At 68.6% G+C, this 56,318-nt stretch carries 52 protein-coding genes (1 of these 52 running past the window's edge); 27 read left to right on the top strand and 25 right to left on the bottom strand.

Annotated elements, in window-relative coordinates; translation table 11 throughout:
- Positions 1-204, top strand: the 3' portion of a protein-coding gene (locus ABU113_RS04420; RefSeq protein WP_454558273.1) for a TetR/AcrR family transcriptional regulator. It extends 378 nt beyond the left edge of the window; the window shows 204 of its 582 coding nt (coding positions 379-582); its start codon lies off the left edge, out of view; its stop codon occupies positions 202-204.
- 173 nt (positions 205-377) lie between these two features.
- Here ABU113_RS04420 and ABU113_RS04415 read toward each other — a convergent pair whose 3' ends face one another.
- Positions 378-878 (bottom strand): type II toxin-antitoxin system PemK/MazF family toxin, encoded by a 501-nt coding sequence (locus ABU113_RS04415; RefSeq protein WP_454558272.1) that lies wholly within the window; start codon positions 876-878, stop codon positions 378-380.
- A gap of 132 nt (positions 879-1,010) precedes the next feature.
- Between ABU113_RS04415 and ABU113_RS04410 the strand changes: the two genes are divergently transcribed.
- A complete protein-coding gene (locus ABU113_RS04410) occupies positions 1,011-2,354 on the top strand; it encodes an amidohydrolase (RefSeq protein ID WP_454558271.1) in 1,344 nt (447 codons plus the stop codon).
- Here the strand turns inward: ABU113_RS04410 and ABU113_RS04405 are convergent.
- Positions 2,351-2,563: a hypothetical protein gene (locus ABU113_RS04405; RefSeq protein ID WP_454558270.1), complete on the bottom strand. Its 213-nt coding sequence runs from the start codon at positions 2,561-2,563 to the stop codon at positions 2,351-2,353. The two genes, ABU113_RS04410 and ABU113_RS04405, sit on opposite strands and share 4 nt — an antisense overlap.
- Positions 2,560-4,275 (bottom strand): FAD-dependent monooxygenase, encoded by a 1,716-nt coding sequence (locus ABU113_RS04400; RefSeq protein ID WP_454558269.1) that lies wholly within the window; start codon positions 4,273-4,275, stop codon positions 2,560-2,562. The genes ABU113_RS04405 and ABU113_RS04400 overlap by 4 nt, the downstream gene beginning before the upstream one ends.
- A gap of 187 nt (positions 4,276-4,462) precedes the next feature.
- Between ABU113_RS04400 and ABU113_RS04395 the strand changes: the two genes are divergently transcribed.
- On the top strand, positions 4,463-5,242 hold the full coding sequence (locus tag ABU113_RS04395; protein ID WP_454558268.1) for an IclR family transcriptional regulator: 780 nt from the start codon (positions 4,463-4,465) through the stop codon (positions 5,240-5,242).
- A gap of 34 nt (positions 5,243-5,276) precedes the next feature.
- On the opposite strand, the gene gyrB is transcribed toward ABU113_RS04395, so the two are convergent.
- From gyrB to ABU113_RS04365, 6 genes are all read right to left on the bottom strand, one after another.
- The gene (gene gyrB, locus ABU113_RS04390; RefSeq protein WP_454558267.1) at positions 5,277-7,703 is read right to left on the bottom strand and encodes a DNA topoisomerase (ATP-hydrolyzing) subunit B; all 2,427 of its coding nucleotides are present in this window, start codon (positions 7,701-7,703) and stop codon (positions 5,277-5,279) included.
- Between the two features lie 5 nt (positions 7,704-7,708).
- Positions 7,709-8,893 carry a DNA replication/repair protein RecF gene (gene recF / locus ABU113_RS04385; protein ID WP_454558266.1) on the bottom strand — a complete coding sequence of 395 codons (1,185 nt, stop codon included), beginning with the start codon at positions 8,891-8,893 and terminating at the stop codon, positions 7,709-7,711.
- A 61-nt stretch (positions 8,894-8,954) separates the two neighbouring features.
- Positions 8,955-10,064: a DNA polymerase III subunit beta gene (dnaN, locus tag ABU113_RS04380; protein ID WP_454558265.1), complete on the bottom strand. Its 1,110-nt coding sequence runs from the start codon at positions 10,062-10,064 to the stop codon at positions 8,955-8,957.
- A 207-nt stretch (positions 10,065-10,271) separates the two neighbouring features.
- Positions 10,272-10,610 (bottom strand): ArsC/Spx/MgsR family protein, encoded by a 339-nt coding sequence (locus ABU113_RS04375; protein WP_454558264.1) that lies wholly within the window; start codon positions 10,608-10,610, stop codon positions 10,272-10,274.
- 31 nt (positions 10,611-10,641) lie between these two features.
- Positions 10,642-11,292, bottom strand: a complete 651-nt coding sequence (locus ABU113_RS04370) for a CoA transferase subunit B (protein ID WP_454558263.1) — start codon at positions 11,290-11,292, stop codon at positions 10,642-10,644.
- A complete protein-coding gene (locus tag ABU113_RS04365; protein ID WP_454558262.1) occupies positions 11,292-11,996 on the bottom strand; it encodes a CoA transferase subunit A in 705 nt (234 codons plus the stop codon). The genes ABU113_RS04370 and ABU113_RS04365 overlap by 1 nt, the downstream gene beginning before the upstream one ends.
- A gap of 114 nt (positions 11,997-12,110) precedes the next feature.
- Between ABU113_RS04365 and ABU113_RS04360 the strand changes: the two genes are divergently transcribed.
- From ABU113_RS04360 to ABU113_RS04330, 7 genes are all read left to right on the top strand, one after another.
- Positions 12,111-12,791, top strand: a complete 681-nt coding sequence (locus ABU113_RS04360; RefSeq protein WP_454558261.1) for a histidine phosphatase family protein — start codon at positions 12,111-12,113, stop codon at positions 12,789-12,791.
- A 32-nt stretch (positions 12,792-12,823) separates the two neighbouring features.
- Positions 12,824-13,330, top strand: a complete 507-nt coding sequence (locus ABU113_RS04355; RefSeq protein WP_454558260.1) for an invasion associated locus B family protein — start codon at positions 12,824-12,826, stop codon at positions 13,328-13,330.
- 93 nt (positions 13,331-13,423) lie between these two features.
- Complete coding sequence (gene rlmN / locus ABU113_RS04350; protein WP_454558259.1) at positions 13,424-14,626, top strand: 23S rRNA (adenine(2503)-C(2))-methyltransferase RlmN; 1,203 nt, start codon at positions 13,424-13,426, stop codon at positions 14,624-14,626.
- A gap of 8 nt (positions 14,627-14,634) precedes the next feature.
- Entirely contained in the window at positions 14,635-15,549 is a 915-nt protein-coding gene (locus tag ABU113_RS04345) for a diacylglycerol/lipid kinase family protein (RefSeq protein ID WP_454558258.1), read from the top strand.
- Positions 15,550-15,726: 177 nt separating this feature from the next.
- Entirely contained in the window at positions 15,727-16,974 is a 1,248-nt protein-coding gene (locus ABU113_RS04340; RefSeq protein WP_454558257.1) for a class I SAM-dependent methyltransferase, read from the top strand.
- Between the two features lie 5 nt (positions 16,975-16,979).
- A complete protein-coding gene (gene dmeF, locus ABU113_RS04335; protein ID WP_454558399.1) occupies positions 16,980-17,999 on the top strand; it encodes a CDF family Co(II)/Ni(II) efflux transporter DmeF in 1,020 nt (339 codons plus the stop codon).
- Between the two features lie 86 nt (positions 18,000-18,085).
- A complete protein-coding gene (locus ABU113_RS04330; RefSeq protein ID WP_454558256.1) occupies positions 18,086-19,309 on the top strand; it encodes an argininosuccinate synthase in 1,224 nt (407 codons plus the stop codon).
- A 75-nt stretch (positions 19,310-19,384) separates the two neighbouring features.
- Here the strand turns inward: ABU113_RS04330 and ABU113_RS04325 are convergent, their stop codons facing one another.
- From ABU113_RS04325 to ABU113_RS04310, 4 genes are read right to left on the bottom strand one after another with little or no spacing between them, the layout of a single operon-like run.
- Positions 19,385-20,029, bottom strand: a complete 645-nt coding sequence (locus ABU113_RS04325) for a MarC family protein (RefSeq protein ID WP_454558255.1) — start codon at positions 20,027-20,029, stop codon at positions 19,385-19,387.
- 12 nt (positions 20,030-20,041) lie between these two features.
- On the bottom strand, positions 20,042-20,938 hold the full coding sequence (gene folD / locus ABU113_RS04320) for a bifunctional methylenetetrahydrofolate dehydrogenase/methenyltetrahydrofolate cyclohydrolase FolD (protein ID WP_454558254.1): 897 nt from the start codon (positions 20,936-20,938) through the stop codon (positions 20,042-20,044).
- 1 nt (position 20,939) lies between these two features.
- Positions 20,940-21,257, bottom strand: coding sequence for a DUF167 domain-containing protein (locus tag ABU113_RS04315; protein ID WP_454558253.1), 318 nt, complete (start codon positions 21,255-21,257; stop codon positions 20,940-20,942).
- Entirely contained in the window at positions 21,254-21,544 is a 291-nt protein-coding gene (locus ABU113_RS04310) for a YggT family protein (protein WP_454558252.1), read from the bottom strand. Before ABU113_RS04310 ends, ABU113_RS04315 begins: the two co-directional genes overlap by 4 nt.
- 214 nt (positions 21,545-21,758) lie before the next feature.
- On the opposite strand from ABU113_RS04310, the gene ABU113_RS04305 reads away from it, so the two are divergent.
- Both ABU113_RS04305 and ABU113_RS04300 read left to right on the top strand, forming a co-directional pair.
- A complete protein-coding gene (locus tag ABU113_RS04305; protein WP_454558251.1) occupies positions 21,759-24,638 on the top strand; it encodes an SBBP repeat-containing protein in 2,880 nt (959 codons plus the stop codon).
- Positions 24,635-25,045: a hypothetical protein gene (locus ABU113_RS04300; protein ID WP_454558250.1), complete on the top strand. Its 411-nt coding sequence runs from the start codon at positions 24,635-24,637 to the stop codon at positions 25,043-25,045. The genes ABU113_RS04305 and ABU113_RS04300 overlap by 4 nt, the downstream gene beginning before the upstream one ends.
- 70 nt (positions 25,046-25,115) lie before the next feature.
- Here the strand turns inward: ABU113_RS04300 and ABU113_RS04295 are convergent, their stop codons facing one another.
- Positions 25,116-25,898: a glucose 1-dehydrogenase gene (locus tag ABU113_RS04295; RefSeq protein ID WP_454558249.1), complete on the bottom strand. Its 783-nt coding sequence runs from the start codon at positions 25,896-25,898 to the stop codon at positions 25,116-25,118.
- A gap of 218 nt (positions 25,899-26,116) precedes the next feature.
- Here ABU113_RS04295 and ABU113_RS04290 point away from each other — a divergent pair, with 218 nt between their 5' ends.
- Positions 26,117-28,651 carry a TonB-dependent receptor gene (locus ABU113_RS04290; RefSeq protein WP_454558248.1) on the top strand — a complete coding sequence of 845 codons (2,535 nt, stop codon included), beginning with the start codon at positions 26,117-26,119 and terminating at the stop codon, positions 28,649-28,651.
- A 170-nt stretch (positions 28,652-28,821) separates the two neighbouring features.
- Positions 28,822-29,283 carry an iron response transcriptional regulator IrrA gene (irrA, locus tag ABU113_RS04285; RefSeq protein WP_454558247.1) on the top strand — a complete coding sequence of 154 codons (462 nt, stop codon included), beginning with the start codon at positions 28,822-28,824 and terminating at the stop codon, positions 29,281-29,283.
- Positions 29,284-29,315: 32 nt separating this feature from the next.
- Here the strand turns inward: irrA and ABU113_RS04280 are convergent, their stop codons facing one another.
- Both ABU113_RS04280 and ABU113_RS04275 read right to left on the bottom strand, forming a co-directional pair.
- The gene (locus ABU113_RS04280) at positions 29,316-30,092 is read right to left on the bottom strand and encodes an alpha/beta hydrolase (protein WP_454558246.1); all 777 of its coding nucleotides are present in this window, start codon (positions 30,090-30,092) and stop codon (positions 29,316-29,318) included.
- A 67-nt stretch (positions 30,093-30,159) separates the two neighbouring features.
- Positions 30,160-32,424 carry an NADP-dependent malic enzyme gene (locus ABU113_RS04275; protein ID WP_454558245.1) on the bottom strand — a complete coding sequence of 755 codons (2,265 nt, stop codon included), beginning with the start codon at positions 32,422-32,424 and terminating at the stop codon, positions 30,160-30,162.
- Between the two features lie 43 nt (positions 32,425-32,467).
- Here ABU113_RS04275 and mutS point away from each other — a divergent pair, with 43 nt between their 5' ends.
- Both mutS and ABU113_RS04265 read left to right on the top strand, forming a co-directional pair.
- Positions 32,468-35,146, top strand: a complete 2,679-nt coding sequence (gene mutS / locus ABU113_RS04270; RefSeq protein WP_454558244.1) for a DNA mismatch repair protein MutS — start codon at positions 32,468-32,470, stop codon at positions 35,144-35,146.
- Between the two features lie 41 nt (positions 35,147-35,187).
- Entirely contained in the window at positions 35,188-38,010 is a 2,823-nt protein-coding gene (locus tag ABU113_RS04265; RefSeq protein WP_454558243.1) for a [protein-PII] uridylyltransferase, read from the top strand.
- A gap of 46 nt (positions 38,011-38,056) precedes the next feature.
- On the opposite strand, the gene dnaQ is transcribed toward ABU113_RS04265, so the two are convergent.
- The 5 genes from dnaQ to ABU113_RS04240 are packed head-to-tail and all read right to left on the bottom strand — an operon-like array spanning position 38,057 to position 41,717.
- Positions 38,057-38,737, bottom strand: coding sequence for a DNA polymerase III subunit epsilon (dnaQ, locus tag ABU113_RS04260; RefSeq protein WP_454558242.1), 681 nt, complete (start codon positions 38,735-38,737; stop codon positions 38,057-38,059).
- Entirely contained in the window at positions 38,737-39,420 is a 684-nt protein-coding gene (gene coaE / locus ABU113_RS04255) for a dephospho-CoA kinase (protein WP_454558241.1), read from the bottom strand. Before coaE ends, dnaQ begins: the two co-directional genes overlap by 1 nt.
- Complete coding sequence (gene aroE, locus ABU113_RS04250) at positions 39,417-40,253, bottom strand: shikimate dehydrogenase (RefSeq protein ID WP_454558240.1); 837 nt, start codon at positions 40,251-40,253, stop codon at positions 39,417-39,419. Before aroE ends, coaE begins: the two co-directional genes overlap by 4 nt.
- On the bottom strand, positions 40,250-40,861 hold the full coding sequence (locus tag ABU113_RS04245) for a Maf family protein (RefSeq protein WP_454558239.1): 612 nt from the start codon (positions 40,859-40,861) through the stop codon (positions 40,250-40,252). Before ABU113_RS04245 ends, aroE begins: the two co-directional genes overlap by 4 nt.
- Complete coding sequence (locus ABU113_RS04240) at positions 40,851-41,717, bottom strand: pyruvate, water dikinase regulatory protein (RefSeq protein ID WP_454558238.1); 867 nt, start codon at positions 41,715-41,717, stop codon at positions 40,851-40,853. Before ABU113_RS04240 ends, ABU113_RS04245 begins: the two co-directional genes overlap by 11 nt.
- A gap of 332 nt (positions 41,718-42,049) precedes the next feature.
- Between ABU113_RS04240 and hemE the strand changes: the two genes are divergently transcribed.
- The 4 genes from hemE to ABU113_RS04220 all read left to right on the top strand — a co-directional run bounded on the left by hemE (position 42,050) and on the right by ABU113_RS04220 (position 45,674).
- Entirely contained in the window at positions 42,050-43,063 is a 1,014-nt protein-coding gene (hemE, locus tag ABU113_RS04235; protein WP_454558398.1) for a uroporphyrinogen decarboxylase, read from the top strand.
- Between the two features lie 22 nt (positions 43,064-43,085).
- Positions 43,086-43,541, top strand: coding sequence for a CopD family protein (locus ABU113_RS04230; protein ID WP_454558237.1), 456 nt, complete (start codon positions 43,086-43,088; stop codon positions 43,539-43,541).
- A 216-nt stretch (positions 43,542-43,757) separates the two neighbouring features.
- On the top strand, positions 43,758-45,014 hold the full coding sequence (gene rho, locus ABU113_RS04225; protein ID WP_454558236.1) for a transcription termination factor Rho: 1,257 nt from the start codon (positions 43,758-43,760) through the stop codon (positions 45,012-45,014).
- 66 nt (positions 45,015-45,080) lie between these two features.
- Positions 45,081-45,674: a YjbE family putative metal transport protein gene (locus ABU113_RS04220; protein WP_454558397.1), complete on the top strand. Its 594-nt coding sequence runs from the start codon at positions 45,081-45,083 to the stop codon at positions 45,672-45,674.
- A gap of 48 nt (positions 45,675-45,722) precedes the next feature.
- On the opposite strand, the gene ABU113_RS04215 is transcribed toward ABU113_RS04220, so the two are convergent.
- From ABU113_RS04215 to ABU113_RS04200, 4 genes are all read right to left on the bottom strand, one after another.
- Entirely contained in the window at positions 45,723-46,694 is a 972-nt protein-coding gene (locus tag ABU113_RS04215) for a quinone oxidoreductase family protein (RefSeq protein ID WP_454558235.1), read from the bottom strand.
- Between the two features lie 5 nt (positions 46,695-46,699).
- Entirely contained in the window at positions 46,700-47,632 is a 933-nt protein-coding gene (locus ABU113_RS04210) for a glycerophosphodiester phosphodiesterase family protein (RefSeq protein WP_454558234.1), read from the bottom strand.
- A 35-nt stretch (positions 47,633-47,667) separates the two neighbouring features.
- Complete coding sequence (locus ABU113_RS04205) at positions 47,668-48,369, bottom strand: dienelactone hydrolase family protein (protein WP_454558233.1); 702 nt, start codon at positions 48,367-48,369, stop codon at positions 47,668-47,670.
- A 127-nt stretch (positions 48,370-48,496) separates the two neighbouring features.
- Positions 48,497-48,958, bottom strand: coding sequence for a methylated-DNA--[protein]-cysteine S-methyltransferase (locus tag ABU113_RS04200; protein ID WP_454558232.1), 462 nt, complete (start codon positions 48,956-48,958; stop codon positions 48,497-48,499).
- A 108-nt stretch (positions 48,959-49,066) separates the two neighbouring features.
- On the opposite strand from ABU113_RS04200, the gene ABU113_RS04195 reads away from it, so the two are divergent.
- The 7 genes from ABU113_RS04195 (at position 49,067) to ABU113_RS04165 (ending at position 56,216) form a co-directional block, all read left to right on the top strand.
- Positions 49,067-49,303, top strand: coding sequence for a DUF6489 family protein (locus ABU113_RS04195; RefSeq protein WP_454558231.1), 237 nt, complete (start codon positions 49,067-49,069; stop codon positions 49,301-49,303).
- Positions 49,304-49,362: 59 nt separating this feature from the next.
- Complete coding sequence (gene mnmE / locus ABU113_RS04190) at positions 49,363-50,682, top strand: tRNA uridine-5-carboxymethylaminomethyl(34) synthesis GTPase MnmE (RefSeq protein ID WP_454558230.1); 1,320 nt, start codon at positions 49,363-49,365, stop codon at positions 50,680-50,682.
- A 94-nt stretch (positions 50,683-50,776) separates the two neighbouring features.
- On the top strand, positions 50,777-52,672 hold the full coding sequence (gene mnmG / locus ABU113_RS04185) for a tRNA uridine-5-carboxymethylaminomethyl(34) synthesis enzyme MnmG (protein ID WP_454558229.1): 1,896 nt from the start codon (positions 50,777-50,779) through the stop codon (positions 52,670-52,672).
- Positions 52,669-53,382 (top strand): 16S rRNA (guanine(527)-N(7))-methyltransferase RsmG, encoded by a 714-nt coding sequence (rsmG, locus tag ABU113_RS04180; protein ID WP_454558228.1) that lies wholly within the window; start codon positions 52,669-52,671, stop codon positions 53,380-53,382. Before mnmG ends, rsmG begins: the two co-directional genes overlap by 4 nt.
- Entirely contained in the window at positions 53,379-54,179 is an 801-nt protein-coding gene (locus tag ABU113_RS04175) for a ParA family protein (protein ID WP_454558227.1), read from the top strand. Before rsmG ends, ABU113_RS04175 begins: the two co-directional genes overlap by 4 nt.
- Positions 54,180-54,200: 21 nt before the next feature.
- Positions 54,201-55,157: a ParB/RepB/Spo0J family partition protein gene (locus ABU113_RS04170; protein WP_454558226.1), complete on the top strand. Its 957-nt coding sequence runs from the start codon at positions 54,201-54,203 to the stop codon at positions 55,155-55,157.
- Positions 55,158-55,373: 216 nt separating this feature from the next.
- Positions 55,374-56,216, top strand: a complete 843-nt coding sequence (locus tag ABU113_RS04165; RefSeq protein WP_454558225.1) for a Fic family protein — start codon at positions 55,374-55,376, stop codon at positions 56,214-56,216.
- Positions 56,217-56,318 lie beyond the last annotated feature (102 nt).

Below are 56,318 nucleotides of genomic sequence, written 5' to 3'. Positions count from 1 at the left end.
AACACCATCACCGCCTGGCAGCGGTTGATCGCCCGGGCGCTGGAGGAACTGGGCCGGCCGGCCGACGCCGCGCGGCTGGAAGCCGAGGACGCCATCGCCCGCATCGAGGGCGCGCTGGTGCTGGCCCGCCTCAGCGACGATGCCGACAGTTTCCCCCAGGCGCTGGCCCGGCTGGCGGCGACGCTGGGCGTACCCGCCCCCTGAACGGGCAGAATGTCGCCAGAAAACAGAACCCCCGGGCCTTGCGGCCCGGGGGCTGAATCAAGCTATGTCGTGGCTTGTTATCGCCAGTGACATAGCCGCCTCCGAAGAGGTCTTGAGGCTCAATGGTCTCCCACGAGCGATCACTGGCTATATGAGTCTTCAACAGTGAATTGTCAATTAACAAGGCCCAGAGCGTACCTCAGCGCTTCGAGAATCTGCTGAAACTGCGCCTCCGTCACTTTCAGTCCGCTCAGATATTTTCGCTTTCCGAACTGGTCACGCTCGGTGCGAAACAGATCGAGCCTGCTCATGGCGACTGTCGCCACCATATCTGCCTTGGCCCACCAGACCTGCTGTGCGAAGGGCGCCGGCAAGGGCTGATCGAACGCCAGCCGACAATGATAACGCACCCGCGGGTCTGCTTCCGTGCCGCTGAGCGGCACGACCGTATGCAGATTGTCGCGATGGGGAAGGCGCCCCATGATCACCACCGCCGGCCGTTTCTTGACCATCTCCGGCGGCCGGAATCCACCCATGTCATAATCGCACAGGAGGACTGTGCGCGGCGCTACTGGAAAGTTCAGGCCCATGCAGCAAATAGTGGTTAATTGAACAGGGTCGTCAACTTCAAAGAGATTGCCGCTTTTGAGGAAGGAGCCGTCGCGCCCGGCCATGGCGCCTGTTCACATCATGGCGGATGGGGGGAACAGCCTTAAGCCACGCGCGCATTCCCCATTCCCAAACCGGCGGTCGAGGCGTTAGCCTGCGGGACCGTCTCTGTCGCCGCGGACCCGAAAGGCCTTGCCATGACCGTTGCCCGAGCCGCCGCTCATCCCCTGCTGGCCCGTCTGCTGCTGGCCACGGCGCTGGCGCCCGCACTGACCGCGCCGCCGGTGCACGCGGCGGATACATCGACGGACTCGTTGGCGGCGCGGGTGCAGGCGGTGGAGCCGCAGGTGATCGCCTGGCGGCGCGACCTGCATGCCCACCCCGAACTCGCCAACCGGGAGGTCCGCACCGCCAAGCTGGTCGCCGACCAGCTCAAGGCGATGGGTATCGAGGTGCGCACCAAGGTTGCCTACACCGGCGTCGTCGGCGTGCTGAAGGGCACCGGGACCGGCCCCGGCGCCGACAAGGTCGTGGCGCTGCGCGCCGACATGGACGCGCTGCCGGTGGCGGAAAAGACCGGCCTGCCGTTCGCCTCGAAGGCCACCGGCGAGTATCAGGGCCGGACGGTGCCGGTGATGCACGCCTGCGGCCACGACGCGCACGTGGCGATGCTGCTGGGTGCCGCCAGGGTGCTGGCCGCCATGCGCGACCAGTTTGCCGGCACCATCGTGTTCATTTTCCAGCCGGCCGAGGAAGGCCCGCCGGAGGCCGAAGGCGGCGGCGCGCCGCTGATGATCGCCGAGGGCGTGCTCGACAACCCGGCGCCATCGGCGATCTTCGGCATCCACGTCTGGCCGGGACCGGCCGGCACCCTGCTGGTGCGCCCGGCCGGCGCCATGGCCAGCAGCGACACCTTCGAGGTGCATATCACCGGCAAGCAGGCGCACGGCGCCCAACCGTGGGCCGGCATCGACCCGATCAACGTCGGCGCCGCCATCGTCCAGGGCATCAACGCCATCGTCGCCCGCCAGCTCGACATGGTGAAGTCGCCCACCGTCATCACCATCGGCGCCTTCCAGGGCGGCGTGCGGCACAACATCGTGCCGGAAACCGCCCGTCTCGACGGCACCTTGCGCACGCTCGACCCCGGCAACCGCGAACAGGCCAGGGCGCGGCTGGCGACCACCGTCACCAGCATCGCCGAAAGCATGGGCGCCCGGGCCGAGGTGCGTTTCACGGACTCCAACTTCGTCACCTGGAACGACCCGGCGCTGACCGCGCGGGTGACGGCAAGCCTGAAGCGGGCGGTGGGGCCGGACAAGGTGATGGACGCGCCGCTGATCATGGCCTCGGAGGATTTCTCCGCCTACCAGCAGAAGATCCCCGGCGTGTTCTACTTCCTCGGCGTCAACAAGGACGGCGTCAGCCCGGCCGACGCCGCGCCCAACCATTCGCCCTACTTCTTTGTCAACGAAGCGGCGCTGGCCAGCGGCGTCACGGCACACGTGAGCACGGCGCTCGACTATCTCGCCGGCGACTAGGCACCGCCCGCCGGCAACCGGGCGTCCGCGATCGCCGCCTGCACCGCGGCGGGGTCCGCCAGCCGCTCGGCGAGCAGCAGCGCCAGCCGGGCAAGGTAGAGCGTCTCGCCGGCCGGCCCGGCCTCGGCGCTGGCGGCGCTGATGGCGTTGCACAGCGCGGTGTAGGCGGCGTCGCGGGCAGCGACATCCCAGAGGGGATTGGCGGTCATCGGGCGTCTCCGGTGGCGAGCGGTCGCGCCTGGGCGCGGGCAAGCGGTCGCGCCTGGGCGCGGGCGAGCGCGGCGGCGATGGCGTCCGGCGACGGCCGGCGCCAGCGGGCGACGACATGGCCGTCGGGGCGAACGAGATAGGCGGTGCCGGGGCGGGCGTCGTAGAGCGCGGCGAAGCGACCGGCGGCGTCCCGCAGCCCGCCGACCGGCGGCGGCGCGTCGGCGGCCGCCACGCGCCAAACGCGCACGCCGTCGATGGCGCCGGCCACATCATCGAGGCCGGGGGTCGCGCCGTAGAGCAGCAGCGTGAACGCATCGGGCAGCAGCGCCGTCAGGTGCACCGGCCGGCCGCCCTCATCCTCCAGCGGACATTCCGGCACCACCGCGCCGGGCGACGGCCCGGCGGCGAAGGCCGGCGCGTCGGCGTGCGGGTCGTTGAGCGGCGAGTGCCCATAGTGGCTGGCGCTGGTCTGGCGCGGGTTGATCAGACTGGCCAGCGCCGGATGGCGGGCCGCCAGCGACAGCACGGCGGTGCGCATCAGCGCGAAGCCACGCGACGGTGGCGCCATGAATTCGGTGCTCTTCATCGCCTGGGCGATGTTGTCGGCCCAGGCGCCGCGCCGCTCAGGGCTGTAACTGTCGAGCAGCGCCTCGGGCCAGGCACCGGTGACGACGCCGGCCAGCTTCCAGCCGAGGTTGAAGCCATCCTCGAAGCCACTGTTGAGGCCGCGCACGCCGAAGATCGGCACCAGATGGGCGGCATCTCCGGCGAACAGCACCCGGCCGGCGCGGAAATCGTCAAGCGCCACCGCGGCGGCGCGGTAGCTGCTGATCCACAACGGCCGCCACGGCGCGTCGACGCCCAGCATGGCGAGATGGCGGCTCACCACCGCCAGCACCTGCTCGGGCGCCACCATGGTCTCGACGTCCTCGTCGTCGTGGAGCTGATAGTCGATGCGCCAGACGTTGCCCGGCTGCCGGTGCATCAGCAGCGTGCGCCCCGGATTGGACAGCGGATCGAACCAGCACAGCCGCTCGGTCGGCCAGTCGAGCTCGATGGCGATGTCGGCGATGATGTAGCGGCCTTCGTAGGCGGTGCCGGCCATCTTCAGCCCCAGCGCCTGACGCACCCGGCTGCGCGCGCCGTCGCAGGCCACCAGCCAGTCGGCCCGCGCGGTGTAGCGGGTGCCCGCCGCCGCCAGCGTCAGAGTGGCGCCATCGGCGTCCACCGCCAGATCGTCGAGCGTGGTCGCCCAGCGCAGGTCGATGAGGTCGGGATAGCCGGCCACCGCGTCGACCAGATACTGCTCGATGTCGTTCTGGGCGATGTTGATCATCGGTGGCAGCCGCTGGTCGGCGTCGTGCGGCATGGTGAAGTGCAGCACCTCGGTGTCGCGATAGAAGCTGCGGCCGCCGGTCCAGGCCAGGCCGCGGGCGAGGAACGGCCCGGCGACGCCCAGCCGGTCGAGGATCTCCAGGCTGCGCCGCGACAGGCAGATCGCCCGGCTGCCGCTGCATACGCCGTCGGCGGCCTCGATCACCAGCGAGGCGACGCCCTGCCGGGCCAGCGCCAGCGCCAGCGCCAGCCCGACCGGCCCGCCGCCGATGATCGCCACCCGGTGGGCGGTGGGGTCGGCGCCGGTCGCGGTCAGCGCCGGTAGGCGGGCGGCGTGGTGTTGCGGGGCAACCCCGTCGGCGGGCGGCGCTGTCACGATCCCCTGTTCTCCGATGATTATCGACTGAATTATTGTATAATACGAATTGTGTCACATTCATGGGCGGCCGCGCAAGGGGTTTGCAAATACCGGATGGTTGGTGTTGATGACGGCCAGCCGTGCCCGACAGGGCACGGGCGCGGTGCGGGACGCAAGGCCCGGTGTCACGGTTGGGGAGCCGGCGATGAGTGGCGAGACTTCAGTGCTGAAGCGGGTGGGCGCGGTGCTCAACGGCTTCTCGGACCGGCGCCCGCAGCTGACGCTGGCCGACCTCGCCACCCTGCTGGAGGCCAGCGAGGCCACCGCCTACCGCTATGCCGCCGAGCTGTGCGACATCGGCCTGCTGGCGCGGCGGGCGGGCCATTTCCTGCCCGGCCCCAAGATCATCGAGCTGGACTACCTGATCCAGTCCTATGACCCGGTGCTGCGCGCCGGCACGTCGGCGATGGCGGCGATCGCCGAACGCACGGGCTGCCATGTGCTGCTGTGCGCGGTCTATGGCCAGGGGCTGGTCAACGTCCACCACGCCGTCGGCCGCCAGCCGCTGGCGCTCACCTTCCTGCGCGGCCGGACGATGCCGCTGTTCCGCGGCTCGCAGGCCCGCGTCGCGCTGGCCTTCACGCCGACCCGCAAGCTGCGCCGGCTGTGGGCGACGCACCGGGATGACCCCGATCTCGCCCGGCTGGGTGCCGACTGGCTGGCGCTGCGCCGCACCCTGCAGGCGGTGCGCAAGGCCGGCCACTACATCTCGCGCGGCGAACTCGACCCCGGTATCACCGGCATCGCCGCGCCGCTGCTGGGCGAGGACGCAACCCTGCTTGGCTGCCTGGTGCTGGCCTACGCCGCCGATCAGCCGCCGACCGGCGACGAGGCCGCGCTCGCCGCCACGGTGATGGCGGAGGCGCGCGCCATCAGCGACCGCCTCGGCCTTCAGCGCGCCGGGCCGCCGCAGGCGGACGGGTGAAGCAGCGCCGCGCGGGCGGTGGCCCGATGCCGCCTCAGACGTCGAGGTTGGCGACGGTCAGCGCGTTGTCCTGGATGAACTCGCGGCGCGGCTCGACCACATCGCCCATCAGCTTGGTGAACATCTCGTCGGCGGAGCCGGCGTCCTCGATCTTCACCTGCAGCATGGTGCGGTTGGCGGGGTCGAGCGTGGTCTCCCACAGCTGCTCGGGGTTCATCTCGCCCAGACCTTTGTAGCGGGAGATGCTCAGCCCCTTGCGACCGCCCTCCAGCACATGGTCGAGCAGCGCCGACGGCCGGCGGATGGTGACCGAGCCCAGCATCGCCGGCCGGGCGTAGGTGGCGGCCTCCTCGCTGGCGGTGGCGTGCAGCTTGCGCGCCTCGGCCGAGCCCAGCAGCGCCTTGTCGAGCACATAATGGTCGGCAACGCCGCGCACCGTCTGGACGAAGTGGTAACCGCCCTCGGCGCTGGCCTCGCCGGTCCAGCCGGCGTCGCCCGAGGCGTTGAGCCGCTCGGCGACCTTGGCCGCCTGCGCGCCCAGCCGTGCCGGATCGGCCAGCAGCGCGGGGTCGAGGCCGCCGGTCAGCGCCAGCTCCTCCACCAGCAGCAGCTTGTAGCGCTTGGGCACATAGTCGAGCAGGGTGCGGATGCGCCGGGCATGGTCGACCAGATGCTTGAGATCGGCACTGCCGCGCTGGCCCTGGGCGGTCTCCAGCACCGCGTCGCCCAGACCGGCCTCGATCAGATAGTTCTCCAGCGCCGCCTGGTCCTTGAGGTAGACTTCCGAGCGACCCTTGGTCACCTTGTAGAGCGGCGCCTGGGCGATATAGAGGTGGCCGGCCTCGATCAGCTCGCGCATCTGGCGATAGAAGAAGGTCAGCAGCAGGGTGCGGATGTGCGCGCCGTCGACGTCGGCGTCGGTCATGATGATGACCTTGTGGTAGCGCAGCTTGGAGAGGTCGAAATCCTCCCGCCCGATGCCGGTGCCGAGCGCGGAAATCATCGTGCCGATTTCCTTCGAGGACAGCATCTTGTCGAAGCGCGCCCGCTCGACGTTGAGGATCTTGCCCTTGAGCGGCAGGATCGCCTGGAAGCCGCGGTTGCGCCCCTGCTTGGCGGAGCCGCCGGCGCTGTCGCCCTCGACCAGGAACAGTTCGGACTTGGCCGGATCGCGTTCGGCACAGTCGGCCAGCTTGCCCGGCAGCGAGGCGACATCCAGCACCCCCTTGCGGCGGGTGAGATCGCGCGCCTTGCGCGCCGCCTCGCGGGCGATGGCGGCATCGACGATCTTCTGCACCACCGCCTTGGCGTGGGCGGGGTTCTCCTCCAGCCACTCGGCGAGCTTTTCGTTGATCATGCTCTCGACCGGCGCGCGGACCTCGGAGGACACCAGCTTGTCCTTGGTCTGGCTGGAGAATTTGGGGTCGGGCACCTTCACCGAGACGATCGCGGTCAGGCCCTCGCGCATGTCCTCGCCGGAGAGATCGATCTTCTCCTTCTTCAGCAGGCCGGAGCTGTCGGCATAGTTGTTCAGCGTGCGGGTGAGCGCCGAACGGAAGGCGGCCAGATGGGTGCCGCCGTCACGCTGCGGGATGTTGTTGGTGAAGCACAGCACCTGCTCGTAGTAGCTGTCGTTCCACTGCAGCGACACGTCGACGCCGATGCCGTCGCGCTCGCCGCGGATGGCGACCGGCGTCGGGATCACCGCCGTCTTGGTGCGGTCGAGATACTTCACGAAGGCCGTGATGCCGCCCTCGTAGTATAGCGTCACCGTCCTGGGTTCGGCGTGGCGGGCATCGGTGAGATAGAGGTGGACGCCGGAGTTGAGGAAGGCCAGCTCGCGGAAGCGATGCTCCAGCCGCTCGAAACTGAACTCGGTGATCTTGAAGGTCGCCGGCGACGGCATGAAGGTGACCTCGGTGCCACGCTTCTCGCGGCCCTGATCGTCGGTGTCGGCCGGCCCCGCCACCTTGAGCGGGGCTTCCGCCTCGCCATGGCGGAAGCGCATGAAATGTTCCTGGCCCGCGCGCCAGACGCGCAGTTCCAGCCACTCGCTAAGCGCGTTGACCACCGACACGCCGACACCGTGCAGACCGCCGGAAACCTTGTAGCTGTTCTGGTCGAACTTGCCGCCGGCGTGCAGCTGGGTCATGATCACTTCCGCCGCCGACACGCCTTCCTCGGGGTGGATGTCGGTGGGGATGCCGCGACCATTGTCGCGCACGGTCACCGAGCCGTCCGGGTTCAGCACCACATCGATGCGATCGCACCAGCCGGCCAGGCTTTCGTCGATGGCATTGTCGGTGACCTCGAACACCATGTGGTGCAGGCCCGAGCCGTCCTCGGTGTCGCCGATGTACATGCCCGGCCGCTTGCGCACCGCATCCAGGCCCTTGAGAACCTTGATGGATTCCGCGCCATAGCTGTCCTCGGTCGGCAGCGTCTCGTCGCTCACTGGCATGTCCTTCAAATGTCCAGCCGGACGGGGCGTCCGGCGTCGATCGTCCAAAACTGGCCTTGCCCGCGCAGCGGCGCGACCAGGGCCTCGAACAGGGCGAGATCGGTGCCGGTCATCCACGCCTGCACGCCCATGTTCATCAGCATGTCAAATAGCCCGGCGCGACGGTCCGCGTCCAGATGTGCCGCGATTTCATCGAGCAGCAGCAGCGGTTTTCGGCCGGTTTCACCAGCCACCAGCCGCGCCTGCGCCAGGATCAGGCCGATCAGCAGCGCCTTCTGCTCGCCGGTCGAGCACAGCGCCGCCGGCATCGCCTTGGGCGCGTGGGTGACGGCGAGATCGGTGCGGTGGGCGCCGAAGCCGGCCCGCCCGGCCGCCCGGTCGACGCCGCGCCGGCTGGCCAGCTCGCCGGCCGCCCAGTCCTCGACATCGAGCGCCTTGGCGGTCTCCAGTGCTGCCTCCAGCGCGCCGTCGAGCGCCAGCAGCGCGCGCGGGAACGGCCCGTCGGGGGCGGCGTCCATCAGCGCCTGCAGGGCGGTGACGCCATGGCGGCGCGCCGCGGCCACCGCCACGCCATGCTCGGCCATCCGCCGCTCCAGCGCGGCCAGCCACAGCGGATCGGCGTTGCCAGCCTCCAGCAGGCGGGCCCGCTCGCGCATCGCCGCCTCGTAGCGGGCGACATGGCCGGCGTGGTCGGGATAGAGCGCCAGCACCAGCCGGTCGAGAAAGCGCCGCCGGCCGCTGGCGCCCTCGACGAACAGCCGGTCCTGCGCCGGGGTCAGCCACAGCAGGCCGAGTGTGGCCTGCAAGGCGGCGGCGGTCGCGGTCTCGCCGTCGATGCGAATCTGCCGCCGGCTGGTCGACGGATCGCCAGGCCCGCCGGGGGCCGCACTCGCGGTGATGCCGGTGCCGATATCGACCGGCGCCAGGCCGCCGCTGACCCGCGCCGCCACCGCCCAGTCGGCGCCGCCCGCCGCCGGCCCGCGGCGCGCCATTTCGCCATAGGCGGCGCCGCGCAGGCCCTTGCCCGGCGACAGCAGCGACAGCGCTTCCAGAATGTTGGTCTTGCCGGCGCCGTTGGGGCCGGCGAGCACCACCGGGCCGGGGCCGACCTCGACCACGGCCTCGGCGTAGGAGCGGAAGCTGGTCAGGATCAGCCGGGAGACCCAGCGGGATTGCGGTTCAGCGGTCATGGTTCAGCGGTGGTGGCGTTGACGCGGCGCCGTCCGGGCCGGGCGCCGTCGCGCCGACCGCTCACACCCGCATCGGCATCAGCACATAGAGCGCCGGGGAGTCGTCGCCCTCGCGGATGAGGGTCGGCGAACCGGCGTCGGCCATGTGCAGCTCGACGTTCTCCGCCTCGATCTGGCCCAGGATGTCCAGCAGGTAGCGGGAATTGAAGCCCACCTCCAGCGGCGTCGAACCATAGTCGGCGGACAGCTCTTCCGCCGCCGTGCCGGCCTCCGGCGAGGTCACCGACAGCGTCACCTTGTCCTTGTCGACGCTCATCTTCACCGCGCGGGTCTTTTCCGTGGCGATGGTGGCGACGCGATCGACGCCCTCGGCCAGCTGCTTGGCGTTGACCTTGAGCAGCTTGTCGTTGGCGGTCGGGATGACGCGCGAATAGTCCGGGAAGGTGCCGTCGATCAGCTTCGACGTCAGCACCGCGTTCTCGAAGGCGAAGCGGATCTTCGACTGCGACAGGGTGACGTGGACATCCCCGTCCAGCTCGTCGAGCAGCTTGCGCACTTCCGCCACCGCCTTGCGCGGCACGATGACGTCCGGCATGCCCACCGCGCCGTCGGGACGCGGGATGGCGACGCGCGCCAGCCGGTGACCGTCGGTGGCCACCGCCCGCAGCGCCGGGTTGGCCTCGTCGGTGACATGCAGGAAGATGCCGTTGAGATAATAACGGGTCTCTTCCGTCGAGATGGCGAAGCGGGTCTTGTCGATGATCTGCTTGAGCGTCGGCGCCGGCATGGTGAAGCCGAACGGCAGGTCGCCCTCGGCAAACACCGGGAAATCGTCGCGCGGCAGGGTGGCGAGCTGGAAGCGCGAGCGCCCGGCCGACACCGCCAGCCGGCCGTCGGCCGAGGCCAGCTCGATCTGGGCGCCGTCGGGCAGCTTGCGCACGATGTCGAACATGGTGTGGGCCGCCACCGTGGTGGCGCCGCGCTGCACCGTGTTGGCCGGCGCCGTTTCCACCACCTGCAGGTCGAGGTCGGTCGCCATCAGCCGCAGGCCATCTTCCTCGGCCTCGATCAGCACGTTGGAGAGAATGGGAATGGTGTTGCGGCGTTCGACCACCGACTGCACATGCGCGAGAGCCTTGAGAAGCGCCGCCCGCTCGACCGTTACCCTCATCGAACCCTCATTCCGCGCAGTCCGGCCCCGTGGCCGTGGACCCTATGGCACACAGTATATCGGAGGGCACCGGCCCCACCACTCTAAATGTGGCCGCCGCCCTCGCAAAGTTGTGGATATTTCTACTGAAACGCCGCCCCGGTCAAGGCCGCTGCGGCGGGCGGTCGTTGCGCGCCCGAACCCGTGGCGGGTCGAGCGCGCTCGCGCTTACAAAAGGTCGAGCACGCTTTCCGGCGGCCGGCCGACCCGGGCACCGGCGGGGCCGATCAGCACCGGCCGCTCGATCAGCCGCGGGTTGGTGGCCAGCGCGGCGATCAGCGCGGTGTCGTCGGCGCCCTTCAGCGCGGCGGCCTCCGGCTCCTTCCAGCGCACCAGCGACGCGATGCCGCCAGGCAGCCGGGCGGCCACCGCCTGGAGTTCGGCCGCCGTCGGCGCGTCGTCGAGGTAGAAGCGGACAGCGGGCGTGACCCCGCGCTCCTCCAGCAGCGCCAGCGTCTTGCGGGCGGTGGAGCAGCGCGTGTTGTGCCAGAAGGTGAAGTCGGTCACCGGCATTCTCCTCAAGGCTCCCCGGCCCCGCTCAGGCGAGACCCGGCGCCACCTTGAAGGCCGCCAGCGTCTTGGCGCGGATCTCGGCGACGGTGACGCCCGGCGCCATCTCGATCAGCTCGAAACGACCGTTCTTGGCGTCGCGGCTGAACACCGCGAGATCGGTGATCAGCATGTCGACGACGCCGGTGCCGGTGAGCGGCAGGTCGCAGCGCTCCTTGAACTTGGCCGAGCCGTCCTTGGCGGTGTGTTCCATCACCACCACGACGCGCTTGGCGCCGGCCACCAGGTCCATGGCGCCGCCCATGCCCTTGACCAGCTTGCCCGGCACCATCCAGTTGGCCAGGTCGCCGTTCTCGCCGACTTCCATGGCGCCCAGAATGGTGAGGTCGACATGGCCGCCGCGGATCATCGCGAAGCTGTCGGCCGACGAGAAATAGCTGGAATAGGGCAGCGCGGTGATGGTCTGCTTGCCGGCGTTGATGAGGTCGGCGTCCTCCTCGCCCTCGAACGGGAACGGCCCCATGCCGAGCATGCCGTTCTCCGACTGCAGCACCACGTGCATGCCCTCGGGGATGTAGTTGGCGACCAGCGTCGGAATGCCGATGCCGAGGTTGACGTAGAAGCCGTCCTTCAGCTCGCGGGCGGCGCGGGCCGCCAGTTCGTCACGCGTCCAGGCCATTATGCCACCTCCCGCTTGCGCACGGTGCGTTGCTCGATGCGCTTCTCGTAAGTGCCGACGACGATCCGCTGCACGAAGATGCCCGGCGTATGGATGTGGTCGGGGTCGAGGCTGCCCACCGGCACCACTTCCTCCACCTCGACCACCGTGGTCTTGCCGGCGGTGGCCATCATCGGGTTGAAGTTGCGCGCCGTCTTGCGGAACACCAGGTTGCCCTCGGTGTCGGCCTTCCACGCCTTGACGATCGACAGGTCGGCGACCAGGCCGGTTTCCATGACATAGGTGCGGCCGTTGAACTCGCGCAGCTCCTTGCCGTCGGCGACCACGGTGCCGACACCCGTCGCGGTGAAGAAGGCCGGGATGCCCGCCCCACCGGCGCGGATGCGCTCGGCGAGCGTGCCCTGCGGGTTGAACTCCAGCTGTAGTTCCCCGGCGAGGAACTGGCGTTCGAACTCCTTGTTCTCGCCGACGTAGGACGAGACCATCTTGGCGATCTGCCGGGTCTTCAGCAGCAGGCCGAGGCCGAAATCGTCAACCCCGCAGTTGTTCGAGATGACGGTGAGGCCCTTGACGCCGGAATCGCGCAGTGCGGCGATCAGGTTTTCCGGGATGCCGCACAGGCCGAAGCCGCCGGACATCACGGTCATGCCGTCGAACAGCAGACCCTCAAGGGCCGCGGCGGCATTGGGATAGACTTTATTCATGGACAGCCTCCCTGTAATGGGAGGTGCTTTACCGGGCGCCGGCCCGGCTGGCAACATGATGCGGTGCAATATCCGCCCTCTATCCGCCCTGCAAAAATGTCCGGATGTTTGTCGATGTCTTCTTCACCTGCCCGTCCCGCCACCCCCCCCCTGCCGCCGCTGCTGCTCGCCCGCCACGCCGAGACCGTCTATAACGCCGGCGGCCGGATGCAGGGCGCCAGCCGCCACACGCCGCTCACCCATGCCGGCATCGCCCAGGCCCATGCCATGGGCAAGGCCCTGCGCGCCGCGCTCGGCGAGCGCCCGGCACTGACCCTGTGGGCCTCGCCGGCCGGGCGGACGCTGCAGACCGCCGCCATCATCGCCGAGCATCTGGGGCTGGATTTCTTCGCCATCCGCGAGGAGCCGCGCCTGCTGGAGATCGACGTCGGTGGCTGGGAGGGACGCGCCTATGCCGACATCGTCGCCGAGAGCGGCAGCATCGTCGACCTGGAGCGGCGGCTGTTCAGCCGGCGGCCACCGGGCGGCGAATGGTACCCCGAGGTCGCGGCTCGCCTGGGCGACTGGGTGGCCGATCTCGCCACCGCCTCCGGGCTGCAGCTGGCGATCTCCCACGGCATCACCGCCCGGGTGCTGCGCGGGTTGCTGGTGGGCGGCACCCCCTACGGCCCGGAAGCGACGCCGATCGCCGACGACGTGCCACAGGGTACGGTGATGCGCATCGAGGCCGGCCACGAGGCGCCGGTGCATGTCGGCACCGGCTCGACCGGCGAGCACCGGCTGAAGAGCGTATGAGCGGGTCGGCGCTTCCCCTCCGGCACCGACGGGTGGTCCTGTTGGCCGGCCTGCTGGCCGCGCCGCTGCTGCTGGCCGCCCCGCCAGCAACGGCGCGCGACGTGCTCGGGCTGTATGACGGCTGGGGCGCGGTGAAACAGGCCGGCGGCGACCCCGTCTGCTACGCCATCGCCGAACCCGGCCGCACCACCTCGTCGGCCAAGGGCGCGCTGCGGCGCGATCCCGCCAGCCTTGCCGTGGCGCGCTACCCCGGCCGCCAGATCAGCGCGCAGGTGCAGGCGACGCTGGGCTTTGCCGCCGACCCGGCGCGCGACCTGACGCTGGCCGTCGATGGCCGGCGCTGGACCCTGCTGCCGCATGGTCCCAACGCCTATGCCGCCAGCGCCCAGGACGATGCGGCCATCGTCGCCGCGCTGCGCCGGGGGGCGACGGCGCAGGTCACCGCCACCTCGACCCGCGGCACCCGCGTCACCGACAGCTACGCGCTCAAGGGCCTCGGCGCCGCGCTCGACGCGGCGGCGGCGGCGTGCGGAAAATAGGCCCGCCAGGCCCATCTCGACCGCGCCACTGGTGAATCGGACCAGAATCGCTTACATGAGCGACCTGATCCTGTTTTCGCGAGTATGACGGTCATGCAGATTCCCGGCCATATCGATCCGGTCGTCACCCCCCGCGCGGCGCCGACGCCGCGCGCCGACGGTCGCCGCGACCTGCTTGGCCTCGACCGCGCCGAGATGCGCGCCGCCCTGATCGAGGCCGGCGTGCCGGAGAAGCAGGCGCGCATGCGCGCCGGCCAGGTGTGGCACTGGATCTACCATCGCGGCGTCACCGACTTCGCCGCCATGGCCAACATCGCCAAGGACACCCGCGCCCTGCTGGAGGCGCACTTCATTGTCGGCCGGCCGGAGGTGGTGACCGCCCAGGTCTCCACCGACGGCACCCGCAAGTGGCTGCTGCGCGCCGTCGACGGCGAGGAATACGAGGCGGTGTTCATCCCCGACGCCGACCGGGGCACGCTGTGCGTGTCGAGCCAGGTCGGCTGCACGCTGAACTGCCGCTTCTGCCACACCGGCACCATGAAGCTGGTGCGCAACCTCACCGCCGCCGAGATCGTCGGCCAGATCATGCTCGCCCGCGACGACCTCGGCGAGTGGCCGAGCGCACAGGACGGCCGGCTGCTCACCAACATCGTGATGATGGGCATGGGCGAGCCGCTCTACAATTTCGACAACGTCAAGCAGGCGCTGGGCATCATCATGGACGAGGAGGGCATCCAGCTCTCCCGCCGCCGCATCACGCTGTCGACCTCGGGCGTGGTGCCGATGATGGCGCGCGCCGGCGCCGAGATCGGCGTCAACCTGGCGGTCTCGCTGCACGCGGTGACCAAGGAGATCCGCGACGAGATCGTGCCGCTGAACAAGAAATTCGGCATCGACCAGGTGCTGCAGGCCTGTGCTGACTACCCCGGCGCCAACAACGCGCGGCGCATCACCTTCGAGTATGTCATGCTCAAGGACAAGAACGACAGCGACGCCGACGCCCGCGAGCTGGTGCGGCTGATCCGCCAGTACAAGCTGCCGGCCAAGGTCAACCTGATCCCGTTCAACCCGTGGCCGGGCGCGGCCTATGAATGCTCGGACTGGGAGCGCATCGAGCGCTTCTCCGACATCATCTTCAAGGCCGGCATCTCGGCGCCGATCCGCACCCCGCGCGGGCGCGACATCATGGCCGCCTGCGGCCAGCTGAAGTCAGCGAGCCAGAAGATCAGCCGCGCCGAGCTGGACCGGGTGGCGGCGGAGAAGGAAGCGCAGTTCCTCGCCGCACCCGCGGCCTAGGGTCGCCGTTGACCCGTCGCGTCGTCATCATCGCCAATCCGAAGGCCGGCCGGCGGCTGGGGCCGGCGCTGAAGGTTGCCGACCGGCTGACCCGACTGGGCGCCGATGTGCGGGTGGAGCCCACCGCCTATCGCGGCCACGCCCGCGAGATCGCCCGCGCGCTGGCGCTGAGCGGCGCCGCCGACGTGGTGGCGGCGGCCGGTGGTGACGGCACCGCGGCGGAAGCGATGGGCGGCCTTACCGGCACGCGCCTACCACTGGCGATCATCCCCGCCGGCACCGCCAACGTGATGGCCCTGACGCTGGGCCTGCCGGCCGGCGCCGAGGCGCTTGCCCGCACCGTGCTCGACGGCACCGACCGCGACTTCCGTCCGGGCCTTGCCCGCGACCTGCCGTTCCTCTGCCTGGCCAGCGCCGGCTTCGACGCCGAGGCGGTGCGCCGGGTCGATCTCGGGCTCAAGCGCATGGTCGGCAAGGCTGCCTACGCCTGGGCCGGACTGCAGACCGCGCTCGCCGGGCCGCCGGCGCGGCTGACGGTGGACGCCGACGGCGAGCGACTGGAAGGCAGCCAGCTCATCATCACCCGCGGCCCCTTCTACGCTGGCCGCCACCGGCTGCTGCCGGGCGCCGACCCGTTCGACGACCGGCTGCACCTGCTGCTGGTGACCGGCGGCGGCCGGCTCGACTTGGCGCGCTTTGTCGCCGCGGCGGCGCTGGGACGCCACACCCGGCTGGCCGGCGTGGTACGCCGCGCCTGCCAGGAAATCCGCGTCGGCGCGGCGGAGGAGACCGGCGCCGCCGGCCGCTCGTCGGGCCGGGTGGCGGTGGAAGTGGATGGCGACTATCTCGGCCATGCCCAGGCCGGCGCCCCGGTCATCTTCGGCCTGGCCCGCCAGACCGTAAGGCTGCGCTGCCCGCGATAGCCCGCCGGCATGGCCCGGTCATGCCGGCCGGCGGCGACCATCGCCCCTCGCCCGCCGGCCTTTTCGTGCTAGTCTGACAGGCTGACCTCAACAGATTTGCCCTTGATTCAAGCTTCAGGCTGACTCAACCTGTAGGGATCAAGCCCCAGATACTCAACCGTGGCGGGAGAAAACAGGATGGGTCCACTGGGATCGCTGCTGCGGCGTGTCATTCGCGCCGGCACGCTCACCGTCATCGACGCCGGCGGCGCGCGCCACGTGTTCGGCGACGGCATGGCGCCACGCTGCGCCATCCGGCTGGCCGACCGGCGGCTGGAATGGTCGATCGCCTTCAACCCGACGCTGGCGGCGGGCGAAGCCTATATGGACGGCCGGCTGGTGATGGAGGAAGGCCACATCCTCGACCTGCTCGACCTGTTCACCGGCAACCTGAAATGGCACCCGGATAATGCGCTGCGCAAGACGCTGGACCGCCGGCCGCGCTGGCTGATGCCCTTCCAGCAATGGAACGACCAGCGCCGCGCCCGCGCCAACGTCGCCCACCATTACGACCTGTCGGGCAGGCTCTATGACCTGTTCCTCGACAAGGACCGGCAATACAGCTGCGCCTATTTCCGCAGCCCCGAGGCCAGCCTGGAGCAGGCGCAGTTCGACAAGAAGGCCCATATCGCCGCCAAGCTGCTGCTCGACCGGCCGGGGCTTGAGGTGCTGGAGATCGGCAGCGGCTGGGGCGGGCTGGCGCTTTACCTCAACGCCGCCTGCGGTGCCCGGATGACCGGGGTCACGCTGTCCACCGAGCAGCTGGGCGTCTCGCGCGGCCGCGCCGAGGCGGCCGGCGTCGCCGAGGACGTGCGCTTCGAGCTGCGCGACTATCGCGCCGTCGAGGGCAAGTTCGACCGCATCGTCTCGGTCGGCATGTTCGAGCACGTCGGCAAGCCGTTCTACCAGACCTATTTCGACACCGCCTGCCGGCTGCTGAAGGACGACGGGGTGATGCTGCTGCACACCATCGGGCGGGCCGACGGGCCGGGCGTCACCGACCCGTGGACCCGCAAGTACATCTTCCCCGGCGGCTACACCCCGGCGCTGTCGGAGCTGATGCCGGCGATCGAGCGCGCCGGGCTTTACGTCACCGACGTCGAGGTACTGCGGCTGCACTATATGCACACGCTGCAGCACTGGTATGACCGCACGATCTCGGCGCGCGCCGAGATCGTCGCCCTCTATGACGAGCGCTTCTGGCGGATGTGGCTGTTCTATCTTGCCGGCGCGCTGTGCGCCTTCCGCCACCAGGGGCATGTGGTGTTCCAGATCCAGCTCGCCCGCACGGTGGACGCGGTGCCGCTGACCCGTGATTATATGCGCGACGCCGAAGCCCGGCTGCTGCAACAGGGGCCGGACGTTCCCACCCTGCAACCCGCGTGATGACCATGGACCTGTCCGCCAGTCCGCCCGCCGGCACCAAGCACCACCACTTCCTCAGCCCGGCCCATGGCCGCAACGAGCGGCGGATGTGGCTGGTGATCGCACTGACCGCCGTCACCATGGTGGCCGAGATCGTCGGCGGCTACTGGCTGGGCTCGATGGCGCTGCTGGCCGACGGCTGGCACATGGCCAGCCACGCCGGCGCGCTGGGGCTGGCGGCGGCGGCCTATGGCATCGCCCGCGCCCGCGCGGCCGACCCCCGCTTCTCGCTGGGCACCGGCAAGGTCGGCGATCTCGCCGCCTTCGCCAGCGCCATCGCGCTCGGGCTGATGGCGCTGCTGATCGCCATCGAGTCTGTAGACCGGCTGATCGCGCCTCAGGCCATCCACTTCAGGGAAGCGATGCTGGTCGCCGTGGTCGGCCTGCTGGTCAACCTGGCCAGTGCCTGGCTGCTGGGCCATGACCACGGGCACGACCATGGGCACGGGCACACGCACGGTCACGATCACCACGGGCACGACCACGATCACGATGACCACGGGCACCACGACGACACGCACGGCCACCACCGCGACCACAATCTGGCGGCGGCCTATGTCCATGTGCTGGCCGACGCGCTGACCTCGGTGCTGGCGATCGCCGCGCTGGCCGCCGGCTGGCTCTGGGGCTGGGGCTGGCTCGATCCGCTGATGGGGCTGGTGGGCGCCGCCGTGATCGCCCGCTGGGCCTGGGGGCTGGCGCGCGACACCGCGCGGGTGCTGCTGGACATGACGCCCGACCTCGACCTGCTGGCGCAGGCGCGCCGGGCGCTGGAATCCGACACCGACGAGGTCACCGACCTGCACATCTGGCGGGTGGGGCCGGGGCATCTGGCGAGCATGATCACCATCGTCTCCAGCCGGCCGCAGCCGCCGCATGTCTATCAGGAGAAGCTGCGCGGCCTGGCGCCGCTCAGCCACGTCACCATCGAGGTCCACCCGCGCGGCGCCGATCCGGCCGCCGCCCCGGCGGACAGCCTATCTTGACGCTGTAACCGGCGGCCTGTACGCCGCGCCACGACTCCCCCGCTTCGCCGGCGACAGGTTCCGGCCCGGTTCGTGAAGGATTGCCCATGGCGCGTGACATCAACAAGGTGGTGCTGGCTTACTCCGGCGGCCTCGACACCTCGATCATCCTCAAGTGGCTGCAGCAGACCTACGACTGCGAGGTCGTCACCTTCACCGCCGACCTCGGCCAGGGCGAGGAACTGGAACCGGCGCGCCAGAAAGCCATTCTGCTCGGCATCAAGCCGGAAAACATCTTCATCGAGGATCTGCGCGAGGAATTCGTGCGCGACTATGTGTTCCCGATGATGCGCGCCAACGCGCTCTACGAGGGCCTCTACCTGCTCGGCACCTCGATCGCCCGGCCGCTGATCGCCAAGAAGCAGATCGAGATCGCCCGCAAGATGGGCGCTGATGCGGTCTGCCATGGCGCGACCGGCAAGGGCAACGACCAGGTCCGCTTCGAGCTGGGCTATTACGCGCTGGAACCGGGCATCAAGGTGATCGCGCCGTGGCGCGAGTGGGACCTGACCAGCCGCACCAAGCTGCTGGAGTTCGCCGAACAGCATCAGATTCCCATCGCCAAGGACAAGCGCGGCGAGGCGCCGTTCTCGACCGACGCCAACCTGCTGCACACCTCGTCGGAAGGCAAGGTGCTGGAGGACCCGTGGGAAGAGGTGCCGGACTATGTCTATTCGCGCACCATCAACCCCGAGGACGCGCCGGACACGCCGACCTATATCACCATCGACTTCGAGAAGGGTGACGCGGTTGCCATCGACGGCGTGGCGATGAGCCCGGCGACGCTGCTCGCCAGGCTCAACGACCTCGGCCGCGACAACGGCATCGGCCGGCTCGACCTGGTCGAGAACCGCTTCGTCGGCATGAAGAGCCGCGGCATGTACGAGACGCCGGGCGGCACCATCCTCTATGCCGCCCATCGCGGCATCGAGCAGATCACGCTCGACCGGGGTGCCGCGCACCTGAAGGACGAGCTGGCGCCGCGCTATGCCGAGCTGATCTACAACGGCTTCTGGTTCTCGCCGGAGCGCGAGATGCTGCAGGCCGCCATCGACAAGAGCCAGGAGCATGTTTCCGGCACGGTGCGCCTGAAGCTCTACAAGGGTTCGGTCAACGTCGTCGGCCGCAAGTCGCCCAACTCGCTCTATTCGGCCAACATCGTCACCTTCGAGGAAGACGCCGGCGCCTACGACCAGCGCGACGCGGCGGGCTTCATCAAGCTCAACGCCCTGCGCCTGCGCCTGCTCGGCCAGCGCGGCCGGCTGGGCTAAGGCACCGCGCGCCGATCGACGCCGCCCCCGTGACCGCGCGGGGCGGCTGCCGGCAGCCCGCTCAGCCGAAAAATCTCAGCCCATGAAGGTGTGGCGGATGCCGTCGAACACGAACTGGGCGGCGAGTGCGGCCAGCAGCACGCCGAGCAGGCGGGTGATGACGCCGGAGATGGTCTTGCCCATCAGCCGCATCAGCGGCCCGGCGGCCAGAAGGGCGGCCAGCGTGATCGCCAGCACGGCGGCGAGCGCCGCCAGCACCACCGCCTGACCCTCCCAGCCCGGCTGCTTGGCGGTGAGCAGCATGGTGGTCGCGATGCTGCCCGGTCCGGCGATCATCGGGATCGCCATCGGGAACACCGAGATGTCCTCCTCTTCGAGGGAGACATGCTTGGTCTCGGCCTCGCGGGCGACCTTCTCGGCCCGCGTCTCCCGGCGCTCGGTGCGCTTCTCGAACACCATGTCCATGGCGATGATGAACAGCAGCACGCCGCCGGCGGTGCGGAAGGCATCCAGGCTGATGCCCAGCGCGCCCAGCAGCGCCTCGCCGGCCAGCGCGAAGGTGAGCAGGATGGCGGCGGCCATCGCCACCGAGCGGATCGCCATCAGCCGCTGATGGCGGGTGCTGGTGCCGGCGGTCAGGCTGGCGAAGATCGGCGCGCAGCCCGGCGGGTCGATGATGACCAGCAAGGTGACGAACGCCGGGATGAATACGTCGAGCATCGGCGCATCAGATCACAGACCGGCCGGGTCGGCCAGCCCGGCCTGACGGCAGGCGGCGACCACGGTGTTGCGCAGCAGGCAGGCGATGGTCATCGGCCCGACACCGCCCGGCACCGGGGTGATGGCGCCGGCGACGGCCGCGGCACTGGCGAAGTCGACATCGCCGACGACACGGGTGGCGCCCTCACCCTTCTCGGGCGCCGGAATCCGGTTGATGCCGACGTCGATCACCGCCGCCCCCGGCTTGATCCAGTCGCCGGTGACCATCCGCGGCCGGCCGACGGCGGCGACCACGATGTCGGCGCCAGCGACCACCGCCGGCAGGTCGCGGGTTTTCGAATGCGCGACCGTGACGGTGCAGCTTTCCGCCAGCAGCAGCTGGGCCATCGGCTTGCCGACGATGTTGGAGCGGCCGATCACCACCGCCGACTTGCCGGCGAGATCGCCCAGCGCGTCTTTCAGCAGCAGCAGGCAGCCATAGGGGGTGCAGGGCACCAGCGCCGGCTGGCCGGTGGCCAGGCGGCCGGCGTTGATGACGTGGAAGCCGTCGACGTCCTTGTCGGGGTCGATGGCGTTGATCACCGCCGCTTCCGAGATGTGCTTGGGCAGCGGCAACTGGACCAGGATGCCGTGGACACCGGCATCGGCGTTGAGCTGGCCGACCAGCGCCAGCAGCTCGGCCTCGCTGGTGGTGGCCGGCAGCTTGTACTCGAACGAGGCCATGCCGGCCTCGACGGTCTGCAGCCCCTTGTTGCGGACATAGATTTCCGAGGCCGGATCCTCGCCCACCAGCACCACCGCGAGCCCCGGCGTCAGGCCGTGATCAGCCTTCAGGCCGGCCACCGCCGCGCCGACACGCTGGCGCAGGGTGGCGGCGAACGCCTTGCCGTCGATGATCCGTGCCGTCACGTCAGTTCTCCGTCGTCAGTTGGGCGAAGCGCGCGGCCAGCACCGCGCCATCGCCGGCAATGTGAATCCGTTTTTCCCGCCCCGTTTCGCCGCGCAGCAGAGTCACCGCCGACTTCGGCACCCCGAAGCTGCGCGCCAGCAGCGCCAGCACGGCGGTATTGGCCTCGCCGTCGGCCGGCGCGGCCCGCACCTTGACCGCCAGCCGTTCGTCGCCACGGGCGTCGACCACCAGCCCGGCGACGGCGTCGCGCCCACCCCTGGGCGTCACCCTGACGGCGACGCACACGCCGCCCGCATCGGGCGACAGCGCCGAACTCACATCATCGCCCCGAAGAACAGCTCCATCAGCAGCTTCCGGGCAAACATGATGAGCAGGATCACCACCAGCGGCGAGAAGTCGACGCCGCCGAGATCCGGCAGCACCCGGCGGATCGGCCGGCACAGCGGCTCGACGATGCGGTTGAGGGAGTCGAGGATGGCGCGGACAAAGGCGTTGTAGGGGTTGATGACGTTGAAGGCCACCAGCCACGAGGCGATGGCGCTGACCACGACCGCGAACATCAGCAGCGCGAGAATTGTGTCGATAAGCCAGTAGACCGCGCCCATGCCATGTCACCCGTCTGGAGTTGATGGGGGCGATGTAGCCGCTACGGCGATATTCTTCAACCCGGCCTCGCGCCGGAGGGCGTCAACCCGGCCTAGCGCCGGAGGGCGTCAACCCGGCCTCGCGCCGGATGGCACCGGCGACAGACTAGAGCGTCCGGCGTGTTAACCCCTTCGCAAGACCCGCTGTTCATAGTCACGCTCACGGAGACGTGTGGTGACCAACAACTACTCGATCAACTATGCGGCCTTGATGTCGACGGTGAGCCTGTCATCGTCGGCCGCCACCAGCTATACCCCGATCCAGATGGACCTCTCCGGGTTGATCACCAACGTCAACCCCGCGCCCGTGGTCTCGCAGAAAACGCTGTCCAAGTTCGACACGCCGGCCGTCATCGCGCCGTGGAACGACAGCGACGGCAGCAGCAGCGCCTCGCTTTACCAGGCCGCGCAATCGGCACTGGCGCTCGACTCCTTCATCAACCTGAAATCGGACGCGGTCGGCAAGGCCGAGGGTGACGCCGACCTGAAAACGCTGTTCGGGCTCTACCAGGCGCTCGACAACCTCAAGGCGCTGGCCGCCTATGGCGCGGAAAAGACCACGCCGTCGACCGCGCTGGCCCAGCTCAGCGCCAAGTTCGCCGAGGGCCTGGCGGAAGTGCAGAAATTCACCGCCACCAGCGCCACCGACAAGCTGGCGCTGATGTTCGGCACCAAGAAGTCGCAGTTGGAAACGGTGACCCTCCCCAAGACCGCCACCAAGATCGAGGGCATCGGCATCGTCGAGGAAGACCCCACCAAGGCACTGAGCGGGCTCACCGGCGCCGAGAGCTTCACCATCCGGTTGTCATCCTCGACCAAAGACGAGACCTTCACCATCGACCTGTCGCAGATCACCACCACGCTGTCGCTGGGCGCCGTGGTCGGCCTCATCAACCAGCAGATCAGCGCCTCGGTGGTGCTGGACTCCAACGGCGACCCGCTGCTGTCGGGCGACGGCGAACCCATGTCCCGCTTCCGCACCCGCGCGGAACTCTACAAGACCGGCGACGACATGTGGGGCATCCGCTTCGCCGGCTCGTCCACCGAGACGATCACCCTGGGCGACCCCGCCGTCACCGAGCCGTCGATCTATGTGCTGAGCCAGAACAGCAGCAGCGGCAACCCCACCATCGGCGGCCTGCGCCGCCTTGACGACATCGACAACACCCTGACGCTCGGCAACGCCTCGACGGTGGCCGGCCTCGACACCGGCGCCACGGCACTGGCCGCGGCGGTGTACAAGTCCGGCAAGACTTCCGACGGCGAGGGCGCCCCCGGCGACATCGCCGCCACCACCACCGCCCGCAACATGGCGGTGGATTCCCAGGGTTTTCTCTATGTCGTCGGCACGTCTTCCGGCGACTTCGGCATCGCCAAGGGCGACGGCGAGAATGACCTGTTCCTGACCAAATACGCCCCCGACGGCAAGGTGATCTATTCCCGTCTGGTCGGCGGCGGCGGCGTCAATGAGGGCTATGCCGTCGCCGTCGACAAGGATGACAATGTCATCGTCGCCGGCTCCACCACCGGCAACCTCGCGCCCAATGACGCCTTCAACGGCCAGGATGCCTTCGTCACCAAGTTCACCTCTGACGGCACCGAACTGTTCACCACCCAGATCGACCGGGTGGCGGTCAACGCCGGTACCGCGCTCACCACCGACGCCGACGGTAACATCTATCTCGCCGGCACGGTGACCGGCACCATCAGCCCCACCGACGCCGCCGTGGGCGGCCAGGACGTGTTCGTCGCCAAGATCGACGGCGCCAAGCGGGTGGTGGAAGGTGTGACCAGCCGGGTGATGTCGATCACCCAGTTCGGCACCACCGGCGCCGACAGCGTCGCCGACATCGCGGTAGGCGCGGACGGCGCGGTGCTTGTCGCCACCACCGAGAGCGGCCGCGCCATCGTGCGCAAGCTGGACTCCGCCGACCTCGACGCCCAGCTCGGCCAGATCGACCTTGGCGCTGTCGGCTCCGGCGGGCTGACCGGCATTGCCGTCGATCCCGACACCGGCACGGTGGTGGTGGTGGGATCAACCACCAGCGGATCGCTCGACGCCGGACCGGCCACCGGCTCGCCCGCCGGCTTCATGGACGGCTTCGTCGCCCGCCTCGACGGTGCGCTGACCGCCCAGGGTGTCACCTACATCGGCACCGACCAGGGCGACCGCATCAGTGACGTCGCCATCCGCGACGGCAACATCTACGTCAGCGGCTCCACCACCGGCGTGCTCGCCGGCAGCGGTCGCAAGGGCTCGGTGGACAGCTTCGTCTCCCGCCTCGACCTCGGCTCCGGCGCCGTCGAGGCCACCGCCCAGTACGGCGCGGTGGAGACCGCCACCGCCGGCGTGGCGCTGGCACTCAATACCCAGGGCTATTCGAGCACGCTGGCCCGGCTGGGCCTGACCGCCGGCGTCCAGAACCCGGCGCAGTCCTCCGACCTGCTGAGCCAGACCAGTCTGCGCAAGGGCGACTATTTCTACATTTCCGTCGACGGCGGCACGAAGCGCAAGATCACCATCCGCGAAGGGGACACGCTGAAGTCGTTGTCGGTGCGGATCAAGGCAATCTCTTCCAGCCTCGATGTCTCCGTGAGCACCCTGTCCACCGGCACCAAGCTGCAGATCAAGGTTAAGGGCGACGCCACCGTCGACGTCCTCGCCGGCGACAACGGACGGGACGCGCTCGCCAAGCTCGGCATGGAACCCACCAAGCTGCTGTCGGCCGAGCGGCTCTACGGCCTGGGTGGCGAGGACGAGATGGAAACGCTGCTGACGCCGGGCGGCAGTTACGCGCTGGGACTGACCAGTGCGCTTACCTTCGATGACAAGCGTTCGGCGAGCTACGTGCTGAGCCAGATCAGCAACGCCATGTCGACCATCCAGCGGGCCTATCGCTCGCTCTATTACGACGAAACCCGGGTGCAGCTGGCGCAGAACGCCAAATATGCCGGCTCCGGCAGCGCGCCGGCCTATCTCACCAAGCAGCTCGCCAACTACCAGGATGCCCTGTCGCGGCTGGGCGGCGGCGTCAGTTCGAGCACGCTGATATGATCGGCCGGCTGCTGTCCCTGCTGGTGGCGGTGTTGCTGCTGGCCGCGCCGGCGCAGGCGGCCGGCGGCGGCGAGAGCAGCGACAAGGAGGGCGCGCCGACCTTCGTCCGCTTCGAGCCGATCATCGTGCCGCTGTTCGATGACACCCGTGTCGCCGGCATGATGTCGGTGACGGTGACCCTGCAGGTGCCCAAGCCCGAGGACAAGGATGCCATCGAGGCGCGGCGCATCCGCTACATCGACGCCTTCAACACCGCGCTGATGCAGCTGGGCCGGCTCAAGCTCGACCCGCGCCGGCCGCTCGATGTCCGGCTTCTGGCCGCCGAGGTGCAACGCGCCGCCGACCGCACCCATGGCAAGCCGGGCCTGAAGGCCTTCGTGGTGGACGCCAGCGCCCGCAAGCTGTGAGGCCCGCACGGGTCGCGCCTTCCGCCATCACTCGGCCCCGGCCACTCGGGTGGAGTCACTCCCGGCGCCGTCACATCGCCGAGATGCCGCCGTCGATATAGAGCTCCGAGCCGGTGACGAACTTCGACTCGTCGGAGCACAGATAGACGGCGGCGTAGGCCACGTCGTCGGGCTCGCCGACCCGACCCACCGGAATCTGCCGGCCGAGCTTGGCCAGCAGCTGCTCGCGCTCGACGCCCGGCCCGATGTCGTCGAGAATCGGGGTGTCGATGAACGTCGGGTGCACCGAGTTGCAGGTGATGGCATAACCGGCGCGGGCACAGTGCAGCGCCACCGACTTGGTGAGATGGCGCACCGCCGCCTTGGCGGAGTTGTAGGAGGCGAGGTTGGCGGCGGCGATGACGCCGGCGATCGACGACACGTTGAGCACCGCCCCCCGGCTGCCTTCCCGCCGGGTGGTCTCGGCGATCACCGGCAGCGCGTATTTGCACCCCAGGAACACCGAGTCGAGGTCGACGGCGTGCACCCGTCGCCAGTCCTCCAGCGTCGTGTCCTCAACAGTGCCGGCCGCGCCGATGCCCGCGCAGTTGACCAGGATATGCAGGCCGCCGAAGCTGGCGACCACGGCATCGAGCGTGTCCTGCCACTGCTCGGCGCTGGTGACGTCATGGCGGATGGCGGCGGCCCGGTCACCCAGGCCGGCGGCCACCGCAGCGGCTCCTTCGCCATTGAGATCGCTCAGCAATACCCGCGCACCCTGGGCAACGAACAGGGCCGCGATCGCCCGCCCGAGCCCCGACGCCGCACCCGTCACGATTGCCACCTTACCCGCCAGCCGACCTTGCGATTCCATCGATTCCGCCTCTTGAACAGGAGCCTGAAAAACCGACTCTAGCCCGCCCGAGTGTTGTTTGAACAGCACAGCAGTCAAAAGATCTGACATTTTTGCTGGGTTCTCGGCTTGCGCGAATTCACAACCGTTTCTAGCTTCTTGCTAATGGCAACCGCGCGCCGGGCACTCTTGTCCGCGGACGACGCGGGGGAATCGGGGAAGTTCTTTGGGGAGACATCATGCGTAAATCTATTCTTTTGGCATCCGCCGCGGCACTCGCCGCTTCCTGCGTCAGCCTGTCGGCCGCTCGGGCCCAGGACGAAACCGCCCAGAACGAGTCGATCGACTTCGGCGATATCATCGTCACCGCCACCAAGCGCGCCCAGAGCCTGCAGGATGTGCCGATCGCCGTGTCGGCGGTGAGCGCCGAGCAGCTCAAGAACGCCGGCGTCACCGACATCCGCGAGCTGCAGAACCTGGCGCCGAGCCTGTTCCTGTCCGCCTCGTCGTCGGAAGTGGCCGGCACCACCGCCCGCGTCCGCGGCGTCGGCACCACCGGCGACAACCCCGGCCTGGAGTCGGCGGTCGCCGTGTTCATCGACGGTGTCTACCGCTCGCGCAACAACGTCGGCCTGACCGAACTCGGCGAGGTCGAGCGCATCGAGGTGCTGCGTGGCCCGCAGGGCACGCTGTTCGGCCGCAACGCCTCGGCCGGCCTGATCAACGTCGTCACCGCCGGGCCGAAGTTCACCACCGGCGGCTATGGCGAGGCCAGCTACGGTAACTATGACGCCATCCGCTTCGCCGGCGGCATCACCGGCGCGGTGGTCGAAGACAAGCTCGCCGCCCGCATCGATGGTGTCTATACCAAGCGCGACGGCATGATCGATGACGTCGTCAATGGCGCCTCCTACAACGACCGCGACCGCTGGCTGCTGCGCGGTCAGATGCTGTTCACCCCCAACGACGACCTGTCGGTGCGGCTGATCGCCGACTATTCCAAGCGCAACGAGAACTGCTGCGCCGCGGTGACCCTGGTGCGCGGCTCGACCGCCGCCATCATCGAGGCGCTGGGCGGCCAGCTCGGCTCGGGCGCCGGCGGGGCCTCGTCGGACGACCCTTATGACCGCGAGTCGGCGACCACGCCGGGCCGCGGATTCCAGCAGGACGTTACCGAATGGGGCATGTCGGGCGAGGTCAACTGGGACTTCGGTGACACCTCGATGACCTCGATCACCGCCTACCGCGACTGGAAGGCGTGGCGCAGCCAGGACATCGACTACACCAGCGCCGACATCCTCTACCGCGACACCGACGGCATGGTGCAGGAATTCAAGACCTTCAGCCAGGAACTGCGGTTCAACGGCAAGGTCGGCATTCTCGACTGGCTGGTCGGTGCCTATTACGCGCATGAGGTGCTGACCCTCGACGACGCGGTGCGGGTCGGCTCGGACTATGGCGCCTATGCCGACGCGCTGGTGCGCGCCTCGGTGCCGACCTTCCCGGGCTATGCCCTGTTCCGGCCGTTCGTCCAGGCGGCGACCGGCTCGGCGGCGCTGGCCAGCCTGGCACCGGCCTCGCTGACCTTCCCCGAAGGCTCCGGCGTGGTGCAGGACAGCTGGAAGCAGACCTCCGACAACTGGGCGCTGTTCACCCACAACATCATCAACGTCACCGACAAGTTCTCGGTGTCGCTGGGCCTGCGCTACACCGAGGAAAAGAAGAAGCTGAAGGCCAACCTGCTGGCCAACAACCAGGCCTGCGACGACCTGATGGGCTTCCTCACCAACCCGGCGGTGCCCTCGGCGGTGGCCTCGGCGCTGTCGAGCCTGGCCACCCTGCCCTGCCTGCCGTTCTTCAACTCGGCGGTGGACGGCAACTACAACTCCTCGCGCAAGGAGACTGAATGGACCGGCACGGCGGCGCTGAACTACAAGTTCACCAACCGGATGTCGGCCTATGTCTCCTACGCCAAGGGCTACAAGGCGGGCGGCTTCAACCTCGACCGCGCCGCCATGTCGACCGCGGCACCGAGCGCCGATGAACTGCAGTTCGACGCCGAGAAGGTGGACGCTTACGAAGTCGGCATGAAGTTCCGTAACGACAGCGGCACCTTCGGCATCAATGCCGCCGCTTTCTACTCGGATTTCAAGGACTTCCAGCTCAATACCTTCAACGGCATCAGCTATGTGGTGGCCAACCTGCCGGGCAGCACGGTGTCGAAGGGCATCGAGATCGAGACCTATGTGACGCCGATCGATGCGCTGATGCTCAACGGCGGCCTGACCATCGCCTCGACCAAATATGACGACAACCTCGGCAACACCGGCCTGTTCGCGCCGCCGTCCGCCTCGGCACCCGCCGGCGGCGCGCTGTGGCAGCTGGCCGGCCGGCAGATCACCAGCGCGCCGAAATATTCGATCTCGGGCGGCGCCACCTACAAGGAGAACCTGCCGGGCTCCAGCCTGATGGGTCTGGTGCATGTCGACGTCCGCTACACCAGCGACATCAACACCGGCTCCGACCTCGATGCCGAAAAGATCCAGGACAGCGTGTTCCTGATCAACGCCCGCATCGGCGTGCTCGGCGAGGACGAGCGCTGGGGCGTCGAGCTGTGGGGCCGCAACCTGACCAACAAGAACTACATGCAGGTCGGCTTCGACGGTCCGCTGCAGGGATCGGGGACCAAGAACGCGCTGGTCAACACCCAGACCTTCAACGCCTTCCTGGCCGAGCCGCGGACCTATGGCATCACGCTGCGCGCTCGGTTCTGACGCCTCGCACCAACTAACGGCAACCAGACTGCACCCGCCCCGGCCCCTGCCGGGGCGGGTTTTCTCTGCCCGCGCGGCGGCGATACTCGACTAGTCTATAAATTCTAGTCTCGCCATTCGGACAATGTTATAGGCGGGGCAAACACGGCTCAGGCAGGGGGACGCCGTCAATGACTGCAGAGGATACAGGCCTCGGGGAGGCCGCGCGCCTGGCCGCGTTGCAGCGATTGCGCGACGCCGGTCTGCGACCAACCCGGCAGCGGGTGGCCCTGGCGATCTTGCTGTTGGCGAAACCCGAAACCCGTCATGTCACCGCCGAGCAGCTGTTCGCCGAGGCGACCGCCGCCGGCGTGCCGCTGTCGCTGGCCACCGTCTACAACACGCTGCACCAGTTCACCGCCGCCGGCATGGTGCAGCCGGTGGTGTTGCAGGCCGGCCGCAACCATTTCGACACCAACACCCGGCCGCACCAGCATGTGGTGCAGGCGGATGGCACGATCATCGACATTCCGTCCGACCAGGTGCGGCTGGCCAGCCTGCCGCCGCTGCCCGAAGGGACGACGCTGGAGCGCGTCGACGTGGTGATCCGGGTCCGGCGCGCCAGCCCCGGCACCGACAGCCGGGCCCCCTGACCGCGCCGTTTCCGCTGAGGACCTCAGCGCGCTCAGGCCCGCAGCGTATCGAGAAAACCGTCGAGTTCGCCCAGCACCTGGTTCAGCACGGCTGCGTGGAACAGCCAGTGGCCGACGTCATCAAGCTCACGGTAGCGCACCGGGCCGCCAAGCCGGCGGGCGGTGGCGCGGGCGACCCCGGCGGGCGTGATGCGGTCGGCGGTGCCGACCATCACCAGCGCCGGCATGGCCAGTCGGGCATAGTCGACCCTGGCGGGCTTGCCGCTGTGCAGCGCACCGGCGAGAATCTCGCCCAGCACCCGGCCGGAATCAGGGATCAGCTCGGCAACCTCGCGCTCGGCATCGGCCGCCGGCACGTTGTTGAAGATGCCGTAGAGCGCCGCCTCACGCGGGATCAGCGTCGTCCGGTGCCAGAAGCCCCAGCGGCTGACCAGCGGCCAGGTGGTCCTGAGCGGCTCCAGCCCGATCGCCAGGATGTCGGCCGACGGCGCCGGCGACAGCAGCGCCAGCCCGGCCGGCTGCACCCGCACCGCCAGCAGCTGCGCCAGCAGCCCGCCCAGCGAGTGGCCGGCGACCACCAGCGGACCATCCACCGTGCGCGCCACTGCCTCAAGCGCGTCGACATAGTCGGCCAGGCCGTAGCCGGCGAGTTCCGGCGGCACCGGGTCGCCGGGCGCGATGTCGTGGCCCGGCAGCGCGGGCGCCAGCACCGTGTGGCCGCGTGCCTCCAGGTGGGCGCGCGCGGCCTCCCACACCCGCGGCCGCGACCACATGCCATGGATCAGCAACACGGTGGGCTTGTCGGTCATGCGATCCCTCTCCCCTGGTCCCTGCGCGGCGGCCTCGCCAGCACCGGCCCCCAATTCCGGCCCGATGCTAGCGCACCATGCCAGCCGCGGCGAGCACCGCCATGTTGACCAGCTCCGAGGCCGTCGAGGTCATCGGCGCGATCTGCACCGGCTTCGACATGCCCATCAGCAGCGGGCCGACGACGCTGCCGTTGATCTCCTTGAGCAGCTTGGCGGAGATGTTGGCGGCATGCAGCCCCGGCATGATCAGCACATTGGCCGGTCCGGTCAACCGGTTGAACGGATAGAGCGACTTCAGTTCGCGGTTGAGCGCGACGTCGGGCGACATCTCGCCTTCATACTCGAAGCCGGGCCGGCGCTGGTCGAGCAGTGCCACCGCGTCGCGCACCACCGCCGGGATGACGCCCGGCGGGTTGCCGAAGTTGGAGTAGGACAGGAAGGCGACGCGCGGCTCGTGGCCGAGGCGACGCACCGCTTCCGCCGTCTGGATGGCGATGTCGGCCAGCGTTTCGGCATCGGGACGCTCATGCACCGTGGTGTCGGCGATGAACAGCGTCTGGCTGCGGCCGACGACGATGTGCATGCCGAACAGCATGTGGTCCGGCTGCGGATCGATGGCCAGCATCACCTGTTCGAGACTTTGGCGGAAGTGACGGGTGACGCCGGTGATCATGGCGTCGCCATAGCCCATCTCGACCAGCAGCGAGGCGAACACGTTGCGATCCTGGTTGACCAGCCGGACGCAGTCGCGCAGCAGATAGCCGCGCCGCTGCAACCGGGCGTAAAGCCGCTCGCTCATCTGGGTGGTCAGCGGGCTGATGCGGGCGTTATGGATCTCGAACTCCTCCACCGCCTCGATGCCCAGCGCCCGCAGGCCGGCCTCGACCCGCTCGGTGCGGCCCACCAGCACCGGCACGCCATAGCCGCCGTTCTTGAAGGTGACGGCGGCGCGCAGCACCTTCTCCTCTTCCGCCTCGGCGAACACCACCCGCTTGGGGTTGGCGCGCGCCTTGTCGTAGCTGGCCGCCAGCACCGCCGTGGTCGGATTGAGCCGGGTCTTCAGCTCGGTGCGGTAGGCGTCCATGTCGAGGATGGGCTTGCGGGCGACGCCGGTATCCATCGCCGCCTGGGCGACGCGGGCCGGAATCCACTCGATCAGCCGGGGATCGAAGGGTGCGGGAATGATGTAGTTGGGCCCGAACACCCGACGTTCGCCGCCATAGGCCGCCGCCACCTCGTCGGGCACGTCCTGCTGGGCGAGTTCCGCCAGCGCGCGGGCGGCGGCGATCTTCATTTCCTCGTTGATGGTGGTCGCCCGCACGTCGAGCGCGCCCCGGAAGATGTAGGGGAAGCACAGCACGTTGTTGACCTGGTTGGGATAATCCGACCGGCCGGTGGCGACGATGGCGTCCGAACGCACACTGGCCACCTGCTCCGGCGTGATCTCCGGGTCCGGGTTGGCCATGGCGAAGATGATCGGGTTGGGGGCCATCGACCTGGCCATCTCCGGCGTCACCGCGCCGGCCGCCGACAGACCGAGGAACACATCGGCGCCGCGCAGCGCATCAGCCAGCGTCCGGTCCTCGGTCACCACCGCGTGGGCCGACTTCCACTGGTTCATGCCCTCGGTGCGGCCCTGATAGATGACGCCCTTGGAGTCGCACATGATGACGTTGTTGTGCGGCACGCCCAGCGCCTTGGCGAGTTCGGTGCAGGCGATGGCGGCGGCGCCGGCGCCATTGACGACCAGCTTGATGTCCTTGATCGACTTACCGGTGATTTCCAGCGCGTTGAGCAGGCCGGCGGACGAGATGATGGCGGTGCCGTGCTGGTCGTCGTGGAACACCGGGATCTGCATCAGCTCCTTGAGCCGGCTTTCGATGATGAAGCATTCCGGTGCCTTGATGTCCTCAAGGTTGATGCCGCCGAACGACGGCTCCAGCAGGCGCACGCAGTTGATGAAGGCGTCGACATCCTCGGTCGCCACTTCCAGATCGATGGAGTCGACGTCGGCGAAGCGCTTGAACAGCACCGACTTGCCCTCCATCACCGGCTTGGAGGCCAGCGCGCCGAGGTTGCCGAGCCCCAGGATGGCAGTGCCGTTGGAGATGACGGCGACCAGGTTGCCCTTCACCGTGTAGTCGTAGGCCGCCGCCGGATCGTCGGCGATGGCCTTGACCGGCACCGCGACACCGGGAGAATAGGCCAGACTCAGGTCGCGCTGGGTGGCCATCGGCTTGGAGGCGATGATTTCCAGCTTGCCGGGCCGCTTGGCGGAATGGAACAGGAGCGCTTCCCGATCACTGAACTGCACGTCTTTGTCGTCCGACATTCCCCATTCCCTTTCGCTAGCGCTCACCGGTAAAACCTGATCGATGTACTCAACCCAACCCACCCCGTCCACCGACGCGAGCGTCGCACCGGTACCGGCCGCGACACCGATGATGGCGCAATACCTCGCCGTCAAGGCCGAGTATCCCGACTGCCTGCTGTTCTACCGCATGGGCGACTTCTACGAGCTGTTCTTCGACGACGCCCACAAGGCGGCCGCCGCGCTCGACATCGCGCTCACCCATCGCGGCAAGCACCAGGGCACGGACATTCCCATGTGCGGCGTGCCGGTGCATGCGGCGGACTCCTATCTGGCGCGACTGATCAAGGCCGGCTTCCGGGTCGCCGTCGCCGAGCAGATGGAAGACCCGGCGGAAGCGAAGAAGCGCGGCTCGAAATCAGTGGTACGCCGGGAAATTGTCCGCCTCGTGACGCCGGGCACGCTGACCGAGGAGCCGCTGCTGGATGCCCGCGCCAGCAACTACCTCGCCAGCCTCGCCGAGGCCGGCGGCCACACCGCGCTGGCCTGGTGCGACATGTCCACCGGCCAGCTGGCCACCATGGCGCTGGGCCCGGACCGGCTGGAGGCGGAACTCGCCCGCCTGGCGCCGGCGGAAGTCGTCGCCGCCGAAGGCACCCCGGCCCCGGCGGTGCTGGCGGTGCTGGGCACGCCGCTGACCCCGCTGCGGCGCGAACGCTTCGACAGCCAGCGCGGCGAGGCGCGGGTGAAAGCCCTGTTCCGGCTGGCCAGCCTCGACTCGCTGGGCGGTTTCGAGCGGTCGGAACTGGCGGCACTGGCCGGCCTCATCGACTATCTCGACGAGACCCAGAAGGGCGCGCTGCCGCGCCTGTCGCCGCCCCGGCGGGAGACGGCCGGCGCGGTGATGGCGATCGACGCCGCGACCCGCGCCAGTCTGGAGCTGACCCGCACCCAGTCCGGCGACAAGCGCGGCAGCCTGTTGGGCGTCATCGACCTCAGCGTCACCGCCGCCGGCGCCCGGCTGCTGGCCGGGGATGTCGGCGCGCCGCTCACCGACATCGCGGCCATCGATGCCCGGCTGGACCTGGTGGACTGGTTCCTCGACGACACCGTGGTGCGTACCAAGACCCGCGACCTGCTGAAGGCGACGCCCGATCTGGAACGCGCGCTGTCCCGCCTGTCGGTGGGGCGCGGCGGCCCGCGCGATCTGGCCGCCGTGCGCACCGGCCTCACCCAGGCGCTGGCGCTCAAAGCCCTGCTCGCCGAGACCGCCGCCGCCCGGCTGACGCCCTGCGCCATGCTGGCAGCGCAGCTGGCGGCCATCGGCCCGCACGGGGCGCTGGTGGACCATCTGGCCCGGGCGCTGGTGGCCGAACCGCCGATGGCGGTCGCCGATGGCGGCTTCATCGCGCCGGGCTTCGATGCCGCGCTCGACGAGCTGCGCTCGCTCAGCGCCGACGGCCGGCGGGCGGTGGCGGCGCTGGAGGCGCGCTACCGCGAGGAGACCGGCGTCAGCGGCCTCAAGATCCGCCACAACAACCTGATCGGCTATCATGTCGAGGTGGCGGCCAAGCAGGCCGACCCGCTGATGGCGTCGGGCCAGTTCATCCACCGCCAGACCATGGCCGGCGCCATCCGCTTCTCGACCGGCGAGCTGGCCGACCTCGCCACCCGCATCGCCCAGGCCGGCGATCGCGGCCTGGCGCTCGAACGCGAGCATTTCGAGGCGCTGCGGACACAGGTGCTGGCTGACGGCGGGCTGATCGCCGCCACCGCCGGCGCGCTGGCCCGCCTGGACGTCGCCGCCAGCCATGCTGAACTCGCCGCCCGCGACGGCTGGTGCCGGCCGGTGATCGAGCCCGACCCGGTGTTCCGCATCGACGGCGGCCGCCATCCGGTGGTTGAAGCCGCGCTGCGGCGCACTGGCGCGCCGTTCGTCGCCAACGACTGCACGCTCGACGACGCGCAGCGGGTGTGGCTGCTCACCGGCCCCAACATGGCCGGCAAGAGCACCTTCCTGCGCCAGAACGCGCTGATCGCCGTGCTGGCGCAGATGGGCGCGCGGGTGCCGGCGCGGGCAGCGCACATCGGCATCGTCGACCGGCTGTTCAGCCGCGTCGGCGCCTCCGACAATCTGGCCCAGGGCCGCTCCACCTTCATGGTCGAGATGATCGAGACCGCCGCCATCCTTAACCAGGCCACCGACCGCTCGCTGGTCATTCTCGACGAGGTGGGCCGTGGCACCGCCACCTACGACGGTCTGGCCATCGCCTGGGCGGTGCTGGAGCAGCTGCACGAGGCGATCCGCTGCCGCACCCTGTTCGCCACCCACTATCACGAGCTGACCGGGCTCAGCCAGAAGCTGCCGGCGCTGGCGCTCTACACGGTGGCGGTGCGCCAGTGGAAGGACGAGCTGGTGTTCCTCCACGAGATCATGGCCGGCGCCGCCGACCGCTCCTACGGCCTGGCGGTCGCCCGCCTCGCCGGGCTGCCGGCCTCGGTCACGGCGCGTGCCCAGGCCATCCTCGACAAGCTGGAAAACCCGCAGACCGCCGGCAACGCCCGCTCGGCGCTGGAGGCGCTGCCGCTGTTCGCCGCCGCCGCACCGGCACCGGCGCCGGCGCGGCCGGAACCGCTGCGGGCGGCTTTAGCGGATATTCATCCCGATGCGCTAACCCCGCGCGAGGCGCTCGACCTGCTCTATCGTCTGAAAGCCATCGCCGAGGCGCCGCCGGAGCACTAGATTAAGGCCGGAACAACAAGGCCGGGAGACAACACAGGGTCATGACCGATCTGTTCGCCAGGGTCGCCAACCGGCGCGACATCATCGACCGGCGCGTCCTCGCCGACCGGCTGGACGCCATCGCTGGCAACGGTGACGCCGCCGAGCAGCGGCGCGCCTGCGTCGGCGTGCTCAAGGAGGCGCTGGCAACCGGCCGGGCCGAGCTGCAACGGCGGATGCTGGCGGAGGAGGCGCGCGGCAAGACACTGGCCAGCGCCTATGCCTTCCTCACCGACCAGATCCTGCGGCTGGCCTATGATTTCGTCACCCAGAAGCTCTATCCGCTGTCCAACCCCACCGCCGGCGAGCGACTGACCCTGCTGGCGGTCGGTGGCTATGGCCGCGGCGAGATGGCGCCGTTCTCCGACGTCGACATCCTGTTCCTCACCCCCCACAAGCAGACGCCGTGGACCGAGCAGGTCATCGAGGCGATGCTCTACCTGCTGTGGGATCTGCGGCTGAAGGTGGGGCATGCCAGCCGCACCGTGCCGGAAATGATCCGCTACGCGCGGGAGGACACCACCATCCGCACCGCCGTGCTGGAGGGTCGTTACCTGTGGGGCGACCAGGCGCTCTACGACGAGGCGCGCGCCGCCTTCTGGCGCGACGTGGTGCCGGGCACGGAATCCGAATTCGTGCGCCAGAAGCTGGACGAGCGCGATGCCCGCCACAAGCGCATGGGCGACAGCCGCTACGTGGTCGAGCCCAACCTCAAGGAAGGCAAGGGCGGCCTGCGCGACCTGCATACGCTGTTCTGGATCGGCAAGTATATCAACCGCGCCAACGACGTCACCGAACTGGTGGACAAGGGCCTGCTCACCGCCGAGGAGCTACGCCAGTTCCTCAAGGCCGAGGAATTCCTCTGGACGGTGCGCTGCCACCTGCACGACATCACCGGCCGCGCCGAGGAACGCCTGACCTTCGACGTCCAGCGCGAACTGGCCGCCCGGCTGAAATACGCCGACCGCCCCGGCGTCTCCGGCGTCGAGCGGTTCATGAAGCACTATTTCCTCACCGCCAAGACGGTGGGCGACCTCAGCCGTCAGTTCCTCGCCCACCTGGAGCACCAGCACCGCAAGAAGCCGCTGTGGCGGCTGCCGACGCTCCGGCGCGGCGCCCGCAAACTCTCCGGCTTCGTGGTGATGGAAGGCCGGCTGGCGGCCCCCGACGACCTGTTCTTCCGTGACCAGCCGGTCCGGCTGATCCAGCTGTTCCACCTCGCCGACACCCAGGGACTGGAAATCCACCCCACCACCGTGCGCCAGGCCGGGCGCGACGCGACGCTGATCACGGCGGCGGTGCGCAACGACCCCGAGGCCAACCGGATGTTCCTCGACATCCTGACCTCGCCGCGCGACCCGGAATCGATGCTGCGGCTGATGAACGAGGTCGGCGTGTTCGGCCGCTTCGTGCCCGACTTCGGCCGGGTCGTGGCGCAGATGCAGTACGACATGTACCACCACTACACGGTGGACGAGCACACCATCCGCGCCATCGGGCTGCTGGCCCGCATCGAGAAGGGCGAGCTGGCCAAGGACCACCCGCTGGGTACCGAGATCATCGGCAAGCTGCTGTCCCGCCGGGTGCTCTACGTCGCGGTGCTGATGCACGACATCGCCAAGGGTCGCGGCGGCGATCATTCCGAGCTGGGCGCCAGGGTGGCGGAGAAACTGTGCCCGCGTCTGGGGCTCAACGCCGCCGAGACCGAGACCGTGGCCTGGCTGGTGCGCTATCACCTGCTGATGTCGGCCACCGCCTTCAAGCGCGACCTCACCGACTACAAGACGATCCTCGACTTCGCCGAGATGGTGCAGAGCCCGGAGCGCCTGCGCCTGCTGTTGCTGCTGACCACGGTGGACATCCGTGCCGTGGGGCCGGGCATCTGGAACGCCTGGAAGGGCCAGCTGCTGGGCGAGCTGTATGAATCCGCCGAGGAAGTGCTGCTGCTGGGTCACAAGACCAGCGGCCGACGCGAGCGCATAGCCGCCAAGCAGCAGATGCTGGAGACCCAGCTCGGCTGGTCGCAGGCCAAGTTCAGCCGCTATGCCAAGCGCTTCTTCGACGCCTACTGGATCGCAGAACCGCAGGACGTGCTGTTCCTCAATGCCGAACTGGTGCGGGTGGCGGACGAGGCCAGGAAAAGCCTCAACGTGGCGACGGTGATCGACATGGCCGCCGGCACCACGCTGCTGTCCATCTACGCGCCCGACCACCCCGGCCTGTTCTTCCGCGTCGCCGGCTCGATCTCGCTGGGCGGCGCCAACATCGTCGGCGCGCGCATCCACACCACCCGCGACGGCATGGCGCTCGACAACATGACGCTGCAGGACCACAACGGCGGCGCCTTTGATGATCCCGACCGGCTGGCAAGGCTGCAACAGACAGTGGAGGACGCGCTGGCCGGGCGCATCAAGCTCGCCGACCGGCTGGCGGCCAAGCCGTCGAGCAAGCCGCGCGCCGAGGTCTTCAGGGTCGAGACCAACATCCTCATCGATAACAAGGCATCGAACCGCTACACGGTGATCGAGATCAACACGCTGGACCGGCCGGCGCTGCTGTTCGCGCTCACCCACGCGCTGTTCCAGGCCAAGGTGACCATCCACTCCGCCCATGTGGCGACCTATGGCGAGCGCGCGGTCGACGTGTTCTACCTCACCGACCTCACCGGCGAGAAAATCACCAACGCCAACCGGCTGAAGGCGCTGGAGCGCAAGCTGGTGGCGGCCGCCAACGGCGAGGAAGAGGAGGAAACGCCGCGCACACCCAGGGGTGTCGATCCCGGCAAGTCCGAGCCGGTCTATGTCGGCGGCGGCTGGGGACGGTAAGACCCGCGACCATCTCCGCTGGTCTGCCGGCGGTGAGCGCCGCGCCTCACCCCTGGCCGGCGGTCCACAGCGGGTTCTTGATCCGGGCGAGGAATGCCGCGTGGGCGGCCTGTTCCTCCTCGGTGGGCGCGTGCGGCCGGGGCGCCCGGTAGCGGCGTTCCAGCGTCACGCTCGTGCGCGTCTCCACCACGGTTTCCATCAGCTGGAAACCGTGCTGGCGGCCGCCCATCAGTTCAAGATAGACCTCGGCCAGCAATTGCGCGTCGAGCAGCGCGCCATGCTTGGTGCGCGCCGAGCGGTCGATGCCGAAGCGGCTGCACAGCATGTCGAGGGAGGCCTTGGCGCCGGGGAACATCCGTTTGGCGATGTCCAGCGTGTCGACCATCCGGCTCCACGACATCACCGGCCGGCCGAGGTTCTTCAGTTCCCAGTTGAGGAAGCGGAAATCGAACTCGGCGTTGTGGGCGACCAGCGGCGCGTCACCGACGAAGGCGAGAAAGTCGTCGACCACCGCGGCGAACAGCGGCTTGTCCTTCAGCATTTCGGTGGAGATGCCGTGCACCTCTTCGGCCCCCTTGGGCACGTCGCGCTCGGGGTTGATGAGCTGGTGGAAGGTGCGCCCGGTGGGCAGGCGGTTGACCAGCTCGACACAGCCGATCTCGATCAGCCGGTCGCCCTTGTCGGGGTCGAAGCCCGTGGTTTCGGTATCAAAAACGATCTCGCGCATCAGGGGGTGACCTTGTTTCGCCTGACCTTGTTCCGGATCACGGCCGTGCCCGGCCGGCGCCCGCCCGGCAACCCCGGCGGCCAGTGGCGCGCCGGCAGGCCATCGAGCGCCCGCAGCAGCCGGCGGATGGCGACCAGCGTCGGCAGCTTGCCCTGGCCGGAGGGGATGACAAAATCCGCCCGCCGGCGCTTGGCGGCGTCCGGCAGCTGGGTTTTCAGGATATGGGCGAATTTCTCCGCCGTCATACCCGGGCGCGCCAGCACCCGCTGGCGCTGGACATGCGCCGGTGCCGAGACCACGGCGACGGCATCGCAGCGCCGGTCGCCGCCGGTCTCGAACAGCAGCGGCACATCAAGCACCACCAGCGGCTGGCGATGCAGCGCCTGAGTGGAGAGCCAGTGGCGGCGCACGCGGTTGAGCATCGGGTGGATGATCGCCTCCAGCCGCTTCAGGGCCGCGCGGTCGGCAAAGACGATGGCGCCGAGCTTCTGCCGGTCAAGCCCGGTCGGCCCGGTGGTGCCGGGGAACGCCGCCTCGATGGCCGGCAGCGCCCTGCCGCCCGGCCGCTGCAACGCGTGCACCGCCGCGTCGGCGTCGAACACCGGCACCCGCAACCGCCGGAACATGGCGGTAGCGGTGGACTTGCCCATGCCGATGGAGCCGGTCAGCCCGAGGATGATCATGCCACCAGCCTCGCCCGCAATGCGGCCTCATGGGCGGGATCGCGCGGTGGATCGGCGTCGAAGAACAGTCGGAAGGCTTCCGCCGCCTGGCCCACCAGCATCACCAGCCCGTCGATGGTGGCAAGCCCGCGCGCCCGGGCCGCCTTCAGCAGGTCGGTCTCCAGCGGCGCGTAAACGATGTCGTAGGCGATGGCGTCGGCCGCCAGCGGCGCCAGATCAATGTCGAGCGGCGGGTGGCCGGTCATGCCGAGGCTGGTGCAGTTGACCACCAGCGCCGCGCCGTCGAGCGCCGACGCCTGCCGCGCGAGGCCGTGGACGCTGCCGGGTATCACCAGTTCGTCCAGCAACGCCGCCGCCTTGTCGGTGGACCGGTTGACCAGCCGGATGTCGGAAACGCCCAGACCTTTTAGCGCCGTCAGCACCGCCCGCGCGGCACCGCCGGCGCCCAGCACGCAGGCAGGTCTGCCGGCAAGCCCCCGGTCCCTGAGCGGCTCGGCAAAACCCGGGGCGTCGGTATTGTGCCCGGTCAGCCGGCCATCGGCGCCGACCACCACCGTGTTGACCGCGCCGATGGCGCGTGCCGCCGGGGTGATCTCGTCGAGTGCGGCCATCACCGCCTGCTTGTGGGGAATGGTGACGTTGACGCCACGAAAGCCCAGCGCCGGCAGCGCTCGCACCGCCTCAACCACCCAGCTCGGCTCGACCGGCAGCCGAACGTAGTGGCCGTCAATGCCCAGCCACTCCAGCCACAGGCCGTGAATGACGGGCGACTTGGAGTGGGCGATCGGCCAGCCGATGACGCCAGCCACCGGCGGCGTGGGGCGTGCGGTCATGACGGCAGTACCTGGCGGGCGCGCAGATAATCGAGCAGCGCCAGCAGCGGCAGGCCGAGAATGGTGAAATGGTTGCCGGAGACGCGGGCGAACAGCTGGATGCCCAGCCCTTCCATGCGATAGCAGCCGACGGAGCCCAGGAGCGCCTCGCCCTCGGCGGCAAGGTACTGGTCGATGAACGCCGGCGACAGCGAACGCATCAGTAGTGTCGCGGAATCGATGAACCGCCACACCGGCTGGCCGTCCTGGGCGATGACGGCGGCCGACAGCAACCGGTGTTCCCGTCCCGACATCAGTTCCAGATGCGCGCGCGCCTGAACCAGCGTGTCGGCCTTGTCGAGCATCTGGCCACGGCCGAGGTCGAGAATCTGGTCGCAGCCCAGCACCAGCGCGCCGGGCATCCGCCGCGACACCTTGACCGCCTTGGCCTCGGCCAGCGCGTCGGCGATCACCCGGGGCGGCGCGCCCTGCATCTTGAGGCTGGTCTTGATCTCGTCCTCGTCGACGTGCGGTGCCACCGCCTCGAAGGTGATGCCGGCGGCCCGCAGCACCGCCTGCCGGCTGGCACTGGTGGACGCCAGCACCAGTGGCGACGCTTCACTCGACATCATCGCCACCTCCACCGGGATTAGTGTTCTTCGTGGCCGCCCTGGCGGCGCCCTCACGCTGTGTAACCAGATTGACGATCGCTGCCGCCGTCTCCTCGATCGAGCGGCGGGTGACATCGATCACCGGCCAGTTGTGCTGGGCATAGAGCCGGCGGGCGAAGGTGAGTTCGGCGGAGACCTCCTCGTCGCGCACGTAATCGGTATCCTCCGACTGGTTCATGCTGCGCAGCCGGTTCCGGCGGATATGCACCAGCCGGTCCGGCGAGGTGGTCAGCCCCACCACCAGCGGCCGGGTCAGGGTGAACAGCGTGTCGGGCAGTGGTGTCGTCGGCACGATCGGTACGTTGGCGGTCTTGTAGCCGCGATTGGCAAGATAGATCGAGGTCGGCGTCTTGGAGGTACGGGAAACGCCCAGCACCACGATATCCGCGTCGTTGAGGTCCTCCGGCTGCTGGCCATCGTCATGGGCCATGGTGAAATGCACGGCCTCGATGCGGCGGAAATAGGCGGCATCCATGGCATGCTGGCGGCCAGGCAGGCCGCGCGCGGACTGGCCAAGAAACTGGCTGAGCGCCTGCAGCACCGGATCAAGCACCGAAATCGCCGGCAGCCCGAGCGTCAGGCAGCGGCTTTGCAGCCGGTCGCGCATCTGCGGGTTGACCAGGGTGAACAGCACCAGGCCGGGGCGCTGCGCCACTTCCTCCATCGCCCGGTCGAGCTGGCGCTCGGAGCGGATCATCGGCCAGAAGTGCTTGATCGCTTCCGCGCCCTCGAACTGGGAAAGACAGGCCTTGGCCACGGATTCCAGCGTTTCGCCGGTGGAATCGGAGACCAGATGGAGATGCAGTCGCGCCATGGTCGATACGCCAACGGGTCATGCGGTCGGGCGGTCAGCCAAACCCTGTGGATGAGCTGGGGATATCAGGCTTAGAGAAGCCGCACGATGGAGGCAAGGGTGCCGCTCCGGCGATCATGCCCACCGCCTCCCCGATTTATCCCCATGGGGACGGATTTTACCGCTGCCTGTGAGTCCTGGGGACAAGTGGCGCACAGCCGCCGGATTGCGCCGGTTCGCCGCACGAAAGCCGGTAGCCAGACTGTGGATGGTTGGCTAAACCCCACTGCTGGAACGCCAACAACTACTACTTCCTTCTTCTATATAAATAGAATGGAATCCTTGAGGTGAGCATGAAGCCCTTCCTGCGTGTGCTGTCCGGTGAGCGGGTCGACCCGACGCCCGTCTGGCTCATGCGTCAGGCCGGTCGCTATCTGCCGGAGTATCGGGCGGTGCGCGCCGATGCCGGCTCGTTCCTCGACCTGTGCTACGACCCGGCCCGCGCCACCGAAGTGACGTTGCAGCCGATCCGTCGCTTCGGCTTCGATGCCGCCATCCTGTTCTCCGACATCCTGGTGACGCCGCACGCGCTGGGCCAGCAGCTGTGGTTCGAGGAAGGCGAAGGCCCGCGCCTGGCGCCACCGCTCAAGGACGCGTCGCTCGACGCCCTGACGCCCGCACCCGAACGGCTGGCGCCGATCTACGAGACGGTGCGGCGGATCAAGGCCGCCCTGCCGCCCGAGACGGCGTTCATCGGCTTTGCCGGCAGCCCGTGGACCATCGCCACCTACATGGTGGAAGGCCGCGGCAGCCGCGACCAGGCCTCGGCCCGGCTGATGGCCTATGCCGAGCCGGACCGCTTCGCCGATCTGATTGATCGCATCGTTGCCATCACCGTTGACTACCTCGGCCAGCAGGTACAAGCGGGCGTCGAGGTGGTGCAACTGTTCGACAGCTGGGCGGGCACCCTGTCGCCAGCGCAGTTCCGCCAGTGGGTGATCGCGCCCACCACCCGCATCGTCGAGGCGTTGCGTGCCCGCCACCCCGGCTTGCCGATCATCGGCTTTCCAAAGGGGGCCGGCGCCAAGCTGATCGCCTATGCCGCCGAGACCGGGGTCAGCGCGGTCGGGCTCGACGAGACGGTCGACCCGGTGTGGGCCAACATGGCGCTGCCCAGGGGCTTGCCGGTGCAGGGCAATCTCGATCCGCTGGCGCTCAAGGCCGGCGGGGCGGCGCTGGACGCGGCGGTGGACGCCATCCGGGCGGCGCTGGCCGACCGGCCACATGTGTTCAACCTCGGCCATGGCATCCTGCCGGACGTGCCGGTCGCCCATGTCGAGCGGCTGATGGCGCGGCTGCGGGCCTGACCGGCGGGCGGGAGACGGGGCGATGACCGGCTTTCTGGGGGACGCCTATCTGTGGGTGAAGGCGCTGCATGTCATTGTCGTCATCTTCTGGATGGCCGGCATGTTCATGATGCCGCGCTTCTTCGCCTACCATGCCGAGGAAATCGCCGCCCACGGCCTCGGCTCGCCGTCCGATCTCGCCTGGCGGGCGCGCGAACGCCGGCTGATGCGCATTATCATCAACCCCGCGATGGTGCTGGTGTGGCTGTTCGGGCTGATGCTGGCGACCCATCTGGGCTGGGACGTCGGCGGCTGGCTGTGGCTGAAGCTGGCGCTGGTGACGGGTCTGGCCGCGCTGCACGGTTTCCTGTCGCGCTGGCGCCGCGCCTTCGCCGACGGGCGCAACGTACATTCGACGCGGTTTTTCCGCCTGATGAACGAAATTCCCACACTCGCCACTATTCCGGTGGTGATCCTGGTCATCGTCAGGCCATTCTGACTGTGGCGGCTGGCCCGTTGCGAGACGGCCACAGGTACGAATCGCGCCACATTTTTAGACCGGCCCGACCCCGGCACCCCTTGACTTCGCCCGACGCCGCTCTTAGGTGCAGGCCTTGACGCGCTCGCTGTCCCAAGCGCGATTCCCCCCTTAGCCCGTCCGTCCGCGCACCCTGTTCGTCATGACACGCGGCCGATCAGCACCACAGGCACCACGATGCACTTGCAAGACCTCAAGCGGAAAACGCCGGCCGATCTGGTCGCCATGGCCGAAGATCTCGGCGTGGAAAACGCCTCCACCCTGCGCAAGCAGGATCTGATGTTCTCGATCCTGAAAGCCATGGCCGAGAGCGACACCCAGATCATGGGCGGCGGCGTCATCGAGGTGTTGCAGGACGGCTTCGGCTTCCTGCGCTCGCCGGAGGCCAACTATCTCGCCGGCCCCGATGACATCTACGTCTCGCCCAACCAGGTCCGCCGCTTCGGCCTGCGTACTGGCGACACGGTGGAAGGCGAGATTCGCGCGCCCAAGGATGGCGAACGCTATTTCGCGCTGACCAAGGTCTCGACCATCAACTTCGACGATCCCGACGTGGTGCGTCACCGGGTCAATTTCGACAACCTGACGCCGCTGTACCCCGACGAGAAGCTCAACCTCGACATCTATGATCCGACCATCAAGGACCGGTCGAGCCGGGTCATCGACATCGTGTCGCCGCAGGGCAAGGGCCAGCGCGCGCTGATCGTGGCGCCGCCGCGGGTCGGCAAGACGGTGCTGCTGCAGAACATCGCCCGCGCCATCACCGCCAACCATCCGGAAGTGTTCCTGATCGTGCTGCTGATCGACGAGCGGCCGGAGGAAGTCACCGACATGCAGCGTTCGGTGAAGGGCGAGGTCATCTCCTCGACCTTCGACGAGCCGGCCGCCCGCCACGTCCAGGTGGCGGAGATGGTGATCGAGAAGGCCAAGCGGCTGGTCGAGCACAAGAAGGACGTGGTGATCCTGCTGGATTCCATCACTCGCCTGGGTCGCGCCTACAACACCGTGGTGCCGAGCTCCGGCAAGGTGCTGACCGGCGGTGTCGACGCCAACGCGCTGCAACGGCCCAAGCGCTTCTTCGGTGCCGCCCGCAACATCGAGGAAGGCGGTTCGCTGTCCATCATCGCCACGGCGCTGATCGATACCGGCTCGCGCATGGACGAAGTGATCTTCGAGGAATTCAAGGGCACCGGTAACTCGGAAATCGTGCTCGATCGCAAGGTCGCCGACAAGCGCATCTTCCCGGCCATCGATGTCGGCAAGTCCGGTACCCGCAAGGAAGAGCTGCTGGTCGACAGGGGCACGCTGTCCAAGATGTGGGTGCTGCGACGTATCCTGATGCAGATGGGCACCGTCGACGCCATGGAGTTCCTGCTCGACAAGATGAAGGACTCAAAGACCAACGAGGATTTCTTCGCCTCGATGAACCAGTAAGCGGGAGCGACGGCGTTGGAGGCGTTCTTCCAGTCGCTGCTTGATCCGGTGGCGTTCGCCGCCTTCATGCAGGTGGTGCTGATCGACATCACGCTGGCCGGCGACAATGCCATCGTGGTTGGCGCGCTGGCGGCGGGGCTACCCCGCGACGACCAGAAGAAGGTCATCCTGATCGGCATCATCGCGGCGCTGGTGCTGCGCGTCATCTTCGCGCTGGTGGCCAGCCAGTTGCTGCAGATCATTGGCCTGCTGCTGGCTGGTGGCATCCTGCTGCTGTGGGTGGCCTGGAAGATGTGGCGCGAGCTGCATCCCGCCAAGCCGGAACCGGCGGTGGTCGATGATCCCGACACGCCGGAGATTGAAGGCCCGCCGGCCACCAAGAGCTTCGCGCAGGCCGCCTGGGCGGTGGCCGTCGCCGACGTGTCAATGAGCCTCGACAACGTGCTCGCCGTGGCCGGCGCGGCGCACGATCACCCGACAATCATGGTGTTCGGTCTGGTGCTGTCGGTGGCGCTGATGGGCATTGCCGCCAGCTACATCGCCCGTGTCATCGACCGCTATCGCTGGATCGCCTACATCGGTCTTGCCGTCATCCTCTATGTTGCCTGCAAGATGATCTGGGACGGCTGGCACCAGGTGGCGCCCTACGTGCCGGTTTGAGCGCGCCCCGCGGCCCGCGGGCACTGCCGCGGGCCCGAGTCAGGCTGGTTACGGGATCAGCACCGTCGAGCCGGTGGTGGCCCGCGCTTCCAGGTCATGGTGCGCGTGGGCGGCGTCTTTCAGCGCATAGCGCTGGTCCACCCGGGGTGTGATCCTGCCGGACCGCACCATGTCGAACAGCGCCCCGGCGCCGGCCGCCCGGTCTTCCGGCGTCGCGTAATAATGCACGATGGTCGGCCGGGTGACATAGACCGAGCCCTTGGTGGCGAGAATGCCGAGATCGACCCCGGTCACCGGGCCGGAGGCGTTGCCGAAGCTCACCAGCAGACCGCGCGGGCTCAGGCTGTCGAGCGAGGCGACGAACGTGTCCTTGCCCACCGAATCATAGACCACCGGCACGCCCTTGCCGGCGGTGATCTCGCGCACCCGGGCGGCTACGTCCTGTTCGCGGTAGAGGATGATGTGGTCGCAGCCGGCCGCGCGCGCCAGTTCGGCCTTGGCCTGGGAGCCGACCGTGCCGATGACGGTGGCGCCAATGGCTTTGAGCCACTGCACCGCCAGCAGGCCGACGCCGCCGGCCGCCGCGTGCCACAGCACGGTCTGGCCCGGCTGTACCGCGAAGGTGCGGCGTACCAGATACTCCACCGTGCAGCCCTTGAGCATGATGCCGGCGGCGATGTCGTCGGCGATACCCTCGGGCACCTTCACCGCCATGGCGGCGGGAAAGACGCGATACTCGGCATAGGCGCCGATCGGCGGCCAGGCGTAGGCGACGCGATCACCCACCGCGAAGCCAGTGACACCCTCGCCCAGTGCTTCGACCACGCCGACGGCCTCCATGCCGGGGATGAACGGCATCGGTACCGGGTAAAGGCCGGTGCGGTGATAGGTGTCGATGTAGTTGAGGCCGATTGCTGTCTGGCGCAGCAGCAGCTGGCCGGGATCGGGCTGTGGCACCGGCAGCTCGACCCATTCCAGAACCTCGGGGCCGCCATGGGTGCTGATCTGGATGGCTTTCATGGTGATTACCTCATGCAACGCTGGTGGTCATTGCCGAGCGCCATGGCGGCGGCGGCCGCCCGGTCGCTGGCGATCATCGTCACCCCGGCGCGTGCCAGGGTGCGGTATTCCGAAAGGTCGCCGTCGGCGACGTAGCGGTCATCGAGCCGCTCGCCGGCGCGGCCGAGCGTGCCGAACAGCGGTTCGACACCCCGGCCGTTCAGCGCTTGCCACAGGCTCGGCCGTTCATCGCGGTTGCCGGTCCAGGCCAGCAGCCGGTCGGGGTTGAAGCCCTGGGCGGCGAGCGCATTGACATCGGCAGGTGAGTCGATGGCGACCGAGACCAGCAACGCCGGATCAAGCCGATGCACGGTGATGGCGTCGGCCTGGTTGTAGGTGATGACGATCACCCGGTCGCGCATCCGGGCCTTGTGGACCGCGGCGACGACATCAGCAAAGCGGGTCGACTTCTTGACGTCGAGCTGGAAATAGGCGCCAGCAGTGCGGCCCCACGCCAGCGCCGCGGCCAGCGTCGGGACGCGCTCATCGGTCAGGCGGCCATCGTCGCGGCGAATATTCAGTGATTTCAATTCGTTATAGGATTTTTCACTGACCAGTCCGCTGCCAGTGGTGGTGCGGTCCAGCGTGTCGTCGTGCATCAGCACCAGCGCGCCATCACGGGTGGTGGCGATATCGATTTCGAGAATAGGCACGCCGGCGGCCAGCGACTCCCGGAAGCTCGACAGGGCGTTCTCGGCCGCGTCGGGGTCCGGCTGTCCACGATGGGCGGAGACCACCGCCAGTCGCCGCTCGCGCAGGCAGGTGAAGGCGGCCTCCAGGCTGACCGGCGCCGCCGCGCCGGTCTCGGCCGCCGGTGCGGTGGCCTGCTGCCGGTCGACGCCGCAGCTGGCGAGCACGAGGCTCGCCAGCGCGACATGGCATAGCGACGATCGCCGCATGACGCGGCCGGCGATCAACCGCCGCCAGCGCATCATCAGCGCAGATGCCCGGCGAAGAAGGCCTCGGTGCGCTGGTTGGCGAGGTCGGCCGACGCCTTGTCGTAATGCTGGCCGCCGGCGCGCGAGAAAGCATGCTCCTGGCCGGCATAGTCGTGCAGCGTCACATGATGGTTCTTGCCCAGCTCGGCGTGGATCGCGGCCTGGGCATCCTTGTCGACGAACTTGTCTTCCTGGGCGATGTGCAGCATCAGCGGCTTGGCGATGGCATGCGACTCATTGAGTTTGCCGTCGATGCCGACACCATAGTAGCCGACGTTGGCATCGGCGTTGGAACGGGTGGCGAGCAGGTAGGCGAGCAGGCCGCCCAGGCAGTAGCCGACGGTGCCGACCTTGCCGGTGCAGTTCGGCTGATGGCGCAGCGCGGCGATGGTGGCGGTGAGATCCTCGACGCCCTTGTCGACGTCGAATCCCTTGTACAGCTCGAACGCCTTGGCCCATTCCGCCTCGGTCTGGTCGGTGAGCTGGACGCCCGGCTCCTGGCGCCAGAACAGGTCCGGCGCGAGGGCGACATAGCCCTTGGCCGCCCAGGCATCGCACTTGGAGCGCACGTCGGCGTTGACGCCGAAAATCTCCTGGATGACGACGATGCCGGGGCCGGTGCCCGAGGCCGGTTCGGCGAGATAGGCCGAGAACGGGCCGGAGCCGTCTAGAGCGGAAATGGTGATGTCGCGTCCCATGGGTGCCTCCTCCTGAAAATGACTGTCCGCATGTAGCGCCAACGCCGGGAGATGTCAGGTGACCAATTGATGTCGGGTTGCCACCACGCGCCGGACGGATGCCGGGTGGAGCGGCCCGCGCGGGCACTCAGATGGTGACACCCTCCAGCCGCAGCAGCGCCCGTTTGGTGTCCAGTCCGTCATGGCCGGAATAGCCGCCCGGCCCGTTGGCCGCCAACACCCGGTGGCACGGGATGATGACGGGAATCGGGTTGCGGCCGCAGGCGCCGCCAATGGCGCGCGGACCACTGCCGACCATGGCGGCGAGATCGCGGTAGCGCCGGGTCTCGCCCTTGGGAATGGTCTGCATCGCTGCCCAGACGCGGCGCTGGAAGGGGGTGCCGTCGGGGGCCAGCGGCAGGGTGAAACGCGCCAGCGTGCCGTCGAAATAGGCGTCGAGCTGACGCTTGGCCTCCACCAGCAGCGGCGTCGGCTCCTGGTGCGAGCCCCAGCCCCAGTCGAGCGCGACGATGGCCGGTGCGCCGTCGTCGCCAGCGCCTTCATGCAGGGTGATCTCGCCCAGCGGCGAATGCAGCGACAGGCTCGGCATTGTGCTTTCTCCCGAAGATGCCAGAGGTTAGACTGACCGCGTCGCGACGCGCAAGGATCGGCGTGTCGCCGCGAGGATGGGCAAGACGCAGCGGACGGGGGTTCAGCCATGAAGATCAACATCGACATCGACTGCACGCCGGAAGAAGCCCGCACCTTCCTCGGTCTGCCCGACCTGTCGCCGCTGCACCGGGTCTATCTTGAACGCATGGAACAGCTCGTGAAGGAGGGCGTCTCCGCCGCCGACATCGAGAAGATGATGCGCCAGTGGATGCCGATGATGACCGAGGGCTTCGACCAGTGGCAGAAGGCGTTGTGGTCGGCGGCGACCGGCAACAAGTCCTGAGCACCGCTTTCCCCCGCCTGATCCCGCCATCGTGATCTTGTCATCGTGATCCCGCCGTCATGACCGACACCATTTTCGCGCTTTCCTCCGGGCGTGGCACCGCCGGCGTGGCGGTGGTGCGGCTGTCCGGCCCGCAGGCCGGCGCAGCGCTGGCACTGCTGACAGGCCGCCCCTGCCCCGCGCCCCGGCGGGCCGCATTGCGCACCCTGCGCGACCCCGCCGACAACAGCCTCCTCGACGAGGCGCTGGTGCTGTGGTTCCCCAAACCCGCCAGCTTCACCGGCGAGGACGTGGTGGAGCTGCACGTCCATGGCGGCACGGCGGTGGTGGCCGGCGTGCTTGATGCCCTGGCGGCGCTGCCCGGTTGCCGGCCGGCCGAGCCCGGCGCGTTCACCCGGCGGGCCTTCGAGGCGGGCAGGCTCGACCTCACCCAGGTCGAGGGGCTGGCCGACCTCATCGACGCCGAGACCCAGGCTCAGCGCAGCCAGGCGCTGCGGCAGATGCAGGGCGCCCTGTCGGCGCGGGTGGAGGGCTGGCGGTCGCGGCTGGTGCGGCTGCTGGCCTATGTGGAGGCCGACATCGATTTCGCCGAGGACGAGGCGGACGTGCCCGAGGGGCTGTCACAGACGGTGCGTGGCGACATCGCGGCGCTGCGCGACGAGATCGGCGCGGCGCTCGCCGACGGGCATCGCGGCGAGCGGCTGCGCGAGGGGTTGAGCGTTGCCATCGTCGGCCCGCCCAATGCTGGCAAGTCGAGTCTGCTCAACGCTCTGGCCCGGCGCGATGTCGCCATCGTCTCGGCGATCCCCGGCACCACCCGCGACCTGATCGAGGTGCACCTCAATCTCGGGGGCTATCCGGTGACGCTGATCGACACCGCCGGGCTGCGCGAGACCAGCGATCCGGTCGAGGCCGAGGGCGTCGCCCGTGCCCGTGCTCGCGCGGCGGCGGCCGATCTGCGGCTGGCGCTGGCGCCGGTGGACACACCCGACTGGTCCGGCGTCGAGTCGCCGGGCGATTGGCGGGTGGTGACGCAGATCGATCTGGAGCCCCGCTGTGCCCCCGGCCTGCGTGGCGGAACCTACCATATTTCGGCGCTCACTGGCACAGGCCTCCCAGATCTGGTGTCGGGCCTCAGCGATTGGGCGGCCAAGGCCCTCGCCGGCGCGGGTGAGTCGCCACTGTTCACCCGCGCCCGCCATCGTCGGGCGCTGGAGGATTGCCTGACCGGCCTTGATGCGGCGCTGGCCGAGCCGGATCTGGTGCTGGCGGCCGAGGAGCTGCGGCTGGCGGCACGCGGTCTTGGCCGGGTCACCGGGCGGGTCGATGTCGAGGAACTGCTGGATGTCATCTTCCGCGATTTCTGCATCGGCAAGTGATGTTCCACGTGGAACAGGGGCGCCTCCCCCCCTCGGTCCCGCCGCCTGCCGTGCCCGGTTTGACTCTGCCGGCGCGACTCCATAGACCGGTCCGATGACGACATTCGATGTGATTGTGGTGGGCGGCGGACACGCCGGATGCGAGGCTGCGGCGGCGGCCGCGCGGCTTGGCGCGCGCACCGCGCTGGTCACCCACAAGCCGGAGACCATCGGCGAAATGTCCTGCAACCCGGCGATCGGCGGGCTCGGCAAGGGCCATCTGGTGCGCGAGATCGACGCGCTCGACGGCCTGATGGGCCGGGTGGCGGACGCGGCCGGCATCCAGTTCCGTCTGCTCAATCGCCGCAAGGGCCCCGCTGTACAGGGGCCGCGAGCCCAGGCCGACCGCAAGCTTTATCGCCGGGCGATGCAGGCGGCGCTGGCGGCCACGCCCAACCTGACCATCGTCGCCGGTGCGGCGGAGGACCTGGTGGTGGTCGAAACGCCAGAGGGTCCGCGTGTCGCTGGCGTCGTGCTCGGCGACGGCCGGCGGCTGGACTGTGGCGCGGTGGTGCTGACTTCGGGCACCTTCCTGCGCGGCGTCATCCATATCGGCGAGACGAGGATTCCCGCCGGGCGCGTCGGCGAGGCGCCGGCCCTCGGCCTGTCGGAGCGGCTGGCCAGCCTTGGCCTGGCGCTGGGCCGACTCAAGACCGGCACCCCGGCCCGGCTGGACGGTCGCAGCATCGCCTGGGCCGGGCTTGAAGCCCAGCCGGGCGACGAGCCGGCGACGCAGTTTTCTTTCCTTGCTGACGGCGAGCCGGTCAACCCGCAGCTCGCCTGCTACATCACCCGCACCACGGCGGCGACCCACGACATCATCCGCGCCAACATCCATCGGGCGCCGATGTATGCCGGACGGATCGAGGGCGTCGGCCCGCGCTATTGCCCCTCGGTCGAGGACAAGGTGATGCGTTTCGCCGACAAGGACAGCCACCAGATTTTCCTGGAACCCGAGGGGCTGGACGACCCGACCATCTATCCCAACGGCATCTCGACCTCGTTGCCCGAGGACGTGCAGGACGCCTTTCTGCGCACCATCCCGGGGCTGGAAAAGGTGCGGATCATCCGCCCCGGCTACGCCATCGAGTATGATTTCGTCGATCCGCGCCAGCTCAAACGGTCGCTTGAAACCCGGGCCGCCCGCGGGCTGTTCCTCGCCGGCCAGATCAACGGCACCACCGGCTACGAGGAAGCCGCCGCCCAGGGGCTGATCGCCGGTCTGAACGCGGCGCTGGCCGCCGGCAGCGGTGGCACGGCGGCGCCGTTCATCGTCGATCGGGCGGATGCCTATCTCGGCGTGATGATCGACGATCTCACCACCCAGGGCACCCGCGAGCCCTATCGCATGTTCACTTCCCGCGCTGAGTATCGGCTGCGGCTGCGTGCCGACAATGCCGACCAGCGACTGACCCCGCTCGGCATGGCGCTGGGCTGTGTCGGTGGTATTCGCGCGGCGGCTTATACCGCCAAGGAAGCCGCACTGGCGCACGCCCGCCAGCTGCTGGAGCGCCACGCGCTGACGCCGGTGCAGGCGGCGCGCGCCGGTCTGGCGGTCAATCAGGACGGCGTGCTGCGCACCGGCTTTGATCTGCTGCGTTATCCCGATATCGACTGGGCCCGCCTGGCGGCGCTGTGGCCGGCCCTCGACGAGGTATCGCCGGCGATCGCCGCCCAGGTGGAGACCGACGGCAAGTACGCCAGCTACCTTGCCCGTCAGGAAGCGGATGTCGCCGCCTTCCGCCGTGACGAGTCGCTGGAGCTGGCGGACGACCTCGACTATGCCCAGGTCTATGGCCTGTCGGCGGAAATCCGCGAGAAGCTGGCGCGGGCTCGTCCGGCGACGCTCGGGGCGGCGTCGCGGGTGCAGGGCATTACCCCGGCGGCGCTGACCGCCCTGCTCGCCCATGTCAAGAAGGCCGCCCGCGCGGCTCGTGCCGCCTCGGCATGACCAACCTCGCCATGACCGACTCCGCCATGACCGACTCCGCCATGACCGACTCTGCAATGACCGCGACACCCATCGACCCTGCCCCCTACGGTCCCGAGCAGCTCGCCGCCGATCTCGATGTTCCACGTGGAACAATCGAGGCGCTGGCCCGCTACCTCGCCCTGCTGCGCGACTGGCAGCAGAAGCTGAACCTGGTCGGTCCTGCTACCCTGCCCGACGCCTGGCGCCGGCACATCCTCGATTCGGCCCAGCTGTGGCGGCTCGTGGAGGCGCCCGACACCAAGGTGTGGATGGACATGGGCGCCGGCGCCGGTTTTCCTGGCCTGGTGATGGCGATCATGGGTGCCCGTCATGTCCATCTGGTGGAGTCGATTGCCAAGAAATGCCGCTTTCTCGAAGCGGTGGTCGAGGCGCTGGGGCTGGCGGAACGGGTGACCGTGCACAATGCCCGGCTGGAGGCGCTGCCGCGCTTCAAGGTCGATATTTTGACGGCCCGAGCGCTGGCAAAAGTGACGCAATTGTTTGACTGGGGCCACCCCTTCGCGGCATCATCAAGCCGCTGGATTCTCCCCAAAGGTCAGGATGTCGAGGCCGAACTGGCGGAGGCGTCAGCCGCCTGGAGATTTCAACACCAGCTTCACGCCAGTCTGTCTGACCCCCGCGGGCGGATCATTGAGGCGTGGGACGTGCAGCGAAAGGCCAAACGATGACCCTTGCCGGCCCCACCCGCCGCCTGATCGCCGTCGCCAACCAGAAGGGCGGCGTCGGCAAGACGACCACCACCATCAACCTCGCCACCGGGCTGGCCGCCGTCGGCCGCAAGGTGCTGGTGATCGATCTCGATCCGCAGGGCAATGCCTCGACAGGCCTCGGGCTGGACCGGGCGCATCGGGCCATTTCCTCCTATCAGGTGCTGCTCGGCGAAGCGACGGTGGCGGAGGCGGCCCAGCCGACCGTGGTGCCCGGCCTGTCCATCGTACCCTCGACGGTCGATCTGTCGGGGGCCGAGATCGAGCTGGTGGACATGGAGCGGCGCAGCCACCGGCTCAAGGACGCGCTGGGGGACGTGGAAGCGGCCTATGATTTCGTCCTGATCGATTGCCCGCCGTCGCTGGGCCTGCTGACCATCAATGCGCTGATCGCCGCCCAGTCGGTGCTGGTGCCGCTGCAGTGCGAGTTCTTCGCGCTGGAAGGCCTGTCGCTGCTGCTGCAGACCATCGAGCGGGTGCGCGCCAACTTCAACCCCGGCCTCAACATCCTCGGCGTGGTGCTGACCATGTACGACAAGCGCAACCGGCTGTCGGACCAGGTGGCGGCGGACGTCAAGAGCTGCCTCGGTTCGGTGGTGTTCGACACCGTGATCCCCCGCAACGTCCGTCTGTCCGAAGCGCCGTCGCATGGCAAGCCGGCGCTGCTCTACGATCACCGCTGCCTCGGCTCCGAGGCCTATATGCGGCTCGCCTCGGAAATGCTGCGGCGCACAACGAGTCCGGCGGAAGCTGCCTAACATACTGTAAGGATTGAGAAAATGGCGGAAGCGAAGCGGCCATCGGGGCTGGGGCGTGGGTTGTCGGCGCTGCTGGGCGACCTGCAGGCAAGCGTGCCGGCGACGGCGACGGCGCCGGCCCAGGCCGCGCCCGCCGAGCCGGCGGGCGTCGTGCAGCCGGCCTCGGGCTCCCTCGCTGTTGTCAGTGGCGGCGTCACCCGGCTGCCGATCGAGAAGATCATCGCCAACCCCCGGCAGCCGCGACGCCACTTCGCCGAGGAAGCGCTGAACGACCTTGCCGCTTCGATCCGGGAGCAGGGCGTGCTGCAGCCGTTGCTGGTCCGGCCTGCCCCCGGCAAACCTGGCCTGTACGAGATCGTCGCTGGTGAACGGCGCTGGCGCGCTTCGCAGCGGGTGCCGCTGCACGAACTGCCGGTGCTGGTGCGCGAGCTCGACGAGGCGACGACGCTGGAAATCGCGCTGATCGAGAACATCCAGCGTCAGGACTTGAACCCGATCGAGGAGGCCGACGGCTATCGCCGGCTGATGGACGAGTTTGGCCATACCCAGGAGGAAGTCGGCCGGCTGGTCAGCAAAAGCCGCAGCCACGTCGCCAACCTGTTGCGGCTGCTCGACCTGCCCCCCTATGTGCGGGCGCTGGTGGCCGAGGGCGCGCTGTCGATGGGCCATGCCCGTGCCATCGCCGCGACCCCCGATCCGGCGGGGCTCGCCGACAAGGTGGTCGAGGAAGGCCTGAGCGTACGCCAGGCCGAGCTGCTGGCCCAGGCCGCCAAGCAGACCGTTACCACCACCCGGGCGCCCAAGCTGAAACCCGGCAAGGATGCCGACACCGTGGCGCTGGAGCGCGACCTGGCGGCGGCGCTCGGCATGAAGGTGGAAATCGCCGACCAGGGCGGCAAGGGCGTGCTCACCGTGCGTTATGCCTCGTTCGACCAGCTCGACGAGCTGTGCGGCCGGCTGACCAGCCGGGGGCTGTGACGACAGCCGAGCCTCTATCCGCGCCTTGAGGCCAAGCTGGCACGCGCCCTCGCTTACCGGAGCCAGGCTGCTCGTTCCTGTTGCGTGATGTGTGCGCTGAATGACATCAGCATCAATAAATCAGAAAATAGGCAAAAATCTGAAATAAGATATTCGCTGGCGAACGAATCTGACATATGGGATCAATAATGTCAGATTGAGGGAAGTTTCTCAAATATGGATCTTTCAGCCTATCAGGCAGAGCGACCAGAGGCCCACCTGGAATATCGCAGCTTTCTGCCTGAGTTAATCAATCATGGCTGGACGATATCCGATCCGCAGGTACTGCAGCTACTGGGTCAAGCGGATCGGGCGCTTGGCGAACTCAATGCCTTTGCTCAACTGATTCCCGATATCGAGTTTTTCATTCGCATGTACGTGGCGAAGGAAGCCACACAATCGAGCCGCATCGAGGGCACTCAGACCAACATCGAAGATGCATTCAAGGATGCCGAGGATCTGCTCCCCGAGGTGCGTGACGACTGGAGCGAGGTGCAGAACTACATTCGTGCCATCACGTTCGCTATCGACAGCCTGGAACGCCTGCCTCTCTCAAACAGGCTGCTGCGAGATACACACGCCATCCTGCTGGACGGTGTGCGCGGCGAAACCAAACGACCGGGCGAGTTCCGAATCAGCCAGAATTGGATTGGGGTGAGTTTGAAAAACGCCGCCTTTGTGCCACCCCACCATGATCATGTCCCCGACTTGATGAGCGACCTGGAGAAGTTCCTGCATAATGCCGACATCATGGTGCCGCCACTGATCAAGATTGCGATTGCCCATTACCAGTTCGAGACAATCCACCCATTCCTCGACGGTAATGGGCGACTGGGGCGCCTGATGATCTCGCTCTATTTAGCGTCCGAAAAGCTGCTGGTGCGTCCGGCGCTCTATCTGTCCGACTACTTCGAACGGAACAAAACCGCCTATGTCGACCACTTGATGGCCGTGCGGCAGGGCAACCACATGCGCGAATGGCTGATCTTTTTCCTGGTCGCGTCCGTCAAGGTGGTGTAATTTCGGCTGTGGCCGTGGGCCATCGTCAGGCGGCTTTGGCGGTGATGTGTAGGGGCTGATTTTCCTCCTCGATCATGGGTTGGTTGAGTTCGGCCATGCCTT

Source organism: Parapedomonas caeni, assembly GCF_041060555.1.
Classification (GTDB): Bacteria; Pseudomonadota; Alphaproteobacteria; order Sphingomonadales; family Sphingomonadaceae; genus CAUJIW01.
Note: the sequence above shows the minus strand (reverse complement) of the source record. Positions and strands in the feature narration are given on the sequence as shown.

Excerpts from the sequence above, each read along its gene's own strand:
- ABU113_RS04370 (WP_454558263.1), bottom strand. The coding sequence starts at position 11,292 with ATGGCCTGGACGCGTGACGAACTGGCGGCCCGCGCCGCCCGCGAGCTG.
- mnmG (WP_454558229.1), top strand. The coding sequence starts at position 50,777 with ATGACGACATTCGATGTGATTGTGGTGGGCGGCGGACACGCCGGATGC.
- ABU113_RS04205 (WP_454558233.1), bottom strand. The coding sequence starts at position 48,369 with ATGGGACGCGACATCACCATTTCCGCTCTAGACGGCTCCGGCCCGTTC.
- ABU113_RS04175 (WP_454558227.1), top strand. The coding sequence starts at position 53,379 with ATGACCCTTGCCGGCCCCACCCGCCGCCTGATCGCCGTCGCCAACCAG.
- ABU113_RS04200 (WP_454558232.1), bottom strand. The coding sequence starts at position 48,958 with ATGCCGAGCCTGTCGCTGCATTCGCCGCTGGGCGAGATCACCCTGCAT.
- rho (WP_454558236.1), top strand. The coding sequence starts at position 43,758 with ATGCACTTGCAAGACCTCAAGCGGAAAACGCCGGCCGATCTGGTCGCC.
- ABU113_RS04275 (WP_454558245.1), bottom strand. The coding sequence starts at position 32,424 with ATGTCGGACGACAAAGACGTGCAGTTCAGTGATCGGGAAGCGCTCCTG.
- hemE (WP_454558398.1), top strand. The coding sequence starts at position 42,050 with ATGAAGCCCTTCCTGCGTGTGCTGTCCGGTGAGCGGGTCGACCCGACG.
- ABU113_RS04290 (WP_454558248.1), top strand. The coding sequence starts at position 26,117 with ATGCGTAAATCTATTCTTTTGGCATCCGCCGCGGCACTCGCCGCTTCC.
- ABU113_RS04215 (WP_454558235.1), bottom strand. The coding sequence starts at position 46,694 with ATGAAAGCCATCCAGATCAGCACCCATGGCGGCCCCGAGGTTCTGGAA.
- ABU113_RS04330 (WP_454558256.1), top strand. The coding sequence starts at position 18,086 with ATGGCGCGTGACATCAACAAGGTGGTGCTGGCTTACTCCGGCGGCCTC.
- ABU113_RS04295 (WP_454558249.1), bottom strand. The coding sequence starts at position 25,898 with ATGGAATCGCAAGGTCGGCTGGCGGGTAAGGTGGCAATCGTGACGGGT.
- ABU113_RS04325 (WP_454558255.1), bottom strand. The coding sequence starts at position 20,029 with ATGCTCGACGTATTCATCCCGGCGTTCGTCACCTTGCTGGTCATCATC.
- ABU113_RS04410 (WP_454558271.1), top strand. The coding sequence starts at position 1,011 with ATGACCGTTGCCCGAGCCGCCGCTCATCCCCTGCTGGCCCGTCTGCTG.
- ABU113_RS04220 (WP_454558397.1), top strand. The coding sequence starts at position 45,081 with ATGCAGGTGGTGCTGATCGACATCACGCTGGCCGGCGACAATGCCATC.
- ABU113_RS04165 (WP_454558225.1), top strand. The coding sequence starts at position 55,374 with ATGGATCTTTCAGCCTATCAGGCAGAGCGACCAGAGGCCCACCTGGAA.
- rlmN (WP_454558259.1), top strand. The coding sequence starts at position 13,424 with ATGCAGATTCCCGGCCATATCGATCCGGTCGTCACCCCCCGCGCGGCG.
- ABU113_RS04310 (WP_454558252.1), bottom strand. The coding sequence starts at position 21,544 with ATGGGCGCGGTCTACTGGCTTATCGACACAATTCTCGCGCTGCTGATG.
- dnaN (WP_454558265.1), bottom strand. The coding sequence starts at position 10,064 with ATGAGGGTAACGGTCGAGCGGGCGGCGCTTCTCAAGGCTCTCGCGCAT.
- coaE (WP_454558241.1), bottom strand. The coding sequence starts at position 39,420 with ATGATCATCCTCGGGCTGACCGGCTCCATCGGCATGGGCAAGTCCACC.
- ABU113_RS04415 (WP_454558272.1), bottom strand. The coding sequence starts at position 878 with ATGGCCGGGCGCGACGGCTCCTTCCTCAAAAGCGGCAATCTCTTTGAA.
- ABU113_RS04210 (WP_454558234.1), bottom strand. The coding sequence starts at position 47,632 with ATGCGGCGATCGTCGCTATGCCATGTCGCGCTGGCGAGCCTCGTGCTC.
- ABU113_RS04340 (WP_454558257.1), top strand. The coding sequence starts at position 15,727 with ATGGGTCCACTGGGATCGCTGCTGCGGCGTGTCATTCGCGCCGGCACG.
- rsmG (WP_454558228.1), top strand. The coding sequence starts at position 52,669 with ATGACCAACCTCGCCATGACCGACTCCGCCATGACCGACTCCGCCATG.
- mnmE (WP_454558230.1), top strand. The coding sequence starts at position 49,363 with ATGACCGACACCATTTTCGCGCTTTCCTCCGGGCGTGGCACCGCCGGC.
- gyrB (WP_454558267.1), bottom strand. The coding sequence starts at position 7,703 with ATGCCAGTGAGCGACGAGACGCTGCCGACCGAGGACAGCTATGGCGCG.
- ABU113_RS04195 (WP_454558231.1), top strand. The coding sequence starts at position 49,067 with ATGAAGATCAACATCGACATCGACTGCACGCCGGAAGAAGCCCGCACC.
- dmeF (WP_454558399.1), top strand. The coding sequence starts at position 16,980 with ATGGACCTGTCCGCCAGTCCGCCCGCCGGCACCAAGCACCACCACTTC.
- aroE (WP_454558240.1), bottom strand. The coding sequence starts at position 40,253 with ATGACCGCACGCCCCACGCCGCCGGTGGCTGGCGTCATCGGCTGGCCG.
- mutS (WP_454558244.1), top strand. The coding sequence starts at position 32,468 with ATGTACTCAACCCAACCCACCCCGTCCACCGACGCGAGCGTCGCACCG.
- ABU113_RS04360 (WP_454558261.1), top strand. The coding sequence starts at position 12,111 with ATGTCTTCTTCACCTGCCCGTCCCGCCACCCCCCCCCTGCCGCCGCTG.
- recF (WP_454558266.1), bottom strand. The coding sequence starts at position 8,893 with ATGACCGCTGAACCGCAATCCCGCTGGGTCTCCCGGCTGATCCTGACC.
- ABU113_RS04300 (WP_454558250.1), top strand. The coding sequence starts at position 24,635 with ATGATCGGCCGGCTGCTGTCCCTGCTGGTGGCGGTGTTGCTGCTGGCC.
- ABU113_RS04395 (WP_454558268.1), top strand. The coding sequence starts at position 4,463 with ATGAGTGGCGAGACTTCAGTGCTGAAGCGGGTGGGCGCGGTGCTCAAC.
- dnaQ (WP_454558242.1), bottom strand. The coding sequence starts at position 38,737 with ATGCGCGAGATCGTTTTTGATACCGAAACCACGGGCTTCGACCCCGAC.
- ABU113_RS04170 (WP_454558226.1), top strand. The coding sequence starts at position 54,201 with ATGGCGGAAGCGAAGCGGCCATCGGGGCTGGGGCGTGGGTTGTCGGCG.
- ABU113_RS04230 (WP_454558237.1), top strand. The coding sequence starts at position 43,086 with ATGACCGGCTTTCTGGGGGACGCCTATCTGTGGGTGAAGGCGCTGCAT.
- ABU113_RS04365 (WP_454558262.1), bottom strand. The coding sequence starts at position 11,996 with ATGAATAAAGTCTATCCCAATGCCGCCGCGGCCCTTGAGGGTCTGCTG.
- irrA (WP_454558247.1), top strand. The coding sequence starts at position 28,822 with ATGACTGCAGAGGATACAGGCCTCGGGGAGGCCGCGCGCCTGGCCGCG.
- ABU113_RS04405 (WP_454558270.1), bottom strand. The coding sequence starts at position 2,563 with ATGACCGCCAATCCCCTCTGGGATGTCGCTGCCCGCGACGCCGCCTAC.
- ABU113_RS04280 (WP_454558246.1), bottom strand. The coding sequence starts at position 30,092 with ATGACCGACAAGCCCACCGTGTTGCTGATCCATGGCATGTGGTCGCGG.
- ABU113_RS04240 (WP_454558238.1), bottom strand. The coding sequence starts at position 41,717 with ATGGCGCGACTGCATCTCCATCTGGTCTCCGATTCCACCGGCGAAACG.
- ABU113_RS04245 (WP_454558239.1), bottom strand. The coding sequence starts at position 40,861 with ATGTCGAGTGAAGCGTCGCCACTGGTGCTGGCGTCCACCAGTGCCAGC.
- ABU113_RS04265 (WP_454558243.1), top strand. The coding sequence starts at position 35,188 with ATGACCGATCTGTTCGCCAGGGTCGCCAACCGGCGCGACATCATCGAC.